Below are 57,671 nucleotides of genomic sequence, written 5' to 3' on the forward strand. Positions count from 1 at the left end.
ACCCATATTTGGCCAGGCTCTCCTCCAGCCACGGCGGACCAATCAACTGCCCGAATTGACCGTGCGTGAGTTTGCAGACCCCCGCTGAGAAAAAGATATATCCCAGAAACAGCCGGATAAGCAGCACCAAAAAGTCTTTGTTCTGAAGCATAAAATAAGAGTGCTTAGTGATAGAAAATTAGTAGAAGGAACCTCTCATATATTACAGCAAGTCAGGCTTTTCCCACTAGAAATCTTATACGCTCACCAGCACCCGGCAGGCCAGTTTACCAAACGCCTGCTCAAAGAAGATGCGTTTCTGACTCGTTTCAAAAAAAGAGGCCGGAAACAATCCGGCCTCTTTCCAGGGTTTTTAAGCGTTGGGTAAAGAATCAGGCTCCTATTTTCACGGAGGTCATGGTGAGGGAGCCACCCACCATTTTGTCATTGAAGAACGTGGCGTCTTCGTTTTTGCCCTGCAGCCCCAGCGTATACATAAGCGGAAGGTAGTGCTCAACCGTGGGGATGGCCAGCAGGGCTTCCTTGCCCAGGGTCTGGTAGTTGATGAGCGGCTGGTGGTCACGCGCCAGGATCAGTTCCTTGAACTTCTCATTGATGGTCTGGGTCCAGTCAAAGCCGCCGCCGTTGATCATGCCCCAGTCCATCATGCGCAGGTTGTGCACCATGTTGCCGCTGCCCACTATCAAGACGCCTTTCTTACGGAGCGCGGTGAGTTCCTTGGCCAGGTCATAGTGGTACTGGGGGCCTTTGGTGTAGTCAATGCTGAGCTGTAAAACGGGTACTTCAGCATCTGGATACATGTGCCGGATGATGGTCCAGGTGCCGTGGTCCAGGCCCCAGTCATGGTCCAGTTCTACGTGCGCAGATTTGACCAGCTCTGCGGTCTCCTTGGCCAGCGCGGCATGCCCCGGCGCGGCGTACTGCACGGCAAACAGCTCTTTGGGGAAGCCCCCGAAGTCATGGATGGTCTTGGGGAAGTCCATGGCCGTGATCTTGGTGCCTTTGGTAAACCAGTGCGCCGATACCACCAGCACCGCTTTGGGAGCGGGTATCTCCTTCGCCATCTTGCCCCAGTGCTGGCTGAACTCGTTGTCTTCAATGCCGTTCATAGGCGACCCGTGGCCAATAAAGAGCACGGGCATGGTATATTCCTGGGGGGTAAGTTCCCCGGTAAATTTTCTGAAAGCGCTTAATGTCGTCATCGTAATGGCTCCTCCGGCTGCTAGTTTTAAAAAGCTTCTTCTTTCCACGGTACATCAAATAAACGGGTGAAGAAAAGTCTGTGAAAAGGCTGGCGGGACTGTTTTTAAAACACAGCCTGCCTTGCCTCAGGTTCACTACACAAAGGTCGGGAAGGGCTGCACCGAAAAGAATAAGGTAGTTTAAGAAATGAGCGCTGCTTCTTTGATATTACACTGCCGCAAGTTTATCGCTAGCGTAACTTGTGGCTTGGCATGGAGTAAGTTTATAAACTTACCTACTCTGCACCTTCTATCTATTTCAAGGACCTTTCTTTCCGGCAGAAGAAGGGAAGTTGAAAACTCCCCACTATAAGAAACCACAAGTTACGCTAGCGCTAAACTTGCGGCAGGGAAACGTCATTATTTTTTACCAGTTTACGAAAAGTCCTGCCGGTAGAGGTCCAGGCCCTCAGATTTGATGGAGCTGAAGAACTCGGGCGTGATGCCCAGGTAGGAGGCAATGTGGTACTGGGCAATGCGCTGGCTGAGCGTGGGGAACTTGAGCAGGAAATCGCGGTAGTTCTGGGCGGCCGTCTGGGTCATGCCCGTGAGCATGCGCTTCTTAAACGCGAAGTAGCCGTTTTGGAGCAGTTTTCTGAAAAACAGGTTAAAAACAGGATACTGCTTAGTGAGCCGGTCAAAGGCATTGTAGTTAATGGCCACATATTGCGTGGGCTCCAGCGCCTGGATAGACAGCAGGGCGGGTTTGTTGAACGCCACGTCACTGATCCAGTAGCCTTCTATGGCAAACTCCAGGTTCACTTCCTTGCCGGACTGGTCTATGATGAAGGACCGCAGGCACCCGCTCTGCACAAAATACAAGGCATGGTTCTGATCGCCGGTGCGCAGGAGAAACTCCTTTTTCCTGGCCTCTTGGGGTTCACAGATCGCCAAAAAAGCCGCCTCTTCCTCTGGCGTGAGGGAGACATGCTGATGAAGGGCGGCTATAATGGTGGCGTGGGTCAAAAGATATGGAGAGGCTTTTCTGTTGACAGGAGCAGTTATTTTACGGATTCGGCGTGCTTTTTAAAGTTGTCCAAGATGGCTTGCCAACCGGCTCTTTGCAGGTCAACGGAATTCTGGTCTTCCACCTCAAATGTCTCTGTTACCTGGGTCTGGCCGTCTTGACCGTCAAACGTGATGGTCACCTGACGGTCATCGTCTAGCTGGCCCACAATTTTCTTATAGGGAATTACCTGCTCATAGGTGCCGGAATAGTCAAAGCCCATGCTGCCGTCTTTGGCTTCCATGCGCCAGACAAACCGTCCGCCGGGTTGCAGGTCATTGGTGGCGTTGGGGCATTGCCACGTGTCTGCGGCAAAGTTCCACTGCGTGATGTGTTCTGGGGTGGTCCAGCGTTCCCATACTTTCTCTACGGGCTGTTGAACGGTGGTCTCAACGGTTACGGTTGTCTTGGCTTCGTTTTCCATAGCATATAGTGTTAGTTAATTAGGTCTGTTGGAAGCAGGGTGATTTTGTGATAGAAGGCGCTACCAATCCGCGCAAAGCCTTGCCTTGGCGGCCAGAAACTCCTGCCACATCTCCTGCACAATCTCGCCGGCGGGCTTTATGTCATGCACCAGAGCGGCGGCCTGGCCAATCTCCAGTTCGCCTTCTTCCAGGTCACCCTCGTACATGCCCCGCTTGGCCCGGCGGGAACCCAGCAGTTCTACTAATTCAAGAGTAGAGGCACCGCGAAGTTCGGCGGCTTTTACGTCCTGGTAGAATTTGTTCTTGAGCAGGCGCACGGGCGTGAGTTGCTTCAGGGAAAGCTCGGTGTCGCCTTCCTGGGTATGGATCACGCGGTCTTTGAAGCTGGGGTGTGCGCTGGATTCCACGCTGGCTACAAAACGGCTGCCTACCTGCACGCCCTCGGCTCCTAAGGCCAGTGCCCCGAAGATACCCCTGCCATTTGCAATCCCGCCGGCGGCAATCAAAGGCAAGCTCACCGCCTCCCGTATCATGGGGATCAAACAGAAGGTAGTGGTTTCCTCGCGGCCATTGTGCCCGCCAGCCTCAAAGCCTTCGGCTACAATGGCATCTACGCCGGCCTCTTCACATTTGCGCGCGAACTTCACGTTGCTCACCACATGTATCACCTTGGCGCCGTTGTCCTGAAGCTTTTTGGTCCAGGTTTTGGGGTTGCCGGCAGAGGTCACTATCACGGGCACCTTCTCCTCCATGATGATCTTGAAATGCTCCTCCAGGTCTGGGTACAGCAGCGGCACGTTCACGCCAAACGGTTTATCTGTGGCTGCCTTGCATTTCTGGATGTGCTCCCGCAGCGTATCTGGGTACATAGAGCCGGCGCCAATAAGGCCCAGCCCGCCGGCGTTGCTCACCGCCGCCGCCAGTTTCCAGCCACTGCACCAGATCATGCCGGCTTGTATAATAGGGTATTGTATGTTGAAGAGTTGGGTAATTCTGTTTTGCATGGTATCAAGTATCAGGTAGCAAGTATCAAGATGAACTTCCTGAATTACCTACCTGATGTTTAAAGGTAAATTATAAAAGTCTTGCTTCGTGATACGCACTACCTGCTACGCTTCTCAGTTGCTAAAATCAATCTCGGTGCTGTCGCCAATGTTCAGGCGCTGGCTCAGGCCTTTGAGCGAGGAATCTGAGCCAACCAGCGAGTCTTCCAGCACAGCGTAGCCCAGTTCGGCGTAGCCGCCGATGATGGAGTTGCGCACAATGGTGTAGTTCAAAATAGCGCTCTCACCAATAGCCACGTTGGGCCCCACAATGGAGTTGGAGATCTGCACGCCTTTGCCAATGCTCACCGGCGGAATAATGATGGTGTTGGGAAACTCGGGGTAATCGGCGCGTTTGAACTCAGGGCGGTTGAGCAGGGTGGCGTTGGCCTGGAGCAGGGTTTCCTTGCGGCCGCAGTCAAACCAGTGGTCTACCGTGAGGGGCACCATTTGCTCGCCGGTCTCAATCATGTGCATGAGGGCGTCGGTGAGGTGGTGCTCGTTCTGGGTACGTATATCATGGTCAATGATGTATTCCAGGGCCTCGGCCAGCTTAGCGGGGTGCGCAATTTTGTAGAGCCCTACCAGCGCGAAGTTGGATTTAGGGATCTTGGGCTTCTCCACCACCTTGGTGATAAACCCAAAGCGGTCTATGTCGGCAATCCCGAACATAGAGGGCGTCTTCACCATTTTCACGCCCAGCATGGTGTGCTCAGACTGCATGAGTTGCTGCATGTCTACGTCTACAATGGTGTCGCCTAACTGAATGAGCACACTGTCTTCGTTCCGGAAGGTTTCCCGGGCGGCCCACAGGGCATGGCCCAGGCCTTCACGGGGCTGCTGCACCACAAACTCGGCCTGTATGTTGGGGTACTTGCGCTGCACGTAATGCATGATCTTTTCGCCCAGGTAACCCACCACAAACACAAACTGGGTAATGCCCGTGGTTTGCAGGCGTTCAATAATATGGCCCAGAATGGCTTTTCCGGCCACCGGAACCAGCGCTTTGGGTTGGGTGTGGGTATGCGGACGTAAACGGGCGCCCATGCCAGCCACCGGAATTACTGCTTTCATACAAACAAAAGGAAGGCTTTTACTCCCCAAGCTACGCAATTCTGCCGGTTTTCCTGCACAGGAGGCAGTGAGGTTTTGGAGAGCAAAGCAGGCCCTTGGTGAAATAACAATAGCCTTTCTTGAATATTTGAGCAGAACCTTGCTACCTTTAGCAAGGTGCAATCCCTTTTAAAAGGGAGCCCGCAGAAGTCTGTTTTAGGGCTGTTTTAACGAAATTCAACCAAAACCGTACATTCTAGGCGCCCACTCCGTATAGAGGATGCTTCTATGCCTGAAGTACGCATGTAACTAATACCTATACCGCATAACAAACCCACCACTATGAAAAAATTATTGCTTTACTTCTTCGGTCTGGTAGTCCTTCTCTCACAGACCTCCTGCGGGTACAATGACATGGTAACCAAAGACGAACAGGTGTCCAGTTCCTGGGCCCAGGTGCAGAACGCGTACCAACGCCGCGCCGACCTGATCCCTAACTTGGTGAACACCGTGAAAGGCGCCGCCAACTTTGAGAAGTCAACCCTGGAGGCGGTCATCAACGCCCGCGCCAAGGCCACCAGCATCCAACTGAACGCCGACCAATTGACGCCCGAGAACATGGCTAAGTTCCAGGAAGCCCAGAGCCAACTGAGCGGCTCGCTCTCCAGACTGATGGCTACCGCCGAGGCGTACCCAGACCTGAAGGCTAACCAGAACTTTCTGGAACTGCAGGCGCAGCTAGAGGGCACGGAGAACCGCATTACGGTAGAGCGCCAGAAATTCAACGGCTCGGTGCAGGACTACAACTCCTACATCAGGGCGTTCCCGCGCAACTTCTTCGCCGGCTGGTTCGGGTTTGAGAAGAAAGGCTACTTTGAGGCCGATGCCGGGGCCCAGAAAGCGCCTACGGTTACTTTCTAAAGTAGCACAAAGCAACCCGTATCAGGTAGCAAGACTTTAAAAGTATTGCCTTTGCCGGTACGTGCAACGCCTCAACCTCTTCTGTCGTTTTGGGCCTGTTTTCATGAAAACAGGCCCAAAACGCATTTCTTTCCTTGACTCAGGACTCCAGACTCAGAATTCCTTTTTATGGCGCGTGAAAACATCACCGAAGCAGATGAGGCCATTATTGTAAAGGCCATTCAGGACGCTGAAAACAACACCTCTGGCGAGATACGGGTGCACATTGAAGACACCTGTGATGGCGAGGTCCTAGACCGGGCCGCCCAGGTCTTTGCCTATCTGCACATGCACCAGACCAAACTCCGCAACGGCGTGCTGTTCTATGTGGCCATGAAAAGCCATAAGTTTGCCGTGCTGGGAGATGCCGGCATTAATGCCGTAGTACCCAAGAATTTCTGGGAAGACATTACCCAACAGGTGATCGCAGATTTCAAGCAGGGCAAATACGCCCACGGCCTGAGCATAGGCATTAACAAAGCTGGTGAGCAGCTCAAGCATTTCTTCCCTTACGCCGGAGAGCACAAAGACATCAATGAGTTGTCTGATGATATTTCCTTCGGTAGTACCCTAGACGAGACCCCAACTAAATGAGAAAACATATCTGGCTTCTGGGCATGCTGTGGTGCTGGGCACTTACCGGGCTGGCGCAGGATTTCCCGCCCCGGCCTACGCCCCCGCGCCTGGTCAATGACCTGGCCAATATCCTTTCCCCGGAGGAAGAGGCGGCCCTGGAGCAAAAACTGGTCAACTACAGTGACAGTACCTCTACCCAGATTGCCGTTGTCAACATTACCTCTATTGGTCCCTATGACATCTCTGACTACGCGTTTCAGTTAGCTGAGCAGTGGGGCATTGGCCAGAAGGGCAAGAACAACGGTATCTTAATCCTTACCGCGGTGCAGGAGCGCAAAGTATTCATTGCCACCGGCTACGGCATGGAAGGCGTGGTGCCAGACGCTATTGCCAAACGCATTACAGAATACACCATCAAACCCGAGTACCAGCAGGGCAATTACTACGCCGGCCTTGACAAAGGCACCAGCTTTATCATAGACGTGGCCAGCGGCGAATACAAAGCCGATCCCAAAGAGCGGCAGGGTGAGGATGAAGGCGGAATCCCCTTCCTTTGGATCATCATTGGTGTCTTAATTATCATCTTTATCATGAGCCGTAGAGGCGGTGGCAAAGGTGGCCGGGGCGGCGGCATGCGTACCCTGGGCGGACCTTTCTTCCCACCCGTTATCTTCGGTGACTTCTCTGGCGGACGCGGCGTGTTTGGCGGCGGCGGTGGTGGCTTTGGAGGAGGGGGTGGCGGTTTCGGCGGCTTCGGGGGCGGAAGCTTCGGAGGCGGCGGGGCAGGCTCTAGTTGGTAGCTTTTCGTCTTCGCCAAGGAAGGATTTGATTTTATAGAATGTGTTTTGGGCTTGTTTTCTTGAAAACAGGTTTAAAATGATGGAAGATAGCCTTTGCTGGTTTTTAACTGGTGAGGGCTTTTTCTTTTTAAGCAATTCGCCGTCTTCGCCGTTGTTGGTGTTCTCACCAACGACTAAGACTGCTTCTCCTTCTGCCATTGCGCTTTTACTCTCTAATCCCCTCCTGTCAAGCCTCCAGACTATAGTTGCACCCGGCCCGCGTCTGTCTCTTTTCTCCTTGATAAGAAAAGTAATCAAAAGAATCAAGAACCCCCGAACTCGCTGCCGCTCAGACAGGCGGGGCATCAAAAAGGTACCACCGGGCAACCGTCCTCTGCTGCGTAGGGAGCTTACGCCGTTGCCAATTGTTCCGCTACTGCTTGCCCTGCCCATGGTTCGGGCTACGCGGCAGCGGCCCTCCGCCAGGTCCAGGGCAGGTAAGCCTACTGCTGCTGGTCCGCTGCAATGCCTGCATCGCCCGGCGGGTGGAAGATTTCCCAGTTAGAACTGCCTTGGCTCAAAAGACCTCATAGCTTGCGCAGCTCCTGCGAGCGTCTGTGCCAATGGCTTTCCTGCAGTAGGGTGACGCCACGTTAATGTAGGGACAGGGCTTGACCTGTCCGTGGTTCCAGCTGCTAGGGGCTTGTTTCTTTTAATATCCCTGAGAACCGGTTTTGAGGCTGTGCCTCACGGAAGTTGAAAGCTTCCGCCCATGGTAGGTCCAAGTTGAGAAACTTGAACCAGGGTGGGAAATAGGTGGAAGAGAGAGTTAGATTGTTCTTCTCTTTATTTTACTTTCAAGTGTGGAATGAGCAATGATTTGACATCTTCAAACAAAAGAAAGATATATGCGAATACTTTCCCTTTTAACGGTGATGTCTTTATTGATTTTTAGCTCTTGTGGTAATGAAAAAACCGTTGATACTAAATTGCCATTGCCACCAGAGATAGAACTTCATTCTATCATCAGGACTATAATCCAGGAGGATAGTTTGCCGGTTCTTATTGGTAAGTCAGGACAATATTCTTTGAGTGCTGTGGTAAACAGCTTTAGGATTTTACTAGATACTTCTAATCATCCTGTTGTCTTACCCGGGGAAGGTATACGGTGGAAAGATTTGCTTTCAGTCAAAGCTGATTCTTTAGGCACTAGTAAGTTATTTGCACCAGAGGATTCTGCATACCTTATGTTATTAAATAGCACTTGGTTGAAAAAGCGTAATACCATTAAAAATTTAAGAGCAGACGGAATAAAAGTAGAGGCTTTGTTGAATCTGGAAGAAAAGTTAAATGAATCTCCAGGAAAAGCAACCGCGTTTTATATCTTCTCCAACCCTGTGGTTTCTAAAGACTTTTCTAGAGCCTACATAGAATTGGCCTTTGCTTGTGACCGCTTATGTGGTTATGGTCATTCCTATAGTTTAAAAAAGGTGGATGGGAGATGGCGTATTGTTAATGAAGAGATAACCTATTTTGAATAAAACAGAGAAGCCGCTCCAAATGGGGCGGCTTCTCTGTTTTTATGGACATGTGCTGGTTATAAATAGCACATTAAACCTATGCGTTTCGGTTCAGGCAGTTGAGGTCTTCAAAGGCCTCTTTAAGGCGGGCAATGAAGGTCTCTTCGCCTTTGCGTAACCACACGCGGGGGTCATAGTATTTCTTGTTCGGGCTGTCTTCGCCGTCGGGGTTGCCGATCTGGGCTTGCAGGTAGCCTTTTTTGTCTTCGTAGTAGTTCTTGATGCCGTCCCAGAATGCCCACTGCATGTCAGTGTCAATGTTCATTTTGATGGCGCCGTACTCAATGGCTTCCTTGATCTTCTCTTTCTCAGAGCCAGAGCCGCCGTGGAATACAAAGTGTACCGGGTTCTCAGAGGTGCCGTATTTCTGCTGGATGAAATCCTGGGAGTTTTTCAGGATCTCGGGGCGAAGCTCGACGTTGCCGGGCTTGTACACGCCGTGCACGTTTCCGAAGGCGGCCGCTACAGTGAAGCGATGGCTGATCTTCTTCAGTTCCTCATAGGCATGGGCTACGTGCTCTGGCTGGGTGTAGAGGTGCGCGCTGTCAACGTCTGAGTTGTCTACGCCGTCTTCCTCTCCACCAGTCACGCCCAGTTCAATTTCAATGGTCATGCCCAGTTTGTTCATGCGGTCCAGATATGAGGCGCAGGTAGAGATGTTCTCTTCCAGTTCCTCTTCAGAAAGATCCAGCATATGGGAGCTGAACAGGGGCTTGCCGTGTTGGGCATGGAATTTTTCGCCGGCATCTAGTAAGCCGTCAATCCAAGGCAACAGTTTGCGGGCGGCATGGTCTGTGTGCAACACCACCGGTACGCCATAGGCCTCGGCCATTAAGTGTACATGGTGCGCGCCAGAGATAGCCCCAGCAATAGCAGCGGCCTGGCCGTCATTGTTAAGGCCTTTGCCCGCATAGAATTGCGCGCCGCCCTGGGAGAATTGAATGATAACCGGCGAGTTTACCGCCTTAGCTGTTTCTAGAACCGCGTTGATGGAGTTAGTGCCAATCACGTTTACGGCTGGCAGTGCGAAGTTGTGTTTGTTGGCGTAATCAAATAAGTCCTGCACCTCATCTCCGTACAGAACACCAGGTCTAAATTTTGGCATCGGTTTACTAGTTATGTCTGTGAGCAAACTTAACTAATTTATCTGGAAGGTTCTACACCTTCTTCTTGCGTGCCAGCTTCTCATACTCCCGTTCAGTGGCATCATCCTGGAAGCCATAATAGGCGTCATAGAAATTGAAGGCCAGGCCTGTTCCCCAGCCAAAGGTCACCCAGGCGGGCCAGGGCAAGCCATCTACCGTAAAGCTATCTCCGTTGGAGAAATGCCAGACGGCCCACATAACCAGGTTAACCATTAGGTACGTGAACAGGTGTCTGCGAAAAGCTACCCGCTTTTTCGCCATTTTCCAGAGGAGCTTGTCTTTCTCAATTTCCATAGGTGAAATGTTTTAGATCCTACATGAAGATACAAGATGCACTTGCAAAGTGCTAATAATTAGTAGTTAAGTTAAAACGAAGGATATGGAGAAGTGTTCGGTTCAAGGATAGAATTACACTGTAATGCCTACATTCTATGGCAGAAAGGCGGAAAAATTTATTCTGTTGTGCAAGAGTGGTTTCCTTTGATGGGAGCGAGGAAGTGGACATCAGCTTTGGTTCTTGGGCTCTAGGGACACCAGCAGCAGCGCAGGTATTGCGTTGGTTGTGGGGCTAATGCCGTTTCTTCAAAGACCTCGTAGCGTTCACAGCTCCTGCGAGCGTCTGTGCCGATGGCTCATGCGGATATGGTCTTTTATGTAGACACCCCCCTTCGCCCCCCTCAAGGGGGAGTTTGCGTTGAAGAGGCGTTGCAGTGTTTTGGGCCTGTTTTTCAAAAAATGGGCTTAAAACACATTCCTCACACGCGCCATGCTGTCCGGGGATTTGCAATCCGCCGGGAACCAAGGACAAAATCGCAACCGTCGGGGATTGCAAATCCCCCCTTTCGGAACTTCCGGATTGCAAATCCGGAAGAGCTAAACTTTCATTCCCCCGTTTCCAGTCTTTACCTCGAGCGCCTCGCTTGTGGCCCTGTGATAGCTTTACTAAGAGCGATAAACAAGTCTAGGCCGCAAGGGCAGTGCGAGGGGGAAAGACGGGGCCCCGCGGCCGTGAGCGCTCGGAGGGAACAAATGAAACAACCAAGCATAAGGACTCAGGCAAGAAAGGATACTACGCGAGCAATGGCGGAAAAAGAATACAACACTCAGGCGACACCAGCCATCACGCCAGCTATAGCCAACTGCAAGCACCAAAGCGAAGGCAACAGAACTACAAGCATTGCCCTAACCTTCTCCGCGTTCCGCAGTTATATAGGGTAACCCATTGCACAACCGCGGCATTGCCCGTACCTTCGTTTCTATGAGTACACCAGACAAACGCCTGTTTCTGCTAGACGCCATGGCGCTCATTTACCGGGCCCACTTCGCGTTCAGTAAGAACCCCAGAATCAACTCCAAAGGCATGAATACCGGCGCCGCGCTGGGCTTTACCAACACGTTGGTAGACCTGCTCAACCGCGAGAAGCCTACCCATATTGGCGTGTGCTATGACGCGCCTTCCAAGACCTTCCGGCACGACAATTTTGTGGAGTACAAGGCCAATCGGCAGGCCATGCCCGAAGATATCTCCATCGCCATACCCTACGTGAAGAAGATTGTGGCCGCCTTCGGGATACCCGGCATGATGCTGGACGGGTTTGAGGCCGATGACATCATTGGCACGCTTTCCTGCAAGGCTGAGAAAGCCGGGTTTGACGTCTTCATGATGACCCCGGACAAGGACTACTATCAACTGGTCACCGACCACGTCTTCGTCTATAAGCCGGCGTTTCTGGGCAACGCCATTGAGGTCATAGACAAACCCAAGGTGCTGGAGCGCTGGGAGATCAGTAACGTAAAGCAGGTGATTGACATTCTGGGGTTGCAGGGCGATGCCGTGGATAATATACCCGGTATACCCGGAATAGGCGAGAAAACCGCGAAGACGCTCATCCAGAAATATGGGTCGGTGGAGAACCTCATTGCCCACTCCCATGAGCTCAAAGGCAAGCAGAAAGAGAACGTGGAAACGTATGCCGAGCAAGGCCTGATGTCCAAGGAACTGGCCACCATTCACCTGGACGTGCCCATTGACTTTGACGAGCAGGGCCTGCTGTATGAAGGCCCGGATATGGACAAGCTGGCTGCGCTGTTTGATGAGCTGGAGTTCCGGCAATTGGCCACCCGCGTGCTGGGTACCGCCTCGCCGGCCGTTCCAAAGCCCATCTCCAACAAACCCACTGTGGGCAAAGGCTTTAAGTCTGACAAGCCTATGGGGCAGACCTCTTTGTTTGACATGCCTGCGGGGGAGACCATGGCCCCGGAAGAAGGTGCCGAACGGGAAACCGCCGGTGGGGAATATGTAACCGGCATCAGGAAAACCATTGACACCACTTTGCATGAATACCATTTGCTGACCACCCCAGAACAACGGCAGCAATTGCTTAAATATTTAAAACTGCAGAAAGAGGTGTCCTTTGACACCGAGACCACCAGCATAGACGCCATTACGGCCCGTCTGGTGGGCATCTCATTCTGTTATCTGCCTGGCGAGGCCTATTACATACCGGTGCCCCCACAGGATGAGGACGCCGCCCGCGAGATAGTGCAGGAGTTCAAGGAGATTCTGGAGAGCCCCACCATTACCAAGATTGGCCAGAACATTAAGTATGACCTGGTGGTGCTGCAGCGCTACGGCATAGACGTGCAAGGTCCGCTCTTTGACACCATGCTGGCCCACTACCTGCTGGAGCCCGACATGCGCCACAACATGGACCTGCTCGCCGAGACGTATCTGCACTACACCCCCATCGCTATTGAAACGCTGCTGGGCAAAGGCAAGCACCAGCTCACCATGGATAAGCTGCCCGCTTTGCAGATTTATGAATATGCCTGTGAAGACGCAGATGTCACCCTGCAACTCAAAAACTACTTTGACCCACTTTTAGAAAAACAAGGCCTGAAACGCCTGTTCAATGACGTGGAGAACCCGCTGGTGCGCGTGCTGGGCCACATGGAGCGCGAAGGCGTAAGCATAGACGCTGAGGCGCTGGCCGAGTCTTCAGTCTCACTGCAGGCCAGCATACAGGAAATTGAGCAGAAGATCTTCAACCTGGCGGGCATGGAATTCAACATCGGGTCGCCTAAGCAGTTGGGTGAGGTGCTGTTTGACCGTATGCAGTTGGGCGGAAATAAGATCAAAAAAACCAAAACCGGGCAGTATGCCACCGGCGAAGAGATCTTGTCCAAGCTGGCCTTTGAGCACGAGATTGTGCAGCTCATTCTGGACCACCGGCAACTCACCAAACTCAAGAGCACCTACGTGGACGCCCTGCCGCAATTGATTTGCAAAGAGGATAACCGTCTGCACACATCTTACAACCAGGCCGTGGCCGCTACCGGCCGATTGAGCTCCACCAACCCCAACCTGCAGAACATCCCCATCAGGACAGAGAAGGGCCGCGAGATACGCAAAGCCTTCGTGCCCCGTGATGAAAACCACGTGCTGCTGTCTGCAGATTATTCGCAGATTGAGCTAAGAATCATGGCGCACTTCAGCAATGACGCCACCATGAAAGAGGCCTTCCAGAAGGGCTTGGACATTCACGCTTCTACGGCCGCCAAGGTGTTCCACGTGCCCGTGGAGGAGGTGGACTCAGACATGCGCCGCAAGGCTAAGACCATCAACTTCGGGATCATCTACGGTATCTCCGCGTTCGGCCTGGCCGAACGCCTGGCTATTCCGCGCCGCGAGGCCGCCGAGATCATTGAAGCCTATTTCCAGGAGTTTCCGGCGGTGAAGCAGTACATGGACAGCGCCATCAACGAGGCCCGCGAGAAGGAATTTGTGGAGACCCTGCTGGGCCGCCGCCGCTACCTGCGGGATATCAACAGCCGCAACCAGAACGTACGCGGCTACGCCGAACGAAACGCCATCAACGCACCTATCCAGGGCACTGCGGCAGACATCATCAAGATTGCCATGATCAACATTGACCAATGGCTGCGCGAGCAGAAGCTGGCCAGCCGCATGATCTTGCAGGTGCATGATGAATTGGTGTTTGACGTGCTTAAAGACGAATTACCTATTGTGCAGCCTAAGATTGAGGAGCTCATGAAAAACGCCTTCCCGCTGAGCGTACCTATGGAGGTGGGCCTGGGAACCGGTGAGAACTGGCTACAGGCGCACTAGCCGTTTTAGGGCCGTTTTCCTAAAAACAAGCCCAAAACAGAAATACTTATAAACAGAAAAGGAAGCCTTGGGCTTCCTTTTCTGTTTATGGTACGGGCCAGGTTATTGCCCGGCAAAGGTGAGATTGAAGGTGGTATTGGTGCCGCTGATAGCCTGCTCTGTAGTGAGCTTAAGGGTGGTAGCTGTGATTTCCACTACTTTATAGGTATTGGAGCTGCCAGATTCAGTAGTTATGAGAGTCTTATTATCAAGGGTGTAGGTTCCAGACTCATACACCTGCGCAGAATTAGGATCACACTTACTGGGGCCTTCATTTATTTCATAAGAGCCATTGTCTGAGAACTTCCAGAGGTCATCCTGGTCGCAGGGCTCCATGTCTGAATAGATATCATAGGAAGCAGGCCCTTGGGCCGCTGTGAAGGCGGTTATTTTCCAGCTCTTGCCGGTCAAAAGCTTTTTGTCATCTGGTTTTTCGTCCTCATCATCATCGTTACACGCGGTAAAGGATAAAGAGAAAATGGCCAGAATAGTGAGGAGCAAATAATGTTTTTTCATGGGCTCTTAAAAATTAGGGTAAAGAATGGGGATTAAACGGAGCTAAAACAGTTTAAGATGTAATTGATTCAAGATGACGGGAAACGTTTCTTGTAAGGCAATCAAAATCAGGGATAAAAAAAGCAACAGAGATTTAAACCTATCCTTGTTTATCCTTTTTGATTTATATAAATCCAATAAAAAGAAGGATATTTTAAATTACGAGAGGAGGCTGGAGAAGTTGGCGGAGAGAAAGATTACTGTTGTTTTCTTTGTGGCCTTAACCAGTGGCAGACGCAAATCAATTTAGATATCTGTTTGGATGTTCCTTAAGGCCCACAAAAAAGCCGGAACCCTTGGCCTTACTATGAATTCACAATAAGGCCAAGGGTTCCGGCTTAATTTTTACTACTTGAGTGCCTGGCAAAGGTCAGAAGGCAAGGGGTTTTACATGGCCGTCATTTTCACCGTGCCGGTGACGGGCAGGCCAGAGATGCTTTCATTAAAGTCAGCGGTAAGGGTAGTGGCAGTCAGTTCCTTTATGGTCAGTTTCAGTTCAGTCACGGGCAGGCCAGCCGTAAGCCCCGGCGCTGATAAGGTCATTACGTCACCCTCTATTTTCCAGGTGCCCTGGGTTTGCTGGGGAGCGGCGGGGTCACACTTGGTGGCTCCTTCATTGGCTAACAGCACATTGCCGGGCTTGAACTCCAGGTAATTGTCTTTCTGGCAGCTCTCAAGGGAGGCATAGTAGTCAATGGTCCCTATCAAGATGTTAGACACGGTAAAGCCCGTGATCTGCCACCGCTTGTTCTGTACCATTTCCTCCTTGGTAGGGGCTGGGTCTTCATCGTCTTTGCTACAGGCGGTGGTAAATAGGGTGGCGCAAAATAAAAGCAGGAGGAGTGGGTAGTTCTTCATAAGCCGTCAAATAAAACTCTTTATACGAAACTGCTTTAAAACTACTTAAATCCTAAAAGAAAAACTGCGGAAGTTAAAGCCTGGGCAAAGTAAAAGACCAGCCGTTGGGGCTGGTCTTTTGAGAATTGTAAAGAAAGTAGCTCTCCTTATGGGATAAGCACACTCCGGAATTGAGTTATGTCAATAGTGGGGATGGAGGTATTGTATTTGGTGTTGATAGCTTTTATCATCTCATTAGCAATAACGGCATAGCCTCTAGGCGTAGGGTGTACTCCGTCCAGAGAAAACAGATTGCCTGTAATATACGCTGGTGAGTAGGAAACGCCATTCATGCTGAAAGGAGTTTGAATACTGTTAAAGAACTCAAAGGCATCAAATACAGCTAAATCGTTTGCCTGTGCCACCGCCTTAATAGTATTGTTATAGGCAGTTGTAGCAGCCTGGATATCGGCTTGTTCGTCTGCGTCTAACACCAAAGCACTAGGCAAAGGGTTTTCACCGCTTAAACCAAACATCTTGGTTGTGTCAAGCTGGTAGGTTTGTAAGTACCTTCTAATCTCCTGGTCTCTGGCGGCGGCATCAGTCGGGAATTTTGCGCGTGCCTGATCTCTCCAGTATCTGCCAGTAGGCTGTCCCAGAAGACCCAGATAGGCGGTAGAAGTAAGAGTGAATAAGGTGGTACCGGTGGTGCCTGATCTGATATCGTTACGAGGGATAACTTTGCGGCTCGCTCCACTTTTGGTAAGCGCTACCACGGCTGTTACCGCGGCTGGTAACCCGGCTTTGAACGTAGGGCCCACTGTGGTAAAGAAAGGAACTGCCCGAACATCTGGAATAGTAGCGACAATACCCTTAGCAGTCTTGTTTCTGGAAAGGCCAGCAACTAGTTGGGAGTAAATGGCTGAGAACTGAGCAGGAGCGGTGATTCCTCCAAATGGGTTAGCGGGGTCTTCTACACCGCCAGCAGTGGCATACCCCAACACGTCATTGTTTCCTAACCAAACAGAAAAGAAGGTAGGCTGTGTGGCCACTACTTTCTCTATGTAGCTCTTCTGCCCTACCTCTGCATCTGGCAACAGACGTTCAAAGTAAGGGTTAACGCCTCCGTACAGAGGGGTGGCGCTAGCCAAAATAGAGATGCCCGGGACTCCCCAGTTATTCACTGCCCCAGAGAATTTAGTAAGCCTAGGCCCACCAGGCAAAGGTGCTACATCTTTTCTTATGGCTAAGTTATTAGTGACAGGCACTAGCATAGGGGCGCCGCTAGCAGAGAAACCACCCAAACGGATATACCCTGCCCCATTCTCCTGGCCAGGCTGGAACAATGGTTGAATAAATGCGCCGCCTCCCACATACCCAAACTGATTGGCTAAGATGTTAGGGTACGAGTACACTTGACCTTCCAGATACAGGCCATTGTCCTGGTACCCGGCGGTAAGGGAGTTACCTACGGCCACATATTTTGATAAGTCAAGGCTGCCTTTGCTCAGGACAACGTCATCTTCAAATTCGGGCTCACAACCCGCAAAGAGGAAAGCGCTGGAAAGAAGGGCTACGGTGCCCAGTCTGTGTAATATATTTCTCATACTATGTAAAAATTAAAACTTGTAGTTAAGCCCAACCCCAGGGATGTAGGCAATTGACTTAAAGGTACCTGGTACGCCACCAGAGCCTTTGGCATCATCGGTGCGCTCTTTCTTGTTGATGTACAGGAACGAAGCGTCTAAATCTACCTTCTCAGACAGGGCCAGGGTTAAACCGGTAGATACCCCTCTAGAGTCTGCATCTGGCGTTTCTGGGGTGAGGTAACCAGACTGAACCGGAGACTGGTCATAATACCCGCCGGCACGTACCGTCAAAATATCAGACACCTGGTACTGCAAGCCTAAACGGTAAATGAACACATCTTCATAGTTGCGGGGGCTTTCGCTGGAAGTAACCCCAGGGCCGCCGGCGTTGCCGTTAAAGTCAAAGCGCAGAGATTTATAGGCGCTCCACTGTACCCGCTGCAAGTCAACGGCAATAGTGAGTTTATCGGTGGGTTTAAACCCAACCCCTAAGGTAATGTTGGCCGGCAATGGCAGGGTAGCGTCAAATTGGGTGGCGGTAAAGCTAGGAGCCAGCACTGGAGCCGTAGGCAGCGTGAAAGTCACATCTCCTTCTTTTACCTCCATCTCTACCTTTGAGCGATAGGTTAACCCCAACGAAAGCTTATCTGTAGGTTTAAAGAAAACGCCCACGTTAAAGCCCATACCGCTGGCGGCGCCGTCTAGTTCAAGACCGCTTTCCACACCGTTAGAAGAGATCAAAGGAATGCTTCTTTGCAGGTTCACTTTACCGGTAGAGTAAACAAAGCCAGCGCCAATGCCAATCTTGTCATTCACCTGGTAGCTGATGGTAGGCTGAATGAAGATGGCCTGCAAGGTTAGCTCATTCAAGCCGAAGCGTCCTTGCCAGGTGTCTCCCCAGTTCACGGAAGAACCGTAAGGGGTGTAAATACCAATACCAAAACGCAGGGGGCTATCTTCTTTGCCAAAAGAGGCATAGACCTGGAAAGGCGTGCTGATCTTGTTATCTGTCTGGGCTTCAGAAACGCCCGGAAAGGGCTCACGGTAAGCAATTTTGGAGTTCAACGCACTTACGCCCAGTTGTATACCGTTTTGGCGCAAATGGGCCAGGGCTCCGGGGTTAAAGAAGATGCTGCTTTGGTCAAGGGCCAGGCCGGTTCCGGTGTGGCCCATGCCTAACTGCTTTTGCCCCTGAAGGTTAGCCTGGAAGCCACCCGCGTTGGCGACGCCTGCAGAGAGCATGGCACATCCCAAAAAGGCTAGTAATTTACTTTTCATGCGTTTGCTAGTTAAAAATAGGTAAAATTATTTCTTGTGGATTTGGTAACCAAATATAGAAAAATTGCACACAGTTTCGCATAGTGTTATGCATAAGCACTATATTTTTTCATTTTTTAATTTTATTGCCTGGTCATGCTTTTGCCGGCCCAGCGGCAAAGATTTGTCTCCTCTGCCTCTTTCTGGCAGTTTCAAGGGTTTTTGTCACAAAAATGCGGGCAGAACCTAGCCCCTTTTCCGCCAGATGCGTTTATGCATTTCTGGCTAAGCAAGAAAGAAAATGTATGATGTTTTAATAGTAGGAGGCGGGCCGGCCGGCCTGAGCGCCGCCATGCTGCTGGGGCGCTGTATGCGGAAAGTTGCACTATTTGATACCGGTCAATACCGCAACTCCTATTCACATGCCATGAACGGGTTCATCTCCCGTGACGGCACCCCGCCGCAGGAGTTTCTGGAACTGAGCCGGCAAGATCTGGAAAAGTATGAGGTGGAGTTCAAGCAGAAACGCATTGTACAGATCACCAAAGAGGGGGAGCTGTTCAAAGCCTGTGATCAGGACAACCAGGTCTATATCTCCAGAAAGGTGTTGCTGGCCACGGGCCTGTGTGACCGGTGGCCCAAACTGGAAGGGGCAGAAGCCTTCTACGGCTCCAGCATTCACCACTGCCCGTATTGTGACGGGTATGAGTCTAAAAACAAACCGCTGGCGGCATATGGCAAGAACCGTGACGCCGTTGGCCTTTCGCTCTCGCTTAAAACCTGGAGCAGTGACGTGATGCTGTTTACAGACGGTACCAAAAAACTATCCCGGGCAGACCGCGAGCTGCTGGCGCGCAACAAGGTAAAGGTAAACCTGCTGCCCATAGAGCGTCTGGAAGGCGAAGGCGGGCACCTGCAGCGCATTGTGCTCAAAAACGGCGAGGTGGAAGACCGTGAAGCCCTGTTCTTTGCCACCGGTTCAGACCAGCACTCAGACCTGGCCGCGCAACTGCAGTGTGACTTCACCAGCAAAGGCGTGGTGAAAACCTACAAGCACCAGCAAACCAATGTGCCCGGTCTGTACGTGGCCGGTGACGCCGCCCGTGACATGCAACTGGTCATTGTGGCGGCCGCCGAAGGCACCAAAGCCGGGGTGGCCATTAACATGGAACTGCAGAAAGAATTCAGGTTGTAGGGTTTGCCCCAGCTAGAAATGAGTCGTCCCGTTTTGGGCCTGTTTTTCAGAAAACAGGCCCAAAACGGGACGATTTGCTATAAGGCTAAACGCTATACCTTAGCGGAGGTGTTGCGCTTTACCTGCGAGAGTTTCCGGAAGGCCCGGTCCTGGATGCAGTATTCATGGCCTTCCACCAGCAGGTGCATGGTCAGGTTCTCAATGGCGATAGGGTCGCCTTCCTCCACATCCTTCAGGTTAGAGTAGCTTACCTGGGAGCCATCCATAATGGTGACCACCCCGGCCCCGAAGACCTCAATGTGGTTGTTGTGCTTGATGATGATACCCGTCTCTTCGCCTAGCCCAATGCCAATGAACTCAGGGCGCTTAGAGACGGCGTGCGCTAGGCGGCCAAAGCGGCCCCGCTCCGTGAAATGGGTGTCAATAAACACGTTGTTGATAAAAGAGAGTCCGTCTGTGGTTTTCACCTCGCCCTTCATGAGGGAGTAAGAGCCGTACCCTTCATAGATCATGCGGTTAGACATGGCGGCGGCCCCGGCGCTGGTGCCGGCAATGGTGATTTCCTCCTCAATGAACCGGCGTTGCATAAGGTGGTGCAGCTTTGAGCCGCTCAGAAACTCCTTTAGTCTAAGCTGGTTGCCGCCGGTGAAAAAGATCACCTCGGCCTGTTCAATACGGGTAATATAGTCCTGTGAGTCTGCCTTGTTATCTTCGTCAATATGCATGAACCGCACGCTGTTGCAGCCCAGTTCTTCAAACGCTTCTTTGTAAGCCTGCCCAGATTCCATGGGCTCTAAGGTGGCGGTAGTGATCACCTCAATGTTAGATTCCACGCTACAGATCTCTGAGCGGATAAGATTGATTAAGCCGTCATCGTCACCGCCGCCAAGCGCAATAAGGGTTCCTTTAGGGTGTTGCATAGAAATAATCACAAAAAAATAGTAAACGGTAAACAGGGCAATGCCCCAGGTGCGCCGGGGTCAAAACTACAAGATTTGCCCAGATGCACAAGATACGGGCGCCTTGCAGGGCCAGAAAAATTAAGGTGAAAACCAGAGAGGTGCGGTCAAAAGAGACCTTTAACCATTATCTTCTTCGGCCCTTCTTCTAAAAGGGTGCTTTGCCAGGCCTACCCCGCTTCGCTTTTATGCGTACACGTGGACCAGACAAAGTACTGTTACGGAAGGGTGGTTCTTAAAGCTACTCCCTTGGCAGGACCTGGAATAGCCAGCGTACCTGAGCGCAGGACTGCCCGGCTATGGTACAACACCACAACCGCTTTATTAATCCCATACCTATGAAAATTCATCAGTTTGAAGATAAAGGCCTGGCCCACTTCTCTTACGTGATCATGAGTGACGCCGAGATTGCGGTAATTGACCCCACCCGCAACCCCCGGCAATATGAGGAGTTTGCCATGCTGCATGACGCCCGCATTACCACCGTCATAGAAACGCACCCCCACGCCGACTTTGTGAGCGGGCACCTGGAGCTCTCAGATGCCAAACAAGCCACCATCTACGTGAGCGCGGCGGTAGGGGCCGAGTACCCGCACACCACCTTTGATGAGGGGCAGGAAATCACGGTGGGCAAGGTGACGCTACGGGCCATCAATACCCCCGGCCATTCGCCGGACAGCATCTCGGTGCTGCTCCTGGACGAGGAAGGCAAGGAGCACGCGGTCTTTACCGGAGATGCCCTTTTTGTAGGTGATGTGGGCCGCCCCGACCTTCGGGAAGACGTTGGGCAGGAAACTGCCACCCGCGAAGACCTGGCCCGCCAGATGTACCATACCACCCGCCAGAAACTGATGACCCTGCCAGACCACGTGCTGGTGTACCCGGCGCACGGGGCCGGCAGCCTCTGCGGCAAAGCCCTCAGTGAGGAAAAGTCCAGCACCATTGGCGCCGAAAAGCTTTCTAACCGCGCCCTGCAGCCCATGTCTGAAGAGGCCTTTGTAGCCTTTATTACCGCCGACCAGCCGTTTGTGCCCCGGTACTTTGCCTATGACGTAGAGCTGAACCGCAAAGGGGCCTCCAAGTTTGATTCTTCTACCAAAAAGGTACCGGTACTGGAACCGGGGACTGAACTGGAAGAGGAAGGGCTGGTGATTGATACCCGGCCCCGGGAGCAGTTCAAAAAAGGACACCTGCCCAAGGCCATCAACCTGCAGGACGGCCCCAAGTTTGAGACCTGGCTGGGCTCCATTGTCAACCCCGAGGAAAAGTTCTACCTCATTTCTGATGACGAGGAAACCCTGAGGGAACTGATTGCCAAAACGGCCAAGATTGGCTACGAGCGCTTTATCTGCGGAGCCCTGGCGGCCGCCCCGGTAGAAAGCACGGAAACCCTCCCCGACCTGGACCTGGCCCAGTTCAAGGCCCACCCAGAAAACTACACCATTGTAGATGTGCGAAACGAGAGTGAGGTAAAGGAAAAACGCATCTTCCCAAACGCGGTAGAAATACCCCTCCCTGAACTGCGGGAGCGCCTGGACGAAATTCCCACCGACAAACCCATTGTGGTGCATTGTGCGGGTGGTTACCGGTCGGCGGCTGGGGCCAGCATAGTGGCTATAGGCGTGGAAGACGTGCCCGTCTATGACCTCAGCGAAGCCATCCAGGAATTCAATCCGCCTGCCACCAAGTAGTCTTAAGTTTAATCTTCGGCGTAGCCGATAACAAGGGAAACCTGTTTTGGGTGTGTTTTGTGGAAAACGATCCCAAAACAGGTTTTTAGTTTCAGGGCGGTACTCTCAAAGACGGGGCCTTTTCAGGGTTGGGTTTGTCGCCTTGGGCGCTGTTTTATACTTTAGGGGATAAGGGCTGCCTGAAAATTGGCAGCGGCCGGCGGCTTAGCCCAAAGTCTTTCCTTTGCCTGTTTTGATTTTCATGCTTCTTTTTGGGTGCCTGGTTTTGAGCCGTGGCGCTGTTTTGCTTATGCTTTTTCTGGTGCGTTTTTCCTGCTGTTGCCTCTTCCTATTGTTCTTCTCTTCTCCCGCCTGGGCCCAGATCCTGAATGTGGAAAAGACCCGGGTGGAGCGGGATTCTTCCCATTACTTCACGGGTAAACTGGGCCTGAACCTCAACCTGTTTAACCGCCCGGTGGGCAAAGAAGGCCTGACGGATCATTTTATTGGGCTCACCGGCAACGGCAACGTAGGCTACGTGTCTGAGCACAATACGTACCTGTTGCTGGGTTCTTACAACTACGTGCGCCTGCGCGGCGAGACCCAGGTAGAGACCGGCTACGTGCACGGGCGCGTGACCTTTAACCGCCAGGCCCGCCTGTCTTATGAGGCCTACGCCCAAACGCAGTATGACTACAACCGGGGGCTGGAACTGAGAGCGCTGGTGGGGGCGGGCATTAGGTACGCGGTAGTCAGAAAGGAGAACCTCAGGTTTTACCTGGGCACCAGCGTGATGGGGGAGCATGAACGGTGGCACAACCTGCAGGAGAACTTCTACATCCGGAAAGATATTCCCAAGCTGTCTACCTACGCCAGCGTGCGGCTGCCCCTGAACCCGTACCTGGAGCTGAGCAGCATCCATTATTACCAGGTAGGATATGACCAGCCCGCCAGGATGTGGCGCCACCGGTTCAGCGGAGACTTCTCCCTGGTCATGAAGATCAACAAGTGGTTTCAGCTCACCACCAACTTCTCGCACACCTATGAGAACCGGCCCATTGTGCCCATCCCCAGTTACCTCTACAGCCTCACCAACGGTATTCAGGTAAGCTTTTAAAGGAGTCCTGAGTGGGAACTGATTTAGGCCTGTTTTCCGGAAAACGGACTCAAAACAGGCTAACGCTTCCGATACTCGACACCACCTACTAAACGCTGACTCCCCCCTTGAGGGGGGCGAAGGGGGGTGTTTACAAAGGAGAGGCTACTGGCCCAGACGCTCGCAGGTCCTCCGGATGCTACGATGTCTTTAAAGCAGGTGCCCTTGCGTTTTAAGCCTGTTTTCCGGAAAACGGCCTCAAAACGCTTACTCCTCCCCGGAGCCGCCGGTTCTGCGGTTGGCTTTCTTCTGCCCTTGCTTTTGTTTGGCTACCAGTCTTTTCTGCACCGCGGCCCTTGAGGGAGTGGTTCGCTTGCGGGGCTTGGGCCGGTGCAGGGCCTGTTCCAACACTTCATACAGCTTCTGTACCACTAACTCTTTGTTGACCAACTGGCTGCGGTTGTCCTGGCTGGCCAGGTGCAGGAAGCCTTCTTTGTTGAGTTTAGGGCTAAGCTTTTCCAGGAGCAATTCCTTCTGGTGCGGGGTAAGCAAGGCAGAGTTCTCAATGGAAAACCACACTTCTACCCTGCTGGCCACTTTGTTCACGTTCTGCCCGCCCGGGCCGCTGCTGCGCGAGGTCTGAAAGTTCAGTTCTGGGGTAAGGTCTGGTAGCATAGAATTCTGTACGTAAGGGCGCTGGCGCTGGTGTGTCCCGCGGGGAAGCGCCGGCCTGTGTATACCGGCCGGCGGGCGGGAAAGTTGCCTCCAAAATTGTCCGGTCACCCACTGTCCGGTCCTGAACATTTTCCGTTCGGGACCGGACATCCTTAACGTTTTATTTTATTTATAACTATCTGTAAATCAACAATTTATTGTATTGGCACAGTATTAGGAAAGGTAGGGTAGAACGAGGGTAATAAAATTGACCGCTACCCGCCTCTTAATGGCCGCGGAAACTGAAAAAGCCCTCACTTACTCCTCGGCGGCCTGCCGCAAATGTGAACTGAAAGAAGTTGAAAACGAAAAAAAAATTAAAACAATAAAGCCATGAAAGTTATCATTTTATTATTCGCGATGTGTTTTGGATCTGGGTTGGCCTTGAAAGATGCCTTGAGTGGACTTAACTACCAGCAAGAAGTGATCTACCTTGACCAGACCACCCAGCCAGCGCCTTCTCTGGCCGCCGACAGCGTGGGCCAGGACGTGAAAGAGTGCGTGTAAACCCTCCAGCCGCCCAAGCTGTTTTAAGGCCGTTTTTGGTAAAGTAGCCTGAAAACAGAAACCGTGGCGGCTTCCCCCTCCCCTTAAAGGAAACTAGTCTTTCTTCTTGTTCTTGCCAGACGGGCTGAAAATTCCCTTAATGATTTCCATGGGCCCAGGCGGCTTCTCTTTTACCAGTACATACCTGATGGAGAAGGCGCCGCCCAGGTTAAACCAGTTCTCATGCTTGATATGGAACGCCGGTTTCAGGTCAGCGGACAGTAGTAACGGAAGGCCGTTCAGCTTGTACTCTATGCCGGTAATGGCGTCAAACCCGTAAATGGTGCCGTAGTCCTTCAGGTGACCCGCGTGCACGCCCCCACCCAGGTAGTAATTCAGGCGTTGGCCCAGCATAGGAAAATGCTGCTCCCCTAACACGGTAACGGCCACCTCACGGGGCGCGGCCGTGACCAGGCCCTCCAGGGTGGTCTTCTCCAGAATCTTCTGCTGCAGGGTAAGCCCGAAATCATCACTACCGATTCTTACGCCGGCGGCGGTCTTATAGCGCTGGGCCAGGGCAGGCAAGGTGCCTAAAAGGGAGAAGCCGAGAACCAGCAGGAATAATTTTTTCATAGGGTAAAGTACGGAAGAGAAATCAAGACCGTGGCAACAGCCCACGGAGAAAGTCTGCTTTTGGAACGCCGGTCGGTTCTGGTTTCTTGCCTTGCGTGGCGCAAATTGCTTCTTTAGCCATCGGGGTTCATCTCTTTGCTGAGATTTCCTTTCAGCGTAGCCCCGTCAGTATTTTCTGAAATCAATTTTAAAAGGCTGAAAGGAAATGATTTGCCTTTGGTGGCCAACTAATCTATTCTTGATGATATCTATGGGAGGAGGTCTGTGCCGGGCAGGTGCTTTGTTAAAGTATGTTAAAGTACGAAAAAATTCGTGTGTGAAGATTCTCTTTTACGAAACTATTCGTATACTTGCCTACGAAGTTTGTCGTAGATGAAAGCAAACCGTATAGAATGATGGAAGAGAACATACCCCTTAAGCCCACCGAGACGGAACTGGAGATTCTGCAAGTTCTGTGGCAAAACGGCCCCAGCACGGTTAGGTTCGTGAACGAGGCCCAGAATAAAACCAAGGAAACCGGCTATACCACTACGCTTAAGCTGCTGCAGATCATGCACGAGAAAAACCTGGTGAGGCGCGATGAGGAAAGCCGCTCGCACGTGTACCAGGCGGCCGTCACCGAGGAGGAAACCCAGCAGCACCTGTTGGGGCGGTTCCTGGACACCACCTTCAGGGGGTCGGCTATGAAGCTGGTCATGCAGGCCCTGGGCAACCACACCACTACCCCCGAAGAGCTTGACCAGATACGCACCCTGTTAAACCAACTAGAGAAAGGAGGCCATCAATGAACCCGCTCCACCTATTTCTGCCCGAAGCCATTGTAAAAGCCCTGGGCTGGACTCTGCTGCATTCCCTCTGGCAGGGTGCCCTGCTGGCTGTCTTGCTCTCCTTGCTGCTGTTGGTCTTGCACCGGCATTCGGCCCGCATCAGGTACCGCGTGGCCAGCCTTTCTATGGGGCTGCTGCTGGTCATGGCCGGCATTACGTTCTTTCAGGTGTATGAACCAGCTACCGCGGGGCAGGTCACTTCCATAAGCCAGGCTGCTGCTGCCACTACTACACAGGCGCCCATGGCAGTGCTCCCTGAGGCAGGGTGGTGGGCCACGGTGACCCATGAATTCCAGGGCTACTTTGGGCGGCACCTGCCGCTTATTGTCACGGTCTGGCTCTTAGGGCTAACGGCTATGCTATTGCGTCTAGTGGGCGGCTGGGCCTATACCCGCCGATTAAGAAGCTATCACTTAAAACCCCTTCCCTTGGAATGGCAGCAACGGGTGCAGATCCTGAGCCAGAAACTAGGCTTAAAGAAACTGGTGCAGCTAGCCGAGTCAGGCCTGGTAAAAGTGCCGGCCGTGGTAGGACATTTGCAGCCCATTATCCTATTACCGTTGGGGACCGCCGCCGGACTTAGTCCTGCGCAGCTAGAGGCCATTCTGGCGCATGAACTGGCCCACGTGAGCCGCCATGATTACCTCATGAACCTGCTACAGTGTGTGGTAGAGGCCCTGTTCTTCTTCCACCCAGCGGTGTGGTGGATCTCAGAAAACATACGGGCAGAGCGTGAGCACTGCTGTGATGACCTGGCCCTTACCCTCTGCGACAATTCCCTTACTTATGCTTACGCGTTAACCAATCTTGAAGAAATTCTTATGAAAAAACCTGTGTCAAACCCCCAGCTTGCCATGACGTTCTCTGGCAAGAAACGCTCCCTGTTAAGCCGCATCAAGCGGCTGGTGCAAGGCCCTTCATTAAGGCCATCTTTCTCTGAAGGCTTCATGGCGGCCTGCGTGCTTATGGTAGGCATCCTGCTCTTCTCTGTCAGCGCCATGGCCTACCAGACAGAAACCACGCCTAAGAAAGCCACCGCCACCCCTCCCAAAGCCGTACCGGCCAAAGCAACCCCGGCTAAGGAGGCAACTACTACAATTGTTTCGGTGCCGGCTCCAGAAAAGCAGACCCAGTACGTATCAGTCGCCGCGCCGGCCAGGGAAGAGGGTACCCGGGCCCAGTACCTGCAGCAAGGTGGCAATGACCTAATTATTGTGCGTAACAAGAAAGGCAAGATCATTGAGCTGTACGTGAACGGCAAGAAAATCCCCAGCGGGCAGATAAGCCAATACCAGTCTGAGATAGACGCTAGCCTGAACCGCACCAAGAACGCCGAGAAACTAAGAGACAAAGACGAGGTGAGCCGGGCCATGAACTCGGCGCGCAGTGAGTTGGCGCGGGTAGAAAGAAGATCCTCTATGGGGCAAGGTATCCGGAGGGCTCCTTTCCCTCCCATGCCCCCAATGCCGCCCATGGCCGGTTTCGGACAAGGTGGGCCAGGCGTGCCTCCACCCCCAGCACCTCCGGCTCCGCCCGTATCGCCTATGTCGCCAGACGGGAAAGTCTCTAAAAAGGACCAGGCCCGCTATGACAAAGAAATGAAAGCCTATGAGGTTGAAATGAAGAAATTTGAAGCCGAAATGGAAAAATACGGCGAAGAAATGGGCCAATACGCCAGCCGGATGGGAACCCGCGTTGGCGGAAGCGCCGAGGCTTTGGCCCGCCGCCATGCCGCCATGGCAGAAAGAAATGGTCGCCTGGCCGAAGAAGCCGGGCGCAGAGTTGTAGAGCGGGAACGGATAGCGATCCAGCGCAACGGGGAACACGAACGCCGCATGAAAGACCATGAAAAACGTATGGAGGCCCACAATGAGCGCATGAAAAAGCATGAGGCCATGATGAAGGAGCTAAAAGCAGAACTGGTCAAAGACGGTTTCATCAAAACCCCCGAGGGCGACTATACCTTCAAGCTGGACAAGACTGGCCTGTATGTCAATGACAAGAAACAATCTGATAGCCTGTACCAGAAATACAAAAAGCTTATCTCTAAAGCGCAGGGCGAAGACATTGACATTACCCTCAAGAAAGACGGCAGCAACTTCACCATCAACCAGAAGCGGGAAACCAAAGACTAAGCTTTCCTTCTCTAGGCAAAAACAGCAGGGCCCGCGTTCTATTTCGCGGGCCCTGCTGTTTTTAAGGCGTTTTGCTGGAAACGTTTACATCTGGATGAATCTTATAAGTTCCTGCACATACCCACCCCCGAAACTGGCTTTGGTCATGAAGCCTCCCAGGTGGTTGCCGTGGAGTGTCAGTACATTGGCAATACGGGCTTTTGTTCTTACTTCTGGTTAGTAGCAAGGGTTTGATGGAGGGCAGATACTAATTCAAAAATTTCAGGGTGTGATTCCCTGGTAGGGGAATGGGAGTAAAAGACATAAGAACCGCCTTCAGAATCTGCTATGGTTATATGATAGGTTGTCCCGTCCAGAACTATTCTAGTGCCCTTGCTCTCTGTGGCCTGCTTCTTTCGCTCTTTCCGGTTCTGAAAAAACCTATCTGCTGTTTTAAGAAACGGATGCCCTTTTTGAAGTTGTATGGTGTCTACTTCATACACTGCCGTCTTCTCCAGAAGAGAGAACAATTCGTCTTGATTTTTTTTGGCGTTCCTCTTCATTATTTCAACTACCCTTAGGCTGTCTTCCCCCTTTAGCGGGAGTGTTTCTTTCTTCTGGGTTTTGATAATCAGCAGATTCTGGTTCCTGCTTCTCCATAGTTCCAGTTCTTTGTACTCGCCCTTTACAGATGTTCTTTCCTTGACTGATAGTTTATAAGTCATTGGTTCTTGGGAGAACAAAGGCCAGATAGAAAGGAGGGAAAGAATAGTGATGATTATCTTCATGAGGTTTCTATTATAGCTAATGGTTAGGCTAAAAGGTGGCTGAAGGCCGTCGGCCGATGCTGGTTTAGGTGCTGTTACTTGTCTGTAATTTTAATCTTCCAATTAGCCTTACCCAGCTCCAAGCCAAAAGACCAATGCAAATGATTGCCAGAGTTATTCCTGGCTCTATAATGAAGTTCTTTAGCGTGTCCAAAAGGTTATCTGCAATAACAGTCTCTACTGTTAACCCCATCAGAAGAACATCAGCCAGAATGGTCAGTATTGCTGTCAAAGTATTTTTCTTTGCCATCCTCAAACCTGCTGACAAGAGCAGGCAAACAAATATTAAGGTGTTTAGCCTTTCTATACTTTCGGTAATTCGTCCTCCATGCAGGTTAAGGCTTAAGAATGCTACTAGAGCGATATAAATAGCAGCTAAACCGAAAAGGACTTCAAAAGCGATATGTTTTATTTTCTTTTCGATTTCCTTATTTTCTATTGCAGATAACGGCCTCGTATAAAAAACGTGCTAGGCCGTCGGCCGTAGCATGATTTTTATACAATGTTGGCAAAAGTTTTTTTATTCTGTTTTTAGAGCGAGTTCATTACCCCCGCTTAGAATCTCTGCTTTATTTTCATGAGCCCATTTTAGGGTTGTTGCACCAACATACTCTGAATATGTGTATTCACCTAGCTGATGTTTGTATCTCTTTAAATTACGTCTCACTTTTTTGATGATATTGTCGGCCCATTCTATAAATTCATGATTCTTGTTGACCCACTCCGCATCTACATAAGCACCTGGCTGGAACCATAATCTTCCTCTCCTTATTATGGTGTCGGTAAAGTAACACCTGCTGTATTGAATAACAGGAGAATGCAGGGAATCCAGATACCAGTAATTTTGGGTTGGTAAAAATTTAAATTGAATGTCTTCCAGGTCTTCTTTCCGAGCAAGATAGATGCTTAGGTCTTCAGATTCATTTTGACGTAGGCTGTCTTTCATAATTGATACTTTCCCATCTAAAGACTTAGAGTTCAAGAATACAAGGTTGTCCCAAGAAACCAGCAAATTATTGAAGTCGGTTTGGTCTTCCTGATTTAAGAAGAAGTTTACTTGTCTTCCCAAATTGATTTATGTTTTAAATTTTTGCCAACTACTGGATAAACGGAACACCTACGTTTATCCGCACTATGTACGGAGGTAATCCTGACTCTCTGCACTATCCTTTTTAAAGAAGCAGGCGCAGCCAGTTCCTCTATCAAGATAACACCTTTTTACGGCAAGGCAATAAAGGCGGTGCAATTAGCTTAAAAACCGCCTTAGAGTGGCAGCGGGCAGGAATTATAGGGCAGAAAGACCGATAATAAAGAAGAGGTGTGGGCGGGCGCATCTGCCTTAGCCGCATTTATAAGCGCGTATATCCGGATTTATCGGGTTATAAAAGCGGCTTAGCCTAATTGGCGGCTCTACGCTTCAAGCCTGTTTTCCTGAAAACACCCCCAAAACACCGTTGCTCTCCAAATCTCTAAATCCGTACCTTAGCGGCTTCTACAGTTACACCTATGAGCGAGCATATTTTTCCGGAGCTGCAGCACCTGCTGGAGTTGCCCTTGACCAAAACCACCCGGTTGGGGCAGGTACAGTTTTTCCACTTCGGGCGGGCGCACGTGACCAACGCCAATGGCCTTATCCTGGACGTGGGCGCCTGGACCCTGGAGGTAGCCTGCCACTGGCAACTGGAAACCGCCGGCGCGGTGGCCATTAAATTTACCGACGCGGAAATTGCCCGTGATGCCCAAACCCTGGCCGACCCGGCCTTTGACCCGAAGGTGCCCGGGAGCAACCTGAGAGACAGAAAATTGCAGGAACTGGTGCGGGGGCAGGAGGCCCCGCTGCGCGTGGTACAGGTATCGGCCTCGCCGGCCGGCGACCTCATGATCACCATGCAAGGCAAGCACCTGCTGCGTATTCAGCCGGAGCAGGGCGTGCTGGAAAATACCGGGTACTTCTGGCGCCTCTTCTCCAATACCACCGCCGGGCAAAGCATTAGTTTTGGACCCAACGGCGTGGAACGGACGTAAGCAGAGAACGTCTGTTTTGAGGCCGTTTTCTGAAAAACAGGCCCAAAACAGACGTTGCCCGGAACCGCGAGGGCACCGCCTTTTCTTTGGCACTTGCCCAGGATTAAAGTATCTTGCCCTTCCTATATATAGAAAGAACATAGTAAGGCGCCATGGCCAAGCATCTCAGGAAATACCCGGTCTGTACCAATTGTGATTACGTCTTCACCAAGGAGCAGCCAGACAACTTCTGCCCTAATTGCGGGCAGGAAAACCATGACCTCAACGTGCCCTTCAAGCACGTGGCCCTGGAACTGCTGGAAGGCATTTTTCACTATGACAGCAAGTTCTGGATCACCCTCAAATACCTGCTTTTCTACCCGGGCAAGCTCACCAATGAGTTTCATAGGGGCCGCCGCATGGGCTACGTGCCACCCATCAGGCTCTACGTGTTCATCTCCTTCATTTTCTTCTTCCTGCTCTCGTTGCGCGCGGGGCACATGAAGGGCGGCGAGCAAACCCTTAGGTCAGATTTGCAGGTTATGCCGTCTGGGACGCTAGATAGCCTGGAAGTGTTTTCTGACGTGCCCGGGGCCCGAGATTCCCTCAGGAAAAAGCTGCAGGAACGGAACATCAATCCAGACAGCCTTCTGGTGGCCAACTCCAAAAAGGAGGAAGCCCAACTGTCTAAACTGGACAGTATTCCACCAAATGCCTCAAAGGGCAAGCTGGATTCCGTTTTAACCGATTACGGCTTTTCCAACCACAACTGGATTACCCGCGGCGCCCTCCAGAAAGCCGCCGACTTCCAGCGACTTTCTAAAAACGAACTGGCCCTTAAAGGGCTCAAGTATCTCTCAATAATGATGTTTGTGCTCATGCCGGTGTTCGCGCTGCTGCTCAAACTGGTCTACCTGCGGGCCCGGCGGTATTACATGGAGCACCTGATCTTCAGCATTCACCTGCACTGCTTCTACTTCATGCTGTACATTCTGTACATGCTCAGCTTGTACCTGTTCACTTCTTATGACTTGTTCGGTTGGGCTACCTTGCTGGGGCTTCTCTACCTTTTCTTTGGATTAAAGCGGGTGTTCAGGCGCAGCTACCTGCGCACGTTCCTCAATATGACCGTGGTGTTGTTTCTCTATATGATTACCGGGTTCATTACGCTGCTGCTGGGCTTGGTGGTAAGTCTGGCGGTTTAATTTGAGGGCGCGGGTGGTGGCTAAGCAACCTTTGGCAAGTTTCTGCATCTATGAAAGAAATAACCGGCTATAAATTCACTGCAACCATGAAAAAGACATTCTCTACCCTTTTCCTGCTTCTGGCCTTTGTGGGCTTTATTTCTCAGGCCCGCGCACAAGCCGTAGAGGGCAACGGCAAGTTCAAAACCGAAACCCGCGCCGTTTCCACTTTCACCAGCCTTGTCATCAGCGGGGGCTTTGAGGTGGAACTCACCCAGGGCACCCAAGAAAGCCTGAAACTGGAGGCCGAAGAAAACGTGCTTCCGCTCATTGAATCTACCGTCCAGAACGGCACCCTCACCATTAAAATTAAGAAAGGCCTGAAGAGTGCCAAGCGCCTGAAAGCCTACGTGACCGTGCGGGACCTTAAAAAGCTTCAGTTGGCCGGCGGTATTAAGTTATACACCACCAATACTATTACCGGCTCTGCCTTGGCCCTGGAGTTTGCCGGTGGCATTAACGCCGTAATGGCCCTAAAGGTAAAAGACCTCACCGCCGACTTTGCGGGTGGCACCAAGGTGACCTTTAGCGGCACTGCCGATAAAGTAACCCTGGATCTGGCCGGCGCCACTAACCTGAAAGCCCTGGAGCTTAAAACCAATTACCTCACCCTGGATGCCGCTGGGGCCAGCAGCGCCCAGGTAAACGTGGCCAAAGAACTCACCGTTGACGCTGCCGGCATTGTCACGGTAGACTACAAGGGCTCACCCAAAGTGCACCACAGCGGCATGGGTAAAGTAAGGCCTATCTAATTCTTTTTGAGTGGACAAGTGCGGGAGCCCCCGGCAGATTTCTCTGCCGGGGGCTTTTCGCTTTCAGGGATTTTGCTCCAGGATTTTCTGGCGCTTTTCTTCTAAAATCAAGTCGGTTCCCCGTGGAGATTCACTTTATAAATTTTATCAAAAACCTTTATTAGTAAAATCCTATTAAAAATAACTTAAAGCAAGCAAAAGAAGATACGTAAATATTTCTTCAAATGCATGTGATTTATTCCAGCTTAACATAAAACCAAACGCCATATGTTCTCCGTAGATGCAGCATTGCCTAACAAACAACCACACCTAATGTTTAACTCTTACCCCAAACTGTATGAGAAAAATTTTATCTCTGATGGTCCTGTGCCTTTTGGTCACGGGGCAGCTCCTGGCGCAAGCCCTGATTGATTCCAAACTCAAGACGGCCCTTCTTGACCGCTTAACCCCCGTGCAGGTGGTAGTCACTTTTAAAGGAACCTCCGCTCCTTCGGTCTTAGATGTGGCCGCCCTCACCCAAGCCGGCATTACCAGAGGCCTAACCCTTCGGGCGCTGCCCATGGCCGGCGTTATCGCGCTGCCCGCCCAGATTGAGGCACTCGCGAACAATCCCCGGGTACTGTCTCTGTACCTGAATGAATCCCTTAACTATGAGAATGACGGCGCCACCGCCCTTACCGGCGTGAACAAAGTGCGCAATGAAGCAGGCTTTACCGCCAAGAACGGCGGTTTCCCGGTTTCAGGGCAGGGCATAGGCGTTCTGGTGAATGACAGCGGCGTAGACGGAACGCACCCAGACCTGCAGCTAGGCAAAAACCTGAAGCAGAACGTTACGTCCGCCACCAACCTGAATTCCGTTTCCGGCATCCTGCCCTACACCCCCATAGAAAACATTCCTAACACAGATGCCACCGGCGGGCACGGTACCCACGTGGCTGGTATTGTAGGCGGCACCGGCCAAGCCTCTTCCGGCAAATACACCGGGGTCGCCCCTGGCGCCGGCCTGGTAGGCTACGGTTCTGGCGCGGCGCTTCTGCTCCTGGACGTACTCTCTGGGTTTGACTACGCGCTCATCAACCAGGCACAGTACAATATCAGGGTCATCACCAACTCCTTCGGCAACACCAGTGACACCGGCACAGACGTGGACCCGGCAGACCCTATCACCATTGCCACCAAGCGTTGCGTTGACAGAAACATAGTGGTGGTATTCTCGGCGGGTAACTCCGGGCCGGGCTCTGGTACCATCACCGGAAAGTATAAAAAAGCGCCCTGGATCATCACCGTAGCCGCCGGCGATAAGCAGGGTCGCCTGGCCAGCTTCTCTTCGCGGGGCATCAAGAACCGCGGCGGTTCCTTCACTCTGGATGGCCAAACCTACACCTGGCAAGACCGCCCTACCGTGACCTCGCCAGGCGTGGACATTATCTCCACCCGCGTGATTGCCCCCGTTTCCTCCTTATCTGCCGACAAAGACGCCACCACCCTTGAGCCTGCCTATTTGCCGTTCTATACCCACATGAGCGGTACTTCTATGGCGGCCCCGCACATTGCCGGTATTGTGGCCCTGATCCTGGACGCCAACCCTAGCCTGAGTGTAGCCCAGGTGAAGGAGATTCTGCAGCAAACCGCCACCAACATGCCAGACCGCGAGTCCTGGGAAGTAGGCGCCGGCTACGTGAACGCCTATGCGGCTGTAGACAGAGCCTTCAGAACATCTGCCATCTATGGCTCTACCCTTAACCTGAACCGTACCTTCAACAGCAATGTGAACTCGGTAGACGTGGCCGAGAATTTCACCATCAACTTCAACCCGGCCACCACGGCCACCAATGAGTATAAATTCACGGTGGCTTCTGGCACCACCGGCATTGAGGCCAAAATAAAGGCTGCCGGTGTGGCCGGCGAAACCGGAAACCCGGTGAGCCTGGCGCTTATCTCACCAAGCGGCGTGCAAACCAGAGGCGGCATTCCAGTACTTTTTGCTACCAGCTATGACCGAGGCGTGGCCGTAGCGTCACCGGAGCCCGGCACCTGGACCGTGCGGATTGCCGGCCTGAACGGCGTGGCCTTCCCAGAGGAAATCAAAGGCGTGGTGAACATGATGACCGCTGCCGGAACTACTGGTTTGGGAGACATCGCCGGTCACCCCGCTGAGGCTTCCATCAAGATGGCCGTGAAAGCCCGTCTAGCCGATGGCCTGACCGGAGGCGGCTATAAGCCAGATGAACTGCTCAAGCGCATTGACATGGCAGATTACCTGATGATGGGCGAAGGCATTCGTCAGTTCCTGCCAATTGACGGTTCCTTTACCTTGACAGATGTAAAAGAAAGAAACCTGCTGGCTGAGTCTATCGTGGCCAAAGGTGCTGCCCTGCGTGATATCAACCATGTGTATAGCGGCATCATGCTGCCCGTGGCGCCAGGCAAGTTCTCGCCAAGCGGGAAAGTGAGCCGGGCAGACATTGCCTATTCCTTGGTACAGGCCCTGGGTTTGCAGAAATATGCTCTGGAGCGCAATGGCCAAACACCTACGGTAGAAGTAGACGGCACTACATACCCTATTGAAGACGCTGCTACCATTCCGGCCGGTCTGGAAGGCTACGTGAGCGTGGCCCTGGAACTGAACCTGATCAACGCCTACTACAGCGTGACCCAAGGCCCGTATGACCTGCAGCCTACTTTGCACGCCACCTTTAAGCCGCTGCAAGACGTAACCCGCGCAGACTTTGCCGTGATCATTACCCGCACGCATGCCCAATGGAACGCTGCTACCCAGCCTGCGGCTACCAGCACTTCTGCCGCCGTGGCTTCCAGTGAGCGCGTGACTAGCTACCCTAACCCATTCTCGGGCAAAACCACCATTAGGTACGTTGTGGCCCAGGATGGTCCGGTGCAGATTGGGGTATATGATGTGCTGGGCAACAAGGTGAAGTCTCTGGTGTCTGAAACCAAGAAGTCTGGCACCTATACCGTAGACTTTGATGGTTCTGCCTTGCCGGTGGGTACCTATATCTACCGCGTAGAGGCCGGAGACAAAGTGTTCACTAACCGTATGATTCTGGCCAAGTAAGCCTTTCATTATTTCAGTCTTTCCTATTTAAAAGGAGCCACCCGTTGCGGGTGGCTCCTTTTTTTGTGTGCCAGGCAAGGCGGGAACTAAAAGCCGTTTTAAGGCCATTTTTCTGAAAATAGTCCCAAAACGCCTGAATAGCTGCTAATAGTAGCGTGGTGGCGCTAATTTTAAAGACGGCTTTCTTGCTTTCCTGCCAAACAACCGGTAAACTTAGAGTTACAAACCACACATTTTTTTCCTCCCTTAACAGACAAACACTTGAAAAGACGTGATTTTATAGGACTGACCGCTATGGGCGTAGGAGGACTGATGTTCGCCAATATCCCAACGTTCGGTCATGAGATTGACCCGGCCCGCGCCCTGGAGCCCGCGGACGTGGCCTTACACAAACGCTTGGCCAACGTGGCCCTCAACGCCGCAAAAGCCAAAGGTGCCACCTACACAGACGTACGCATAGGTCGTTACCTTTCCCAAAACCTGTTCACCCGTGAGAAGCAGGTGCAGGGCATTAGCACCACAGAGTCTTATGGCGTGGGCGTGCGCGTGATTGCCAATGATACCTGGGGCTTTGCCGCCACCTCAGACGTGAGTGACAAAGGCATTGCCAAAGCCGCCGAACAGGCCGTGGCCATTGCCAAAGCCAACTCTAAACTGCAGAAAGAGCCGGTAAAACTGGCCCCGCAGCAAGGCTACGGCGAAGTGACCTGGAAAACGCCTATCAAGCAGAACGCCTTCGGGGTGCCGGTTTCTGAGAAAGCCGACCTGCTGCTGGCTGCCAACGCCGCCGCGCTGGCCAACGGCGCTAACTTCGTGAACTCGGCGCTGTTCCAGATCAACGAGCAGAAATACTTTGCCTCTACAGACGGGTCTTACATTGACCAGGACATTCATAGAATCTGGCCCAACTTTACGGTAACCGCCGTAGACAAGGCATCTGGCAAGTTCAAAACCCGTGATGCGCTGAGCGCGCCCATGGGAATGGGTTACGAGTACCTCACAGTGAAGGCGCCTACCATGAAAGGCCCCGAAGGCACCGGTCTTATTGGCTATGACAAGTACTATGATATAGTGGCAGACGCTGGTCTGGCCGCCAAACAAGCCCGCGAAAAACTGACAGCCAAGTCTGTTTTAGCTGGTAAATATGACCTGGTGCTGGACCCCAACCACTTGGGCTTAACCATACACGAAAGTGTGGGTCACCCGCTGGAACTGGACCGTGTATTAGGCTATGAGGCCAACTACGCCGGTACATCCTTCGCCACCCTGGACAAATGGAAAACCAAGAACTTCCCGTACGGCAGCAAACTGGTGAACATCTTCGCTGATAAAGTGCAGGAAGGTTCTCTGGGCGCCGTGGGCTATGATGATGAAGGCGTGAAAACCAAGCGCTGGGACCTGATCAAAGACGGTATTCTGGTAAACTACCAGGCCACCCGCGACCAGGTGCACATCCTGGGCGAGAAAGAGTCGCACGGCTGCTCTTACGCCGACAACTGGAGCTCGGTGCAGTTCCAGCGCATGCCTAACGTGTCACTGGCGCCTGGCAAGCAGAAACTGAGCGTAGACGAGATGATCAAAGACGTGAAACGCGGTATCTACATTGCCGGACGCGGTTCTTATTCCATTGACCAGCAACGCTACAACTTCCAGTTTGGCGGGCAGTTGTTCTATGAGATCAAAGACGGCAAGATTGTAGGACCCTTGGAAGATGTGGCCTACCAGAGCAACACCCAGGAATTCTGGAACTCCTGCGCCGCCGTCTGTGACGAAAGCGACTACCGCATGTTCGGGAGTTTCTTTGACGGCAAAGGCCAGCCCAGCCAGGTAAGCGCCGTGTCGCACGGTTCTGCGCACACCCGTTTTAACGGCGTCAATGTCATCAATACTGGTCGTAAGATTTAATTAAACTAAGGGGCAAGCCCAGATGGAAGTCTTGTGCCTTGCTACCTGATACGTGATACTAACAAATGGCAATACTAAGTAAAGACCAGGCCCAGGCGCTCCTCAAAAAAGCCCTGAGCTATTCAAAAGCCGATGAGTGTGAGGTAAACCTCAACGGTTATAAAGGCGGCAACATCCGCTACGCCCGCAGCACGGTAAGCACCAGCGGCGAGGAAGAAAACATGTCGCTGAGCGTAGAATCCCGCTTTGGCAAACGTTCTGGCGTGGCCACCATCAATGAGTTTGACGATGCCTCGCTGGAGAAAGTAGTGCGCCGCGCCGAAGAGGTGGCCCGCATTGCCCCCGAAAGCCCGGAGTACGTGCCTATGCTGGGACCGCAGACGTATCTGCCCAGCAACGCGTGGTTCAAAAGCACGGCAGACATCAACCCAGAGTACCGCGCTGAGGCCGCCCGCAAGAGCATGGCCCTGGCCGACAGCAAGAAGTTGACTTCGGCTGGTTTCTGGGAAGACCGTAGTGGGTTCAGCGCTAAGATGAACTCCAAAGGTCTGTTCGCCTACAACCAAAGCTCCAACGTAGATTTCTCCGTGACCATGCGTACCGAGGACGGCACCGGCTCTGGTTACGTGACCCGTGACGTGAGTGACGTAAGCAAACTGGACACCGCTGCCGCCTCGGCTATTGCCGCTCAGAAAGCCATAGGCTCTATGAACGCCAAGGCCATTGAGCCTGGCAAGTACACCGTAATTCTGGAGCCAACCGCCGCCGTGGATTTGTTGCAGAACATGTTCGGAAACATGGACGCCCGTTCTGCCGAGGAAGGTCGTTCGTTCCTGAGCAAGACCGGCGGGGCTACCAAACTGGGCGAGAAGATGTTCGATTCCCGCGTGACCATCACCTCAGACCCAACCAACCCAGAAATCCCTACCTCTACCTGGGCCGGCGACGGTCGTCCGCACGAAAAGGTGACCTGGATTGACAAAGGCGTTATTAAGCAGATGCCGTACTCGCGTTTCTGGGCGCAGAAAAAAGGCGTGAAAGGCCTTCCTATGCCGGGCGGCTTCATCATGGCCGGCGGTACCCAGAGCCTGGAAGACCTCATCAAAGGCACCCAGAAAGGCATCTTGGTAACGCGTTTATGGTACATACGTGCCGTTGACCCGCAGACCCTGCTCTACACCGGCCTCACCCGCGACGGAACCTTCTACATTGAGAACGGAAAGATCAAGCACCCGGTCAAGAACTTCCGCTTCAACGAGAGCCCAGTGATCATGCTCAATAACCTGGAAGCCCTGGGCAAGCCGCAACGCATTGGCGGCAACCTGGTGCCACCAATGAAGATCAGAGACTTTACCTTCACCAGCTTGTCAGACGCGGTGTAAATCCTTGCCCCAAACCCCTCTCCCTTTGGAGAGGGGCTTTTTTGTTTTCGGGCTGTTTTCTGGGAAACAGGCTCAAAACGCAGGGTTGGTTCTTCTTCGCTTTATCTTTTTCTCTTTTGTCATCCTGAAAGGACCTTTTGGGCGAACAGTAGTAGCATTTACTATAACGCCTATCTAGTTGGCCCTCAAGGTTCTTTCAGAATGACAATTTAGTAATGTAGGAACTTCACCAAAATGCCTACCCCTTTCACCTTCGTACGCTTACAATACCGCTCCGGCAACTGGGATACCGACCAGCGTATGCCGTCTAACCTGCTCAATTCCTTGGTAGAGTACACCACCGTGCCCGTGGTAGAGCAGGAGAAGGTCATCTCTCTGGAAAGCGCGGAGTTGTTCCGGTATCCGTTCTGCTATCTGAGCGGGCACAAGCTGGTGCAGTTCAACGCCAAGGAGAAGGCCAATTTTGTGAAGTATGTGCAGAACGGAGGCTTCGTGTTTGTGGACGATTGCAACCATGACATTGACGGCCTGTTTGCGCGGTCCTTTGAGGAACAGATGCGCGTCTGCTTCGGCCCGAAGGCTCTGAAGAAACTCCCCAATACCCACCCGCTGTACAAATCCTTTTTCAAATTTGAGGAAGGCCCGCCCACTACCTCTTTTGAGCTCAATGGCTGGGGCGATGACCTGGTGCACGACTACCTCAAAGCCTATGAAGTGAACGGCCGCATTGGCGTGCTCTACAGCAACAAAGACTACGGCTGCGAGTGGGACTATGACTTCCGGAACAAGCGCTGGCTGGCGGAGGATAACACCAAGTTTGGCGTGAATATTCTCATGTATGCCCTGACCAGTTAAAGGGAATTTCCGTTTTAAGCCCATTTTCTTGAAAACAGGCCCAAAACGGAAAGATTATTCCAACAACAATCATTTACTTACTACACACAAATTACCTAAGCTTTACCCTCCCTTGACTGCACAAGAAGTAAACCAGCTTTTAGATAAACTCCCTGTCCTTCGGCAGGAAATTGGGAAGATCATTGTAGGCCAGCAAGAGGTGCTGGATGAGGTGCTCATCACGCTTCTAGCCGGCGGACACGGCCTGCTGGAAGGCGTACCGGGATTGGCCAAAACCTTGTTGGTCCGCACGCTGGCCAGCGCCGTTGATTTGCCTTTCCGGCGTATTCAATTCACGCCAGACTTGATGCCCACCGATATTTTGGGTACCGAGGTGCTGGAAGAGGACCACACCACCGGCAAGCGCTTTTTCCAGTTCAATGAAGGCCCCATCTTCGCGAGTATTGTACTGGCAGATGAGATTAACCGGACCCCGCCTAAAACGCAGGCGGCGCTCTTGGAGGCTATGCAGGAATTTGAGGTGACCTACGCGGGTAAAACCTATCCGCTGCCTCGGCCTTTCTTTTTACTAGCCACCCAAAACCCCATTGAGCAAAGCGGCACCTACCCGTTGCCCGAAGCGCAACTAGACCGTTTCCTGCTCTACATTAAAATACAGTACCCCACGGAGCTGGAGGAAATTTCCGTTCTGAAAAGCACCACCGGCGGTGCCCGCGAGAAGGTACAGCCTATCTTATCTGGGCCGGAGATTCTGACGCTGCAAAGCCTGGTGCGGGAAGTCTCCATTTCAGATGAATTGGTGGCCTATGTGGCGCGCCTGGTCCGTGCTACCCGACCAGAGGATACCCAGGTGCCGTTTGTGCAGGACTTTGTGCGCTGGGGCGCCGGTCCGCGCGCTGGCCAAGCACTCATCCTCACCGCCAAAGCCCGTGCCTTATTGCAAGGCCGCTTTGCCGTGACTTTGCCAGATTTGCACACCATGGCGTATCCCGTGCTTCGGCATAGAATCCTCGTGAATTTCTCTGCCGAGGCTGATAATATTACCACAGATAAAGTGGTAGAGGAACTGGTGAAAGGTGTGGAGTTGCCAAGGGAGGTATTGCGGTAGTCATTTCAATGAGCGATACCGCCAACCAAGCGCAGACTCTCCCCTTGAGGGGAGAGTCTGCGTTTAATAACCTGATTGCATATTTGCAAAGGATAGTGTTACTAATGGTGTTTTTTGAATTCGAATAAAATCATTTACAATACCTTCAAAAGTGGGACGAAAAGCTCCTAACCTAATAAAGTAATTCATTTTTTCTATGCCCCATCGCCTCCTCAACCCACAAACATTTTCCGCCATTAAAGACCTGCGCTTAATTGCGAAGGCCGTGGTAGATGGGTTCCTGTTGGGGCAGAACCAGAGCATCAGGCGGGGGGCGGGCATTGAGTTCAGTCAGTACCGAAGTTACCAGCCCGGCGATGATCTGCGGCAGTTGGACTGGAAGATGTTTGCGCGGTCAGATAGGTACTACATTAGGGAGTCGGAGGTAGACAGCAGTGTGGCCGTTAGGTTTGTGTTAGATGCCAGCGGCTCTATGGCGCACCAGGACGGTACCCTTTCCAAGCTAGACTACGCTCGGTATTTGGTGGCGGCGCTGGCCTACCTGGCCACCCAGCAGGGCGATGCCGTGGGCTTGTTTGTCTTGCAGAAAGACCAGGTGCTGCAATTAGCGCCGGGGCAATCTACCCAGCACCTGCAACGCCTTTTCCACCAACTAGACCAAGTGAAACCCGGCGGGAATTTCCCAGCGGCTGACCGTTTAACTCCTGTTTTTGCCAAAAAGAGGCAAAAGGAGATAACCGTGCTGGTCACCGATATGTACGAGCAGACTTCAGAGATAACGGAAACCCTGCGCAAGATAGGCGCCCGCGAAAAAGACACGCTCCTGTTCCACCTCATGGGCCAGAACGAGCTGGAGTTTACTTACCAGGGGCAGGTGTCTTTTCAGGATCTGGAGACCGGCCAAATCCTGCAGGTGAACGCAGAAACTCAGAAGACTACCTATCTGGAGAACCTGCAGCAGTGGCTTCAAACCATTGAAGCAGATACCCGCAAACGGCAGATTCAATACGAGCGCTTCCACCTGCATGAGCCTCTGGACAAAGCCCTGCGTGCCTTTCTGTTGAACAGGGCTAAACAATAGATCTCTTCTTGTTTTGAGAACTTGAGTAGAAAGGACATTCCTGTTTCCAGCCCGTTTTCCAGAAAACACCTCCAAAACGAATCGCCACCATCTATCTTTGCCCATTCTCTCATTCACTCACTCACCCAATCACTCAATGACAACTGGCTACTTTGGGATAGGCATATTTGAACCGAAGCACGAGACCAACATGGGTACGCTCTGGCGGTCGGCGTCTTTGCTGGGGGCCAGCTTCATCTTTACCATTGGCAAGCGGTATAAAAAGCAGAGTACAGACACCAATAAAAGCTGGAAAGAGATTCCGCTGTACCATTACCAAGACCTGGAGGATTTCTACCAACATCTGCCCTACAGTTGCCAGTTAGTGGGCATTGAGCTAGATGAAAAAGCGGTGCCGGTGGAGCAGTTTGTGCACCCTGGGCGGTGCGTGTACCTGTTGGGCGCCGAAGACCACGGCCTCACCAAAGCGGCCCTTGCCAAATGTCACCACCTGGTGCAACTGCCCGGCGAAACCTCTTTGAATGTGGCCTCGGCGGGGTCTATCATTCTCTATGACCGCCATCTTAAAAGCACGCTGGCCCGGTAAGCGTCTTAGGGAGCAATTCTACCGCTCTATAGCACTATTAACCCCTGCAAAGATTGCAAAATAGAGCGGGTGCCTGTATCTTGTCTGTTCCTGGCCTGGCCCACCTTGCGTTTATGTCTTACCTTTTGCGTCTTACCCGTTAGTTTTGCTACAGTTCCTGCATCCGGTTTGGTTATGGGCGGCAGCTGGCGTGGTGGTGCCTATTGCTATCCATTTATGGAACAAGAAGCCGCCGCAAACGGTACAGGTGGGCAGCATCAGGTGGTTGCAGCCGTCGCAAAGCCAGAAACTGAGCAGCCTGCACCTTACCCAGATCTGGCTGCTGCTGTTACGGTGCCTAATGGTGGTGCTACTGGCGGTACTCCTGGCCCAACCGCAATGGACACGCCAGATCACAGCCACGCCCGACCAGCGCGCTTACCTGCACCCAACCCTGCTCCAGAAGCAGTACCTCCCGCAGATTGCCGCCACCGTAGATTCCTTGGTGCAGAAAGGATGGAAAATCCATGGGCTGCAGCCTGGTTTTCCGGTACTCGCCCTCCATCAGGAAACCTCCGTTTCCAGCCTCCAAACCGATACTTCAAACATAGACACTACCAACGCCTGGGCCCAACTACGGGTGCTGCACCGCAGCTTACCGGTCCACACCCCGGCCTGGATTTTCACCACAGATTTACTGCGGCACCACCGTGGTGCGTACCCGGCGCTGCGGCCTGGTTTTACCTGGGTGCCAGTGAGCGCCCTGCAAACCAACGTCTGGTTGCAGGAAGCCTATTACACTCCGGCCGGGCAGTTGCTGCTGCGCTTTGGGAAGAGTGATGCCAAGGAAGTCACGTTTCTGGAGAAGAAGGTTCCTCGGCCTGTGTCGGGCCAAACCATTTCGCTCGCTGATGTGCCCGCGGTGAAATTCTCCGTCCATCCCCAAACCGATTCCCTTACTTTATTGGGCGGGGCCCGAAATACCATTGCCTTGCAAAAGCAACCCCTGCAGGTGCTGGTGCGCTTTTCCCCTTCGCGGCAAGCCGATGTGCGGTATTTGCGGGCGGCCTTGGAAACGGCACTGACTTACCGGGAAGCGGCCTACCAATTGACCGTATCCTCGGAAGGACAGCCATTTCCCGGTTCTGCCCCGGACTGGGTTTTCTGGCTTTCTGAAGAACCGCTCCAACCGTTTTTGGCCCGTTTTCCTAAAAACAGGCTCAAAACGCTGCGGGACGCTTCTTCCGCGGCGCGCGTACAAAAGCTGGAAAGCTGGCTTCAGGCCTCAGGTTTGTCTGAGACAGTGCCCTTGCACCAGCGCACCAAGGCAGAGAAGAACTTGAAAGCAAAGGTGCTCTGGCAAGACGGTTTCGGGGAACCTATGCTTACCCAGGAACAGGATTCGCTGCAGACCCATTACCACTTCTACAGCCGCTTCCATCCCGCCTGGACCGCCCTGGTAGACAGCGGCCAGTTCCCGGAAGTCATGCTTCGGTTGCTGTTCCCCGAGAATAATGCGTGGAAAACGCTGTATGACACCCGCGCTTTGCCTGAACATGTAGAACGGCCCCAAGCGTTTCTGGGCACTTTTTCTGAAAACAAAGGTAAAACGGAAGAGGTGCTTGATTTGAAACTGTGGCTGATTGGCGCGCTGGCTTTGTTGCTGGCGTTGGAACGGTGGTTGGTGGGTAGGAAGGTGGATAAAGGAAATGCAGTATGAAACTAACCCGGGAAAAGCAGGAGACAATTGATTTAAATTACCAAGGAGTAACTATCAATATTTTTTCATTCCCAGACAACGGAATTGACTGTGAAAAGACAGTTTTAAAATTTATCAATTCAGCTTCTTTTCAGGTTGAATGTACAAGAGATTATATACAAAAAAAGCCAGAAGAAAATAGAGAGAAATACCTTAAGCCACCATTCAATCTAGAGGAATTGAGTTTCAGTGATTTTAAAAATTATACTAAGAAAGGCTTATGTGATTTTTTTGATGGTTATGTCAATGGAGAATGGAACACAAATGATAGAAAAGATTTCGTAATTATCTGGGAAGAGCTGAAGGCGAAAATATCTGAATTCAGTGATGACTTTTCCTTCTATTTGATTTCTCTGGATTGGTTTGATACTGAATTAAATCGTAAAAATCCTGAGTCTGCAGACAAGAGATTAAGAGAGCCTGAATTCTGGGTTTATGGATATTATTTCCTGTTTATTGGTATTTCAGATGCCCAAAAGGAATTAGCCTTTATAGTAATGTTTTACGAATAGCTTAACCTAAATGACCCATTCCTCCTCCCATACCACCCCTTCCACTGCCCTCCTGGCGCAGGTGCGGGCGCAGTACCTTCGCCGGAAGGCGGGGTTGTTTGCGTTGCAGGCGCTGGGCATGGTGTTGCCGTTGGGGATGTGGGCGTACAAAGGTTGGCAAGGGGCGGGTGGAATCATGGCGGCGGTGATGTTAATAGTGCTTTTGGTGGGCTTACAGGCCTGGCGCTGGCGGGAACGACAGCAGAAGACAAACCTGGCCAAAGTAGCCCGGCACCTGAACCGGAAATACCCGCAACTGGAAGAGAGCACCGAGCTATTGCTGCAACCCGAGGAAAAATTGCCGTTGCTGGCCCAGTTGCAACGGCAACGGGTGGCAGCCCAACTGGCGCACATCTCCCCGCAGGAGGCCTCGCCGGTGAAATGGAAACGAGGCTGGCTGGTTTTGCTGGCCGGCGCCACGTTGGCTGCCGTGCTGTGGTTTCTTCCGTCCTTCGCCAATAAGCCTGAGGCAGCCGTAGATAAGGTTCCCGGCGCTTCTATCCATCTAAATGCTCCCGTGGAGCAGCCCAAGGCCATTCTGCCCGCCATTGAACAGATGAACATCCGCATTTCGCCGCCGGCCTACACCCGCAAGGCGCCGTATGCGGTCACCACGCCCTCGTTCAAGGCAGAGGTGGGCGCAACCGTGACCTGGACTGTGCAGACTAACCAAGCCATTACTTCTCCTAAACTGGCATTAGGCAACCAGAAGCCCCTTTTGTTGCGCCCGGTGGCCAATCAAAACAACACCTACACGGCCTCTCTCACGCTTACCCAAGCCACACTGTACCATTTGCAACTGAACGGGCAGGCCTCAGATTTCTATTCCATAGAAGTGACCCCAGATGAAGCGCCCAGCATCACCGTAAAGAAGCCGGCGCAGTACCAGGAGATTCTGTTCGGCCAGCCGCAGCGCGTGACGGTGCAGGCCACCCTGCAGGATGATTACGGCCTCCGCTCCGCTGAAATGGTAGCCACCGTGGCCCAGGGCGAAGGCGAGGCCGTCAAGTTCAGGGAGCAGCGCATTCCGGTGAGCCTCTCCTTTGCAGGTCAGCCCCGGCAACTGCAACTCACCCAAACCCTGGACCTGAAGAAGTTGGGCATGACCTACGGCGATGAGCTTTATTTCTACCTGCAAGCCTATGACAACCACCGCGGCTACACGCGCACCGAGGCCTTTCTGGTAGAGATTGAAGACACCACCATGGTAGAATCTATGGATGACCTGTCTCTGGGCGTGAACCCTAACCCCGAGTATTTTCGGAGCCAGCGCCAGATCATCATTGACACCGAAAAACTGATTCAGGAACAGAAAGGCCTTACCCAGGCGGTCTTCGCGGAGCGCTCTAACAACATTGGTGTAGACCAGAAACTGCTCCGGCTGCGCTACGGCAAGTTTCTGGGCGAGGAGTTTGAGTCTACCATAGGCAAGGGGGCGCTGCCCGAAGGCTTAGGAGAAGGCCATACAATAGATGACGGCCACGACCACACCCCACCCAAGGGCGCCTCTGAGCATGAAGCCAAAATGGGCGAACTGCTGGACCCATACCTGCACAAGCATGACCAGGAAGAAGCCGCCACCTTTTTTGAGCCCGCCATCAAAGCCCAGCTTAAAGGCGCTCTGGCCCAGATGTGGGAAGCCGAACTAAGGTTACGCACCAACCGACCCAAAGAGGCACTGCCGTTTGAATACAAGGCCCTGCGCATGCTCAAAGACGTGCAGCAGAAGTATAGGGTATATGTGAAGAAAAGCGGTTTTGAGCCGCCGCCCCTCAAAGAACCAGAAAAGCGCCTGACCGGCGATGTAAGCAAAGTGCAGGCCGTGCAGCAACGCCGCGAAGAAAAGCCTACGGCCTCTTACCCGGTGGTACGCCAGGCGCTGCAACGCGTAGAGAACCTGAAAAATGGCGGAAAACCCAGACCAGGAGATGCTGCGCTCCTGCAACAGGCCGGCCAGGAGCTGGGCAAAGCCGCGGTGCGGGAACCGGGTCTGTATCTGCGCGCGCTCCAGGATGTACGCCAAGTGGTGCAGGACCTTCGGGCCCAGCGAGCCGCCTGCGCAGAATGCCTGCTGCGCTTAGAAAAAGCACTTTACCGTTTCCTGCCCGTTTCTGCCAAAACACCTTCAAAACGGGTGGCCCCTGCTATTGAGAAAGACCTGGCCCAGAATTACTTTAACCGCCTGAACTAACCGTGACCCTTCCGCTGCCGCTTGTCCTTTTATTTGCTGTCCTGCTGGGCCTCTGGCTCACCTGGCTGGCCGTTCGCCGGTCAGACAAGCGACGACTGGTGTGGCGACTGCTGGCCAGTTGGTTGGCGGTGGTTTCTTTGGCCCTTTTGCTTGCGCCACCGGTCATCAACAGAACCTACAGCGCCTCCCAAGCCATTCTCCTCACCCCCGGCTATCACCCAGATTCCCTTCGTTCGCTCCTAACTCAGCTCCGGCCTATGCCACAGGTATACCACTTTGACAGCGCGGCTTCAGAAGGCGTGGCGGTAACCGATTTCACTGCTTTCCGAGAGCAATACCCGGCGGTGCAGACGCTGCATGTGCTGGGCAACGGGCTGGAAGAAGAAGAACTGACCCGTTTGAAAGCCATTCGGTTGGTGCCCCACCTGTCTAAGTTGCCGGCAGGCGTATTGTCTGCTTCCTGGCCCCAAAGAATCACGCTGGGCGAAGAAGTACAGGTGCAAGGTAAATTCACCGCGCCGGGCAACGCTACCACGCTCTACCTGCAGGCCGCGGGCGGGCGCCGTGATTCCGTAGAGATAAAGAAAGGGATAAAGCAAAACTTTGCCCTTCGGTTCATACCTAAAACCAGCGGTCAGTTTGTGTTTGCCTTGCAATGGAAGGGAGAAGAGGACTCGGTGCACCAGGAAGCCATTCCAATCATGGTGCAGGAGCCCAGGTTGCTGAACGTGCTGCTGCTTTCTTCGGCGCCGTCTTTTGAGGTGAAGTTCCTGAAGAATGCCTTGGCGCAGCAAGGGCACGGGGTGGCGGTCAGGAGTCAGGTCAGCAAAGGCATTTACCAGACTGAGTTGGTGAACCTGTCGGGGCTTAACCTTAACCGGCTTTCAGAGCCGCTGCTGCAGAAATTTGATGTGGTGTTGTTAGATGGTGCCACGTTGCAAGGCTTGTCGGGTCAGGAGAAACAGGTGCTCCAGAAAGCCGTGCGGCAACAGGGCCTGGGGATTATGACCTCTTTTTCTGAAAACAGCCCCAAACGGGTTCCTTTCTTCGCGGAGGGCGTTTTGAGGCAGATTTCCCAAAAACAGGCCCGAAACGCACCGGTGCAGTGGACGGGCCAGACCAAAGGACCAGTGTTAGCGGTTTCTGGAAAAGTGCTTCAGCCGCAGGAGGGGCAGCAGGCATTGGCCTGGGAGAAGAATCCGCAGCAGGCACTGGTGGTGCATTACCGCAAAGGGTTGGGGCAAGTAGGTGTGAGCCTGGTGTCAGAGACTTTCCCGCTGGCGCTGGAAGGCAAAGAGAACCTCTACCAACATTTCTGGGCAAACGTGCTAACCACTCTGGCAAAGCCTATACAGGAAAACAGCATAACCCAGGAGCCGGCCATGGCGCGGGTACATCAGCCGCTGCTGGTAGAAGCCAGCGCCGGAAATGTCATGGGTAAAAAAGCGATGTCTGCAGCCTCAGGGAAAACCCTGGATCTGGTGTCTGCACAAGGAAGCCTCTTGCCAGGCCGACAGGTCTTCACTATCTGGCCCCAAGAGAAAGGCTGGCATTCCCTTGCTTTGAAAGAAGGGAATGCCAGCCTGTATGTATACCCGCAAACTTCCCGGCAGACGCAGCAACTGCAAAATCGGCAAAAGGCCACGCTGGCCGCCACCGCGCAAACATTAGGAAAGCCACATGCCATGAAAGATGTTACCCGTCCGGAAGCGTTTCCGCTGTGGCCTTTTGGGCTAGGCCTTTTGCTGGCACTGGGCTTCTTGTGGCTGGAAGAGAAAATCTAGGGCCTAAAGATTACTCCTTTCCCCCGGCCAGGGAAGGTTTAATTAGTCTGAACTCGGTGCGGCGGTTAAGCTGGTGCTGTTGTTCTGAGCAGGAAACGCCGTCATGGCATTTGTTCAGCAGCTTGGTTTCCCCGTAGCCTCTGGCTACCACTCGTTTAGCGTCTATTCCTTTAGAGAGAATGTACAGCACCGCGGTAGACGCCCTTAGTTGTGACAGCATTTGGTTGTAGCGGTGCGTTTGGCGGCTATCTGTGTGGGAACTCAGCTCTATGCGCACCTCTGGGTTTTCCCGCAGCATGTCTACAATCTGGTTCAGCTCTTCTTTCGCCTCGGGGCGAAGGGTGTGCTTGTCAAGGTCATAGTAGATGTTGTCCAGCACAATGGCCTGGTCATAGGTGTTGCGGTCCAGTACCATTTCAATGTGCACCGTGTCTGTGAGCCTGCGGCAATCTGGGGCTATCTGCACGGTCTTGGTCAGGTATCCTTTCTTGCTGCCTCTAATAGTATAGCTCTGGCTGCCTTTGGCCATGAAGACAAACCTGCCTGCTGCGTCAGATAACAACCGGAGGGGCGCGCCGTTGGGGTCACCGTTAATGGAGACCTGTAAGTCTACGCCCTCCAGAGGCATTTTGCGGGTACGCCCTCCGGGGTTTGGCATCCGGACAAAGGTGCCGCCCGCCACTTTGCAGGGCACGGTAGAAGGCCCTATGCGGTAAATATCATCTGAGGTGCCATCGCCGCCGCGGTTAGAAGACAGAAAGCCCGTTTTGCCGTCTTTTTGGTAAATCAGGCCAAAATCATCGCGCGGCGAGTTGAACGGATAGTACAGATTCTCCACGCCTTCCCAGACATCGCCGTTGCCTCTGGCTGAGAAAATATCCAGGCCGCCCATGCCCAGGTGCCCGTCTGAGGAGAAATACAGCACGCCGTTGGACTGCACCAGCGGGAAGACCTCCTTACCGGGCGTGTTGATCATGGGGCCGGCGTTCACAGGTTCAGACCACGCGTTTTGGCCCTGGCGCAGGCAGTAGTAAATATCTGTCTGGCCGTACCCGCCGGGCATGTCTGAGGCGAAGTACAAGATCTGTCCGTCTGGTGAAAGGGCCGGGTGCCCTACTGAGTAAGACTCGCCTTTGCTGTACGGGAAAAGCTTCACGTCTTTCCACTTGTCTTTCACCAGGGTGGCACTGTAAATCTCCAGGCGGTCCACAAAATCATCGCTCTTGGAATACCGCTGCCAGCTGCCTTCGGTGGTCAGTTCCTGGGGCAGTACCCGTTTCTTTACCCGTTTGGTGCGCGTAAAGAAAATCTCATCAAAGTCTGGCGAGAAGGAGGCGGTAGCGTTATGGAACTTGGTGTTAATGCTTTTTTCCAGCGGTTCAATCTTAGACCAGGTGCTGTCTGTCAGGCGCTCTGCCTGGTAAAGGTGCAGGAAAGGGGCGCCGGTCCAGCCGTATACTTTCTGGTCTTTAGAGCTTTTGCCTTTCCCGCGGTCAGATGAAAAGACCAGGTTGTTCTTAAAGAAGACCGGGCTGAAATCAGAGAAAGAGGAGCTGAGGGCACTGTCCAGAAGCACGTCTACAGACAAAGGATTATTCATCCAGCTCATGGCCATATCACAGGCCTTTATGAGTTTTTGCGCCTCTTCCCGGTGGCTTGGGTCCCGTTGGGCAAACTGTTGGTAGGCTCTTTTAGCTTCCTGGTATTTGCCGTTCTGGCGGCAGGCATTGGCGTAGTTAAAAAGGTTGGCCGTAGACAAGTTTGGGAAAATCATGGTCTGTTTGTACCAGAATTCCGCCGCCCCGGGTTGGTTGATGAGCCGGTAACAATCTGCAATGCGTTCTACAATGTGGCGGTCAGGCTGCCCTTGCTCCAGGAGCTTTTCATACTCTCCCAGCGCCAGCGCATAGTCATAGTCACTGAAGTGTTTATCTGCTTTGGTCTGTTTTGCCTGCCCCTGTGCCAGGCACGGGTGTACGCAAAAGGGAAGGCAAAGCAGGAGTAAGAGGTAAAAAATTTTCACAGTTGCAGTTCTTGTACCTTTGGGTTGGTAAATAAATTCTGTTTTGAGGCCTTTTCCAAGAAACAGCTAAGATTGCACTTTTAATTTATCCTGCCTAAAAGTAACGCGGTGTTAACATGCGGCCATATTTCTTTTTAGTGAAATTGTAGCCAAGCGAGAGTTCATGGCTGGAGTATTGGCGCAGTTGGTTCAAAGAGAAATCATAGGAGTAGCCCACCCGCATGAGCGGATTGGGGTGTAGCTCCAAGAGCACTGCCAGTGCATTGCCCAGGCGGGTGGCATTGCTGTTTGCCGTGTTATTGAAGATGTTGAGCGTGGTCCGGAAAGAGGTGCCCAGCCAGATCTGCTCATTATAAAGCAGAAAGGCGTTCAGGTCTAAGGCGGCCGGGCCGTTGAAATCTTCCTTCAATAAAAGGCTGGGCCTGAACTTGGTCTTGTGCGCCACATCAAATACCCCACCCGAAGTCAGGAATACGTGGGGCTCCGGGTCTGTAGGTAACCCTTCCTTAAAGAAAACAATGTTCCCCACGGATAGGCCCGAGTAGAATTTGTTGCTATACAGGAAAGCCCCAAACTTGGCGTTTGGTTTGATCGCCCGTTCCACTCCCATAGGGATAGCCATGTCATCGCGCTCGTCTGGGTTAAGCTTGGTACCGTCTAATGTCTGCTGGGTAACGCCCAGGGCAATGCCCAGCGCCAGCCGCGTGGTAGGGTCCAGCGAGATCCTCACCGCAGAGTTCAAAGACATCTCAGTGAAGCGCTGGGCGCCCAGCCGGTCATTGGTGATGATGACGCCACCCCCCAGTTTCTTGTTCAGGTTACCGTCCAGGCTCAGGGTCTGGCTGAGCGGCGCCCCGTCAAAACCGGTCCATTGGCTGCGGTGAGAGGCGCTTACGCTGGTGAAATCACGGCTGCCGGCGTAGGCTGGGTTAAGCAGCAGGCCGTTGAACATATACTGCGTGAACTGCGGGTCTTGCTGGGCAAAACTCACCAGAGGCACCCAAAGGCAGGAAGCCAGCACCAGGGCAGATACGATTGCTTTTTTCATTCTCCTCATCATCTCTAGCGCATCAGGGTTACATAGCCTTTGTGAACAACTTCTTGGTTATCGCAGAGGCGCACTTTCAAGACATAAAAATAAGTGCCTTCGGCTAAGCCGCCGCCATCCCAGTTGTTGCGGTACTTTTTCATGCGGTATACTTCACTACCCCAGCGGTTAAGAATCACCAGTTCATTCTCCGGGAATTCCAACAGGTTTCTAACCACCCAAAGGTCATTCTTTCCGTCATTGTTGGGCGAAAAGACATTGGGCAGGTTTAGCTCAGGAGCTAGGTACTTGGGGTTGATATCCTGCGTGGCCGAGCTTACCGAGCACGTGGCATTATTGGCGGTCACGGAGATTTTGGCGGAAGTCAGGCTGGCGTTGGCAGGCCCGGTTACCGTCACTTTATTGGTGCCCTGGCCCGAGGCGATGGCCCAACCCGTCTCATTGGTGAGAATGCTCCACGTGAAGGTAACGCCAGGGTTGGCCGGTACAGAGAACTGGTTACCCAAACAGGCCGAGCTCTCATCTGTGATAAAGAGGCTGGTAGTCAAGGGCGGTGAAACCGTTACCATGAGGTAAGAAGCCTCACTGGTGCTGCACCCGTTCAGGGTTTTCACGCTGACCGTGCCGGTGCCTTCAGGAGCCGTTACGGTAATGCTGGTAGTACCCTGACCCCGAATAAGCTTCCAGCCGGCAGGCAGGCTCCACTCATAAGAAGAGGCTCCGGTCACCGCGGCAACGCTGTACACCAGTTCATTGTTGGAGGCACACAGAGCGGTAGGGCCGGTAATAACGCCAGGTCTAGCCACCTCACCGGTACTGGCAGAAACCGCCAGGGTTTTCGCTGAACTGATGCCGCAGCTGTTCTGGGCCTTCACGGTAATCTGCCCCCCGGATGTGCTTGGGATAACAGTAATAGTGCTGGAATTCTGCCCGTTTACTAAAGTCCAGCCGGCAGGTACGGTCCATAGATATTGGTCTGTGGCAGAGGCGCCGCTGAGGCTATAGGTCACCGTGCCCGCATTCGCGCAGACAAAAGGAGTTCCTGTGATCTCTCCGCTAAGAACCGGCACTCCGGTACTTGGAACCATGGCCACGGTCTGGGCCTGGCTCTGCCCGCAGGCATTCTTCGCCACCACGCTTACTTGCCCGGCGGTGTTGCCGGCAGTTAAGGTAAGGGTGGTGGTGCCCTGGCCTCTTTCCAGTTTCCAGTCTGCCGGGTAGCTCCATTCATAAGAAGTAGCGCCATTCACCTCGGCAATGCTGAACACCAGGCCTTTCTCTCCGGAGCATGGGGTCAAAGAAGAACTATTTACCTGTATAGGGCTAGGTTTGCCTAAGGCGTTGGTAAGCACCCCAACGTCTAATTTACTGGCGGCAGAAGTAAGGTCACATCCGTTTTTCCCTACCACACTAATTGTTCCATTAGTGGTTCCGGCCAGGGCCGTGATCACGTTGGTGCCTTGTCCTGTTTCCAGCACCCAGCCTTGCGGCAAGGTCCAGGTATAGGTGGTTACCCCGGCCACCTCTGCTACCTGGTAGGTGACCCTGGTGGTTGTACAGGCAGCCGTCTGGCCCGTAATGGCCCCCAATACCGGCGGTACATTCGGAGATACACTTACCTGTTGCGTGGAAGCGGTACTGGTGCTGCAGACGTTTCTGGCGACTACACTCACCTGGCCGGCATTGGCTCCGGCGGCTACCGTAATGGAAGTGCCGCCTTGACCGGAGGTAATGAACCAACCGGCAGGTACTTTCCACTCATAGGTTAAGGCCCCCGTTACCGGAAGGATGGAATAGGTGATCTGGTTTTGTTTTTCGCATACGCCGATGGTTCCTGAAATGGCGCCTGGGGCTGCCAGGTTTTCCGGGGCCACGTTCACGGCTAAGATTCTTTTGTCTCCGGCGCCACAGCTGTACTGGGTGCTAACCGAAATCTCGCCAGAGCCAGTCCCGGTTTTTACCTGTAACTCATGGGTGCCCTGCCCGGAAAGGATAGTCCAGCCCGCTGGTACCTGCCATTGATAGTTGGTGGCACCGGTGGTAGCTACTACGGAATACGTCTGCACGGCAGAAGCGCAAAGGGCATTTACTCCCTGGATAGGATCAGTGGCCGGAACCAGGGAAGCAGGCGCCACCGTCAATACTTTGGCCGGGCTGGTGCCACAGCTGTTGGTGGCCTGCACCGAAACATTGCCTGCGGCATTGCCTGCTTTCACAATAACCGTACCCGTGCCCTGACCCGACACGAATTCCCAGCCGGTAGGCAAGGCCCAAGTGTAGGTAACTCCCGCTACCGGGTTCTTGATGCTATAGGTTTGCTGCGTACCGCCGCCGCAAGGCATGGTTTCGCCCAGAATCTCTGCTGGCGTAACCGCCGCTACCTGTGGCGTAACGCTTAGCTGTACCAGCGCACTGGCTCCGCAGGCATTGGCCGCCGCCACCGTGATGGCCCCGGCGCCGGAACCTGCTTTTACCTGAATGTTTTGGGTGCCCTGACCGCCGGTGATTTCCCAGCCAGCAGGAACTGTCCACGTATATTGCGTGGCCCCGGTTACCGCATCTACAGAATAAGAAAGAGGCGTACTTGTTACGCAAGGCGCGGTCTCTCCTTTGATGGCCGTTGGCGTGGCAGATAATGGTTGGGAAAGGGTGATGTTTGTGGAGTCAGCGGTAGTGTTGCAGTAATTAAAAGCGGTTACTTTAAGCATGCCGCCCGTGGTACCTGTCTGCACGCTAAGGGTGCGGGTACCCTGCCCCGAGAGAATAGTCCAGCCGGAAGGCACGGTCCAGGTGTATCCTTTGGCTCCCTCGGCTTCTGGCACAGAGAACGTTCGGGCGGCCGTAGACACGCAGAGGGCTTTCTCCCCTGCAATAGGACCTACCTTGGCCGGAGCCGATTCAGACATGTTTACCTGTAACGCTGATGCCGCACTGGTACCGCAGACATTGGAGGCGGTTACCTCTACATTAGCGGTTCGGTCACCTATTCTCACTACCAGAGTGCTGGTTCCCTGCCCGCGCACAATGGTCCAGGTGGCAGGAACGGTCCAGGTGTAATTGGTGGCGCCCGTAACTTCAGCCACGGAATAAGTTGCCTCGCCTGCATTGGCACACACATCGGCGGGGCCGGTGATCTTGCCAGGCATGGCCGGAGTGGCCGAAGAAACTTCCACTGCCAGCGTGCGCGAGGTGCTTTGACCACAGCCGTTGCCGGCTTTTACCTGCACCGTGCCGCCAGCGGTACCGGCCCGTACTTTAATTTCACTGGTTCCTTGTCCGCTAAGGATCACCCAACCGGCAGGAACGGTCCAGGTAAGGGAAGAAGCCGTGGCGGGGGCGGTAATGCTATAGGTGAGTTGGGTGGCACTGGCGCAGACAGCGGTTTCGCCCTGAATAGACGCCGTTAACGAAGGAGACCCGGTAGTAGGAGTTACCGCCAGGCTGGTAGCAGCGCTCTGGCCGCAGCCATTACCGGCAATGACCTGTACCTGACCCGCGTTGCTTCCTACTTTCACTACCACAATGGCGGTGCCTTGCCCAGACAGAATGCTCCAGCCGGTGGGCACGGTCCAGTTGTAGGTATAGCCGGGTAAAGGGTTGCTGGCGGTATAGGTTTGCTGGCCGTTAATACAAGGAATGGTTTCCCCTGAAATAGCAGCCGGGGCGGCAGGCGCAGTGGTAGCAGGAGTCACCTGAAGCAAGGCGGCAGGACTGCTTCCGCAGCCATTGGTAGCCGTTACCGAAAGGTTACCGGCCGCAGTACCGGCTTTCACCAGAATAGCTTCCGTGCCTTGGCCTGACACAATGGTCCACCCGGCAGGAGCCGTCCAGGTATAGCCGGTGGCGCCTGAAACCGGCACTACCGAGTAGCGCACATTTTCCTGGTCTACGCAGGGAGCCTGAATGCCGGAAATGATGCTCGGCTTGGCCGGAATCTGGGTACTGACAGAGACGTTCAACTCAGAAGCGGCGCCGGTGCCGCAGGCGTTAGAGGCAATCAACTGTACCTTTCCGCTGGTGCCGGCCTTGACCGTGATTCTGCGCGTTCCCTGCCCCGACACGATTTGCCAGTCAGAAGGCACCCTCCAGGTAAAAGTAGAGGCATTGGTCACGTCTTCTACAGAATAGGTCTGGTCTGGAGTAGTGGCACAGAGTAAAGCGTTACCTACAATAGGGCCTACTGTTGGTACCTCTGAAAAAATAGAGACGGGGTAAGAAATAGTGGAACTGGTGCCGCAGTTGTTCTGGGCCTTCACAGTAAACTGACCGCCCACGGTGCCGGCTTGTACTGCCAGGTTAGCAGTGCCCTGGCCGCTTACAATGGTCCAGCCGGCTGGTACGGTCCAGGCGTAGCTAGTGGCATTGGTAACCGCCGCTACCTGGTAGGTAAGGCCTGGGGCATTGGCGCAGACCTGGCCCGGGCCGGTGATTTGGGTAGGCGCCTGCGGGGCCGGAGGCGCTATGGTTACCTGTACTTCGCTGCTGGCGCTTTTGCTGCAACCATTGGTGGCAGTTACTTTCACTTTTCCGCCGGTGGCGCCGGTATTCACGGTGACGGAGGGCGTACCCTGTCCGGAGACAATGGCCCAACCTGCCGGTAACTCCCAGGCATAGGAAACGGCGCCTTCTACGGGGTTAATGGAATAGGTGATGTTTTCCTGGCTCGCACAGATTTCCTTAGGCCCGGTAATGCTGGAAGGCATGGGTGGGGGCGAAGAAACGGTGGTGACGGTAAAAGTGGTTTCAGGGCCATCGCCGCAGGCATTCACGGGCCGCACGGTAATGGTGCCGGTGGCCTCTGCTTCACCAGTGGTTACGGTAATGGTATTGGTGTCTGAACCTGAAGTGATTGCCCAGCCTTGCGGAAGCGTCCAGGAATATTTGCGGGCCCCGGAGACCGAAGGTACCTGATAAACGTTACCCGGAGTGTTAATACACAAGGTGGTGGGGCCACTTATGTCATTAGACTTTGAGGGGGTGGCGCAGATAGATAACTCAGAGGTGTTGTTTTTGATGTTGGGGTCTGTGCCGTCACCGGTTACGGTAGCCACGGTGGTAGAGAACTCCGTTTTGACAATGGTAGCCTTTACTACCATGGTGGCGGAACCGTTCTTGGCGAACCTGTCCAGGATCCACTCCCTTCTTATGGGGTCAAACGCAGTTCCTTCAGTGGTAGTGGAGCTAAGGTATTGGATTCCGGATGGCATCTCAAAGTTGACCACCACGTTGGTGTCTCTGTCGGGGCCGTTATTGGTGAGGGTGATGGTATAGGTTACTTCCAGGCCTACTCGGTAGGGGCCGCTGCTCACCACATGCTTTATCTCCAGGTCGGCTATGTTTTCTGAGCCAAGCGGGGTGACGGTGGTATTGGAGACGGTGACGCTGCCGGTCTGGCTGAACAGTTTGCCTTCCACGGTAGTGCCGCTGGCGGCCTCAATGGAGTTTTGGGAAACGACAGAACCTTTGAACGCGCTCTTAGCGCCCAGGGCGGTTTTTCCTTTTACCAGCCAGAACACATTCTTGGCCCGTACGCCCTGACGTAACTCAATGGCCACCGCCGGGTCTATGGTAAGGTCTCCCTCCACCTGGAACACAAACGCCCCGTAAGGCT

45 protein-coding genes (2 of these 45 cut by a window edge) are annotated in these 57,671 nt (G+C 53.1%); 25 read left to right on the top strand and 20 right to left on the bottom strand.

Annotated features, from left to right (window positions below):
• From TH63_RS18235 to TH63_RS18260, 6 genes are all read right to left on the bottom strand, one after another.
• Nucleotides 1-151: the 5' portion of a DoxX family membrane protein gene (locus TH63_RS18235; protein WP_048922210.1), read on the bottom strand. Its footprint begins 608 nt before the window's first position; 151 of the gene's 759 nt are visible here — the first part of the coding sequence; its start codon is at nt 149-151; its stop codon lies off the left edge, out of view.
• 220 nt (nt 152-371) lie between these two features.
• Complete coding sequence (ygiD, locus tag TH63_RS18240) at nt 372-1,202, bottom strand: 4,5-DOPA-extradiol-dioxygenase (protein ID WP_048922211.1); 831 nt, start codon at nt 1,200-1,202, stop codon at nt 372-374.
• Between the two features lie 414 nt (nt 1,203-1,616).
• Nucleotides 1,617-2,207 (bottom strand): Crp/Fnr family transcriptional regulator, encoded by a 591-nt coding sequence (locus tag TH63_RS18245; RefSeq protein WP_048922212.1) that lies wholly within the window; start codon nt 2,205-2,207, stop codon nt 1,617-1,619.
• Nucleotides 2,208-2,242: 35 nt separating this feature from the next.
• Entirely contained in the window at nt 2,243-2,671 is a 429-nt protein-coding gene (locus TH63_RS18250) for an SRPBCC domain-containing protein (protein ID WP_048922213.1), read from the bottom strand.
• A gap of 60 nt (nt 2,672-2,731) precedes the next feature.
• Nucleotides 2,732-3,676, bottom strand: coding sequence for an NAD(P)H-dependent flavin oxidoreductase (locus TH63_RS18255; protein ID WP_048922214.1), 945 nt, complete (start codon nt 3,674-3,676; stop codon nt 2,732-2,734).
• A 114-nt stretch (nt 3,677-3,790) separates the two neighbouring features.
• Entirely contained in the window at nt 3,791-4,789 is a 999-nt protein-coding gene (locus TH63_RS18260; RefSeq protein ID WP_048922215.1) for a sugar phosphate nucleotidyltransferase, read from the bottom strand.
• A gap of 321 nt (nt 4,790-5,110) precedes the next feature.
• Between TH63_RS18260 and TH63_RS18265 the strand changes: the two genes are divergently transcribed.
• The 4 genes from TH63_RS18265 (at nt 5,111) to TH63_RS18280 (ending at nt 8,624) form a co-directional block, all read left to right on the top strand.
• Nucleotides 5,111-5,689 carry a LemA family protein gene (locus tag TH63_RS18265; protein ID WP_048922216.1) on the top strand — a complete coding sequence of 193 codons (579 nt, stop codon included), beginning with the start codon at nt 5,111-5,113 and terminating at the stop codon, nt 5,687-5,689.
• A gap of 168 nt (nt 5,690-5,857) precedes the next feature.
• Entirely contained in the window at nt 5,858-6,322 is a 465-nt protein-coding gene (locus TH63_RS18270) for a TPM domain-containing protein (protein WP_048922217.1), read from the top strand.
• A complete protein-coding gene (locus TH63_RS18275) occupies nt 6,319-7,104 on the top strand; it encodes a TPM domain-containing protein (protein ID WP_048922218.1) in 786 nt (261 codons plus the stop codon). The genes TH63_RS18270 and TH63_RS18275 overlap by 4 nt, the downstream gene beginning before the upstream one ends.
• 887 nt (nt 7,105-7,991) lie before the next feature.
• On the top strand, nt 7,992-8,624 hold the full coding sequence (locus TH63_RS18280) for a hypothetical protein (RefSeq protein ID WP_156180712.1): 633 nt from the start codon (nt 7,992-7,994) through the stop codon (nt 8,622-8,624).
• Between the two features lie 76 nt (nt 8,625-8,700).
• Here the strand turns inward: TH63_RS18280 and fbaA are convergent, their stop codons facing one another.
• Nucleotides 8,701-9,768 (bottom strand): class II fructose-bisphosphate aldolase, encoded by a 1,068-nt coding sequence (gene fbaA, locus TH63_RS18285; protein ID WP_048922220.1) that lies wholly within the window; start codon nt 9,766-9,768, stop codon nt 8,701-8,703.
• Between the two features lie 52 nt (nt 9,769-9,820).
• The gene (locus TH63_RS18290; protein WP_048922221.1) at nt 9,821-10,102 is read right to left on the bottom strand and encodes a 2TM domain-containing protein; all 282 of its coding nucleotides are present in this window, start codon (nt 10,100-10,102) and stop codon (nt 9,821-9,823) included.
• A gap of 964 nt (nt 10,103-11,066) precedes the next feature.
• Here TH63_RS18290 and polA point away from each other — a divergent pair.
• Nucleotides 11,067-13,937, top strand: a complete 2,871-nt coding sequence (gene polA, locus TH63_RS18300) for a DNA polymerase I (protein ID WP_048922966.1) — start codon at nt 11,067-11,069, stop codon at nt 13,935-13,937.
• Nucleotides 13,938-14,039: 102 nt separating this feature from the next.
• On the opposite strand, the gene TH63_RS18305 is transcribed toward polA, so the two are convergent.
• From TH63_RS18305 to TH63_RS18325, 4 genes are all read right to left on the bottom strand, one after another.
• The gene (locus TH63_RS18305) at nt 14,040-14,492 is read right to left on the bottom strand and encodes a lipocalin-like domain-containing protein (RefSeq protein WP_048922223.1); all 453 of its coding nucleotides are present in this window, start codon (nt 14,490-14,492) and stop codon (nt 14,040-14,042) included.
• A 426-nt stretch (nt 14,493-14,918) separates the two neighbouring features.
• Complete coding sequence (locus tag TH63_RS18315; RefSeq protein ID WP_048922225.1) at nt 14,919-15,389, bottom strand: lipocalin-like domain-containing protein; 471 nt, start codon at nt 15,387-15,389, stop codon at nt 14,919-14,921.
• A gap of 146 nt (nt 15,390-15,535) precedes the next feature.
• A complete protein-coding gene (locus TH63_RS18320; RefSeq protein WP_048922226.1) occupies nt 15,536-16,975 on the bottom strand; it encodes an SGNH/GDSL hydrolase family protein in 1,440 nt (479 codons plus the stop codon).
• 12 nt (nt 16,976-16,987) lie between these two features.
• Complete coding sequence (locus TH63_RS18325; RefSeq protein WP_048922227.1) at nt 16,988-18,235, bottom strand: OmpP1/FadL family transporter; 1,248 nt, start codon at nt 18,233-18,235, stop codon at nt 16,988-16,990.
• 280 nt (nt 18,236-18,515) lie between these two features.
• Between TH63_RS18325 and TH63_RS18330 the strand changes: the two genes are divergently transcribed.
• The gene (locus tag TH63_RS18330) at nt 18,516-19,409 is read left to right on the top strand and encodes an NAD(P)/FAD-dependent oxidoreductase (RefSeq protein ID WP_048922228.1); all 894 of its coding nucleotides are present in this window, start codon (nt 18,516-18,518) and stop codon (nt 19,407-19,409) included.
• Nucleotides 19,410-19,501: 92 nt separating this feature from the next.
• Here the strand turns inward: TH63_RS18330 and TH63_RS18335 are convergent, their stop codons facing one another.
• A complete protein-coding gene (locus TH63_RS18335; protein ID WP_048922229.1) occupies nt 19,502-20,329 on the bottom strand; it encodes a cyanophycinase in 828 nt (275 codons plus the stop codon).
• 377 nt (nt 20,330-20,706) lie between these two features.
• On the opposite strand from TH63_RS18335, the gene TH63_RS18340 reads away from it, so the two are divergent.
• Complete coding sequence (locus TH63_RS18340; RefSeq protein ID WP_048922230.1) at nt 20,707-22,059, top strand: MBL fold metallo-hydrolase; 1,353 nt, start codon at nt 20,707-20,709, stop codon at nt 22,057-22,059.
• Nucleotides 22,060-22,390: 331 nt separating this feature from the next.
• A complete protein-coding gene (locus tag TH63_RS18345) occupies nt 22,391-23,155 on the top strand; it encodes a DUF481 domain-containing protein (RefSeq protein WP_048922231.1) in 765 nt (254 codons plus the stop codon).
• Between the two features lie 246 nt (nt 23,156-23,401).
• Here TH63_RS18345 and arfB read toward each other — a convergent pair whose 3' ends face one another.
• Nucleotides 23,402-23,809: an alternative ribosome rescue aminoacyl-tRNA hydrolase ArfB gene (gene arfB / locus TH63_RS18350; RefSeq protein ID WP_048922232.1), complete on the bottom strand. Its 408-nt coding sequence runs from the start codon at nt 23,807-23,809 to the stop codon at nt 23,402-23,404.
• A 372-nt stretch (nt 23,810-24,181) separates the two neighbouring features.
• On the opposite strand from arfB, the gene TH63_RS20430 reads away from it, so the two are divergent.
• On the top strand, nt 24,182-24,355 hold the full coding sequence (locus TH63_RS20430) for a hypothetical protein (protein WP_156180716.1): 174 nt from the start codon (nt 24,182-24,184) through the stop codon (nt 24,353-24,355).
• A 93-nt stretch (nt 24,356-24,448) separates the two neighbouring features.
• On the opposite strand, the gene TH63_RS18355 is transcribed toward TH63_RS20430, so the two are convergent.
• On the bottom strand, nt 24,449-24,967 hold the full coding sequence (locus TH63_RS18355; RefSeq protein WP_048922233.1) for a hypothetical protein: 519 nt from the start codon (nt 24,965-24,967) through the stop codon (nt 24,449-24,451).
• Nucleotides 24,968-25,359: 392 nt separating this feature from the next.
• Here TH63_RS18355 and TH63_RS18360 point away from each other — a divergent pair, with 392 nt between their 5' ends.
• Nucleotides 25,360-25,755, top strand: a complete 396-nt coding sequence (locus tag TH63_RS18360; protein ID WP_197088697.1) for a BlaI/MecI/CopY family transcriptional regulator — start codon at nt 25,360-25,362, stop codon at nt 25,753-25,755.
• Nucleotides 25,752-27,929 carry a M56 family metallopeptidase gene (locus TH63_RS18365; protein WP_048922234.1) on the top strand — a complete coding sequence of 726 codons (2,178 nt, stop codon included), beginning with the start codon at nt 25,752-25,754 and terminating at the stop codon, nt 27,927-27,929. The genes TH63_RS18360 and TH63_RS18365 overlap by 4 nt, the downstream gene beginning before the upstream one ends.
• A 206-nt stretch (nt 27,930-28,135) precedes the next feature.
• Here the strand turns inward: TH63_RS18365 and TH63_RS18370 are convergent, their stop codons facing one another.
• Together TH63_RS18370 and TH63_RS18380 are read right to left on the bottom strand one after the other, a co-directional pair.
• Nucleotides 28,136-28,696, bottom strand: a complete 561-nt coding sequence (locus tag TH63_RS18370; RefSeq protein WP_048922235.1) for a hypothetical protein — start codon at nt 28,694-28,696, stop codon at nt 28,136-28,138.
• Nucleotides 28,697-29,255: 559 nt separating this feature from the next.
• Nucleotides 29,256-29,804: a hypothetical protein gene (locus TH63_RS18380; RefSeq protein ID WP_048922237.1), complete on the bottom strand. Its 549-nt coding sequence runs from the start codon at nt 29,802-29,804 to the stop codon at nt 29,256-29,258.
• 437 nt (nt 29,805-30,241) lie between these two features.
• Here TH63_RS18380 and TH63_RS18385 point away from each other — a divergent pair, with 437 nt between their 5' ends.
• The 14 genes from TH63_RS18385 to TH63_RS18455 all read left to right on the top strand — a co-directional run bounded on the left by TH63_RS18385 (nt 30,242) and on the right by TH63_RS18455 (nt 48,989).
• Nucleotides 30,242-30,760, top strand: a complete 519-nt coding sequence (locus TH63_RS18385; protein WP_048922238.1) for a hypothetical protein — start codon at nt 30,242-30,244, stop codon at nt 30,758-30,760.
• A 152-nt stretch (nt 30,761-30,912) separates the two neighbouring features.
• Nucleotides 30,913-31,944, top strand: a complete 1,032-nt coding sequence (locus TH63_RS18390) for a DUF3667 domain-containing protein (RefSeq protein WP_048922239.1) — start codon at nt 30,913-30,915, stop codon at nt 31,942-31,944.
• A gap of 86 nt (nt 31,945-32,030) precedes the next feature.
• Nucleotides 32,031-32,735 carry a head GIN domain-containing protein gene (locus TH63_RS18395; RefSeq protein ID WP_197088597.1) on the top strand — a complete coding sequence of 235 codons (705 nt, stop codon included), beginning with the start codon at nt 32,031-32,033 and terminating at the stop codon, nt 32,733-32,735.
• Between the two features lie 337 nt (nt 32,736-33,072).
• A complete protein-coding gene (locus TH63_RS18400; protein WP_048922241.1) occupies nt 33,073-35,808 on the top strand; it encodes a S8/S53 family peptidase in 2,736 nt (911 codons plus the stop codon).
• A gap of 261 nt (nt 35,809-36,069) precedes the next feature.
• Nucleotides 36,070-37,713 carry a TldD/PmbA family protein gene (locus tag TH63_RS18410; RefSeq protein WP_048922243.1) on the top strand — a complete coding sequence of 548 codons (1,644 nt, stop codon included), beginning with the start codon at nt 36,070-36,072 and terminating at the stop codon, nt 37,711-37,713.
• A 65-nt stretch (nt 37,714-37,778) separates the two neighbouring features.
• Nucleotides 37,779-39,095 (top strand): TldD/PmbA family protein, encoded by a 1,317-nt coding sequence (locus TH63_RS18415; RefSeq protein ID WP_048922244.1) that lies wholly within the window; start codon nt 37,779-37,781, stop codon nt 39,093-39,095.
• 234 nt (nt 39,096-39,329) lie between these two features.
• Nucleotides 39,330-39,950 carry a DUF4159 domain-containing protein gene (locus TH63_RS18420; RefSeq protein WP_048922245.1) on the top strand — a complete coding sequence of 207 codons (621 nt, stop codon included), beginning with the start codon at nt 39,330-39,332 and terminating at the stop codon, nt 39,948-39,950.
• 112 nt (nt 39,951-40,062) lie between these two features.
• The gene (locus TH63_RS18425; RefSeq protein WP_048922246.1) at nt 40,063-41,058 is read left to right on the top strand and encodes an AAA family ATPase; all 996 of its coding nucleotides are present in this window, start codon (nt 40,063-40,065) and stop codon (nt 41,056-41,058) included.
• A 196-nt stretch (nt 41,059-41,254) separates the two neighbouring features.
• Nucleotides 41,255-42,139, top strand: coding sequence for a DUF58 domain-containing protein (locus TH63_RS18430; RefSeq protein ID WP_048922247.1), 885 nt, complete (start codon nt 41,255-41,257; stop codon nt 42,137-42,139).
• A gap of 136 nt (nt 42,140-42,275) precedes the next feature.
• Nucleotides 42,276-42,725, top strand: a complete 450-nt coding sequence (locus TH63_RS18435; protein ID WP_048922248.1) for an RNA methyltransferase — start codon at nt 42,276-42,278, stop codon at nt 42,723-42,725.
• A gap of 145 nt (nt 42,726-42,870) precedes the next feature.
• Nucleotides 42,871-44,424 (top strand): BatA domain-containing protein, encoded by a 1,554-nt coding sequence (locus TH63_RS18440; protein WP_048922249.1) that lies wholly within the window; start codon nt 42,871-42,873, stop codon nt 44,422-44,424.
• Entirely contained in the window at nt 44,421-44,975 is a 555-nt protein-coding gene (locus TH63_RS18445) for a hypothetical protein (RefSeq protein ID WP_048922250.1), read from the top strand. Before TH63_RS18440 ends, TH63_RS18445 begins: the two co-directional genes overlap by 4 nt.
• A 10-nt stretch (nt 44,976-44,985) precedes the next feature.
• Nucleotides 44,986-47,205 (top strand): DUF4175 family protein, encoded by a 2,220-nt coding sequence (locus tag TH63_RS18450; RefSeq protein WP_048922251.1) that lies wholly within the window; start codon nt 44,986-44,988, stop codon nt 47,203-47,205.
• A gap of 2 nt (nt 47,206-47,207) precedes the next feature.
• Entirely contained in the window at nt 47,208-48,989 is a 1,782-nt protein-coding gene (locus tag TH63_RS18455) for a hypothetical protein (protein ID WP_048922252.1), read from the top strand.
• Nucleotides 48,990-48,999: 10 nt separating this feature from the next.
• Here the strand turns inward: TH63_RS18455 and TH63_RS18460 are convergent, their stop codons facing one another.
• From TH63_RS18460 to TH63_RS18470, 3 genes are all read right to left on the bottom strand, one after another.
• Nucleotides 49,000-51,012 (bottom strand): OmpA family protein, encoded by a 2,013-nt coding sequence (locus TH63_RS18460; protein WP_048922253.1) that lies wholly within the window; start codon nt 51,010-51,012, stop codon nt 49,000-49,002.
• Between the two features lie 94 nt (nt 51,013-51,106).
• Nucleotides 51,107-52,060: a PorP/SprF family type IX secretion system membrane protein gene (locus TH63_RS18465; RefSeq protein ID WP_048922254.1), complete on the bottom strand. Its 954-nt coding sequence runs from the start codon at nt 52,058-52,060 to the stop codon at nt 51,107-51,109.
• 14 nt (nt 52,061-52,074) lie between these two features.
• A protein-coding gene (locus TH63_RS18470; RefSeq protein WP_048922255.1) for a T9SS C-terminal target domain-containing protein crosses the window boundary here: on the bottom strand, nt 52,075-57,671 show its 3' portion. It continues 343 nt past the right edge of the window; the window shows 5,597 of its 5,940 coding nt (coding positions 344-5,940); the start codon falls outside the window, past its right edge; it ends in the stop codon at nt 52,075-52,077.

Origin of the sequence: Rufibacter radiotolerans (assembly GCF_001078055.1) — a bacterium.
Taxonomy (GTDB): Bacteria; Bacteroidota; Bacteroidia; order Cytophagales; family Hymenobacteraceae; genus Nibribacter; species Nibribacter radiotolerans.

Coding starts and splice junctions, on each gene's coding strand:
- TH63_RS18325 (WP_048922227.1), bottom strand. CDS start 18,235: ATGAAAAGTAAATTACTAGCCTTTTTGGGATGTGCCATGCTCTCTGCA.
- TH63_RS18385 (WP_048922238.1), top strand. CDS start 30,242: ATGAGCGAGCATATTTTTCCGGAGCTGCAGCACCTGCTGGAGTTGCCC.
- polA (WP_048922966.1), top strand. CDS start 11,067: ATGAGTACACCAGACAAACGCCTGTTTCTGCTAGACGCCATGGCGCTC.
- TH63_RS18260 (WP_048922215.1), bottom strand. CDS start 4,789: ATGAAAGCAGTAATTCCGGTGGCTGGCATGGGCGCCCGTTTACGTCCG.
- TH63_RS18370 (WP_048922235.1), bottom strand. CDS start 28,696: ATGAAGATAATCATCACTATTCTTTCCCTCCTTTCTATCTGGCCTTTG.
- TH63_RS18450 (WP_048922251.1), top strand. CDS start 44,986: ATGACCCATTCCTCCTCCCATACCACCCCTTCCACTGCCCTCCTGGCG.
- TH63_RS18305 (WP_048922223.1), bottom strand. CDS start 14,492: ATGAAAAAACATTATTTGCTCCTCACTATTCTGGCCATTTTCTCTTTA.
- TH63_RS18395 (WP_197088597.1), top strand. CDS start 32,031: ATGAAAAAGACATTCTCTACCCTTTTCCTGCTTCTGGCCTTTGTGGGC.
- ygiD (WP_048922211.1), bottom strand. CDS start 1,202: ATGACGACATTAAGCGCTTTCAGAAAATTTACCGGGGAACTTACCCCC.
- TH63_RS18340 (WP_048922230.1), top strand. CDS start 20,707: ATGAAAATTCATCAGTTTGAAGATAAAGGCCTGGCCCACTTCTCTTAC.
- TH63_RS18355 (WP_048922233.1), bottom strand. CDS start 24,967: ATGAAAAAATTATTCCTGCTGGTTCTCGGCTTCTCCCTTTTAGGCACC.
- TH63_RS18270 (WP_048922217.1), top strand. CDS start 5,858: ATGGCGCGTGAAAACATCACCGAAGCAGATGAGGCCATTATTGTAAAG.
- TH63_RS18465 (WP_048922254.1), bottom strand. CDS start 52,060: ATGAAAAAAGCAATCGTATCTGCCCTGGTGCTGGCTTCCTGCCTTTGG.
- TH63_RS18315 (WP_048922225.1), bottom strand. CDS start 15,389: ATGAAGAACTACCCACTCCTCCTGCTTTTATTTTGCGCCACCCTATTT.
- TH63_RS18390 (WP_048922239.1), top strand. CDS start 30,913: ATGGCCAAGCATCTCAGGAAATACCCGGTCTGTACCAATTGTGATTAC.
- TH63_RS18250 (WP_048922213.1), bottom strand. CDS start 2,671: ATGGAAAACGAAGCCAAGACAACCGTAACCGTTGAGACCACCGTTCAA.
- TH63_RS20430 (WP_156180716.1), top strand. CDS start 24,182: ATGAAAGTTATCATTTTATTATTCGCGATGTGTTTTGGATCTGGGTTG.
- fbaA (WP_048922220.1), bottom strand. CDS start 9,768: ATGCCAAAATTTAGACCTGGTGTTCTGTACGGAGATGAGGTGCAGGAC.
- TH63_RS18435 (WP_048922248.1), top strand. CDS start 42,276: ATGACAACTGGCTACTTTGGGATAGGCATATTTGAACCGAAGCACGAG.
- arfB (WP_048922232.1), bottom strand. CDS start 23,809: ATGCTACCAGACCTTACCCCAGAACTGAACTTTCAGACCTCGCGCAGC.
- TH63_RS18330 (WP_048922228.1), top strand. CDS start 18,516: ATGTATGATGTTTTAATAGTAGGAGGCGGGCCGGCCGGCCTGAGCGCC.
- TH63_RS18365 (WP_048922234.1), top strand. CDS start 25,752: ATGAACCCGCTCCACCTATTTCTGCCCGAAGCCATTGTAAAAGCCCTG.
- TH63_RS18320 (WP_048922226.1), bottom strand. CDS start 16,975: ATGAGAAATATATTACACAGACTGGGCACCGTAGCCCTTCTTTCCAGC.
- TH63_RS18400 (WP_048922241.1), top strand. CDS start 33,073: ATGAGAAAAATTTTATCTCTGATGGTCCTGTGCCTTTTGGTCACGGGG.
- TH63_RS18335 (WP_048922229.1), bottom strand. CDS start 20,329: ATGCAACACCCTAAAGGAACCCTTATTGCGCTTGGCGGCGGTGACGAT.
- TH63_RS18275 (WP_048922218.1), top strand. CDS start 6,319: ATGAGAAAACATATCTGGCTTCTGGGCATGCTGTGGTGCTGGGCACTT.
- TH63_RS18290 (WP_048922221.1), bottom strand. CDS start 10,102: ATGGAAATTGAGAAAGACAAGCTCCTCTGGAAAATGGCGAAAAAGCGG.
- TH63_RS18280 (WP_156180712.1), top strand. CDS start 7,992: ATGCGAATACTTTCCCTTTTAACGGTGATGTCTTTATTGATTTTTAGC.
- TH63_RS18415 (WP_048922244.1), top strand. CDS start 37,779: ATGGCAATACTAAGTAAAGACCAGGCCCAGGCGCTCCTCAAAAAAGCC.
- TH63_RS18445 (WP_048922250.1), top strand. CDS start 44,421: ATGAAACTAACCCGGGAAAAGCAGGAGACAATTGATTTAAATTACCAA.
- TH63_RS18430 (WP_048922247.1), top strand. CDS start 41,255: ATGCCCCATCGCCTCCTCAACCCACAAACATTTTCCGCCATTAAAGAC.
- TH63_RS18420 (WP_048922245.1), top strand. CDS start 39,330: ATGCCTACCCCTTTCACCTTCGTACGCTTACAATACCGCTCCGGCAAC.
- TH63_RS18265 (WP_048922216.1), top strand. CDS start 5,111: ATGAAAAAATTATTGCTTTACTTCTTCGGTCTGGTAGTCCTTCTCTCA.
- TH63_RS18360 (WP_197088697.1), top strand. CDS start 25,360: ATGATGGAAGAGAACATACCCCTTAAGCCCACCGAGACGGAACTGGAG.
- TH63_RS18255 (WP_048922214.1), bottom strand. CDS start 3,676: ATGCAAAACAGAATTACCCAACTCTTCAACATACAATACCCTATTATA.